This window comes from Pseudomonas sp. NPDC077451 (assembly GCF_044543345.1).
Taxonomy (GTDB): Bacteria; Pseudomonadota; Gammaproteobacteria; order Pseudomonadales; family Pseudomonadaceae; genus Stutzerimonas.
Genome location: NZ_JBITVX010000022.1, coordinates 1 through 55,701, shown reverse-complemented (window position 1 = coordinate 55,701; position 55,701 = coordinate 1). Strand labels below are relative to the sequence as shown.

The following is a 55,701-nucleotide window of genomic DNA, read 5'->3' as shown; positions in this document are numbered from 1 at the left end:
CGTCCAAGGCCAGGGAGGCCAAGGACGGTGAAGATTTCCAAAACCCGGTATCCGGTGGATCGTAAGGCTGCTCCGCTTAAGTGAACAGCATTACGCCAATGGGCGGGGTTTGTCATGCGGCAAGAAGTGTTAGAAATCATTTTTGCTGCAGATTGCTGGCGATCATTCGGGCTTCTTGCGGACGTACAACACCAAGTTGTGATCGACCAGATCGTAGCCGTGACGCTTGACGATCTCCTTTTGCAGCTTCTCGATCTCCGGGTCGAAGAACTCAATGACGTCACCACTATCAACGCAGACCATATGATCATGGTGGCCGCCGTCTGCCAGCTCGAACACGGCATGGCCGCCATCGAAATTATGCCGAACCACGAGGCCAGCCGCCTCGAACTGGGTCAACACGCGGTAAACGGTCGCCAGACCGACATCCTCGCCGGCTTCCATCAAGGCCTTGTAGACGTCCTCGGCACTCATATGGCGCCGATCGGTGGTATCCAGCATCTGCAGGATCTTGACCCGTGGCAGGGTTACTTTGAGGCCAGCTTTGCGTAGTTCGCTATTTTCAACCATGGTTGGCTTTCTCGCTGCTGCTGTTTCGCAGCCTCCTTCAATACGGGTATGATCCGGGCTTTGCCCAGCCAAGATAGTGGAAGTCACCTACCGATGCAAAACACCAAGCTCATGCTGTCCAGCCTCACGCTAGTGGGCCTGTTCGCACTCGCCGGTTGTTCATTCCCCGGGGTTTACAAGGTCGACATTCAACAGGGCAATGTCGTTACGCAAGACATGATAGACCAGTTGCGCCCAGGAATGACCCGATCGCAAGTGCGGTTTATCATGGGTAATCCCCTGATCACCGATACTTTCCACGCCGACCGTTGGGATTATCTGTACAGCATCCAGCCAGGCGGTAGACAGCGCCAGCAGGAACGGGTCAGCCTAGTATTCAACGCTAACGACCAGCTCGCCGGTCTCGCAGGAGACTTCAAGCCCGGCGTTAGCCGTGACGAAGCCATTCTGGGGACCGATCTGCCAGCGAGCACTGAAGACCCCGTCAGCACTGAGCCTGAGGCAACCAAGCCAGGCTCCTTGCTCGAACAGATTCAGGGCGACGTAGACGCGGCCGAGCCTGTTCCGGTGCCGACTCCAGGCCGTCTGGAAACCGACTAGACATCAAACGAACATAAAAAAGTCCGGCATGCCGGGCTTTTTTTTCGTAGCACCTTACGGCCTAGATGGCTGACTCACCCGCTTCCCCCGCCTTGTTCTGCGCGGCCTTCGCCGCGCGCTGCTTGCGAACTTCTTTCGGGTCGGCGATCAGTGGCCGGTAGATTTCGACACGCTCCCCCTCGACCAGTGTGCGCTCTTCCGGCTTGGGCACCGCCTTGCCGAAAATGCCCAGCGGTGACGTGGCGAGATCTAGCCCCGGAAAGTAGTTGTCCATTCCCGAGCGTAGCGCTGCCTCACGGACGCTGGTGCCCTGAGGCACGGCCAAGCTCAGCAACTTCTGCTTGTCCGCCAGTGCATAGACGATCTCGACCGCAATCATCGGCTTATCCATACAGCTGCTTAGCCCTGTCGCAAAACGCATCGACCAAGGTATTGGCCGCCTGATTGAACAACGGTCCCAAGGTGGCACGGACCACAGGCCCGGCATAATCAAAGGTCAGATCAAGACTAATCTTGCAGGCCTTCTCTCCCAACGCTTTGAACTCCCAGACTCCATGCAAATGGCTGAAAGGCCCTTCTTCCAGCGACATTTCGATGCGTTTGCCCACCTGCAATTCGTTGCGTGTGAGGAAGCGCTGGCTAATGCCAGCCTTGGCCACGGTCATGCTTGCCTGCATCTGGGTTTCGCTGTTGGACAGCACCTCGGTCGCCGAACACCAGGGCAGAAACTGGGGATAGCTGGCTACATCGTTGACCATGTCGAACAGCGCGCGTGCCGGATAAGGCAGCAGCGCCGAACGTTGAATATGCGTCGTCATTCGATCCCTTCTACTTCGTCAGTCAAGAACAGCAGCTACGGCCAGAACCGGCAGCGGCTATCGAGAACAAGCATGAAAACTCAGATCCCAGTGGCGGAGCAGGTCCCTGAGCATGAACAAACGTAAAGATCGCCATTGTCGGGGATAAGCGCACCCCTCTCAAGTTTCGCACCGTCGCAGCATGAGGTTATCGCCAGCCGCAACGCGACTCCCTATAATGCGCAGCCTATGGCCAAACAGAAGAAACAGTCCCCCGGGACCATTGCGCTAAACAAGAAAGCGCTACACGACTACTTCATCGAACAGAAATTCGAGGCGGGCCTCGTTCTGGCCGGCTGGGAAGTGAAAAGCCTCCGCGCCGGTAAAGCGCAATTGGTAGACAGCTACGTCCTACTCAAAGATGGCGAAGCCTGGCTAATGGGCTGTCACATCACCCCGCTGACCACGGCGAGCACCCATGTGATTGCCGACCCGACTCGCACCCGCAAGCTGCTGCTGAACAAGCGTGAGCTGGGCAAGCTGTTCGGTGCCGTGCAGCAAAAGGGTTATGCCTGCGTCGCCTTGTCGATCTACTGGAAAAAGCACCTGATCAAGTGTGATATCGCACTGGGCAAGGGCAAAAAGGAATTCGACAAGCGCCACACCGAGAAAGAGCGTGACTCCGACCGTGAGATTCAGCGCGCCATGCGCACCAAGGGAAAGGAAGACTAAGCCTTTCAAATCACCGAGCGGGCCTGCCCCGCTCAGTCGACCGGCCTGCTTACTGCTTCTCAGCGCATCAGCCCTCTATAGACTTTTCCGACCGCCCCTGACGCCGCTGCGCACGCGCTAGGCGCTGAGCCTCTTGCTGGCCTTCCGCCAACACCTCTTGCACGTAGCTGATATGTCGATGGATGACGTCGCGCGCATCGTTCGCTCGACGGGCAATGATCGCGTCGTACAACTCCTGGTGCTGACGCATGAGCATGTCCCGCGTTTCGTTGCGCAGCGCGTACATACCACCGATGTTGGTCACCACGTTGCGCTTGAGCAGATCGAACAGACCACAGATGGTGTGCAGTAGAACCGCGTTGTGGCTGGCTTCGGCAATCGCCAGATGGAATCGCGCATCAGCAGCGCCCTCCTCGGCACGAGTGACCGTTCCCTCCCGCGCGTAGCAGTCCTGCAATGCCGCAAACGCTTCGCCGAGACGCTGCTGGTCGACCTCAGTCGCCCGCAATGCGGCGTAATAGGCGCAACTACCTTCAAGCGTATGACGAAATTCCAACAGGTCGCGCTGCGCATCAGCGTTGTTCTCGAGCAGATGCAATAGCGGATCACTGAAGGTCGAACCCAGCGACTCGGCAACGAAATTGCCACCACCATGTCGACTGATCAGTAAGCCTTTTGCCGCCAGCTTCTGGATCGCTTCTCGCAGGGATGGACGAGACACACCGAACTGTTCAGCGAGCACACGCTCGGCCGGCAGGCGCTCGCCGGCCTTGAGCGTGCCTTCGAGAATCATCGTTTCGAGCTGCTCGACAATGTTATCGGCCAGCCTCCGCTGACGCACCATTCCCACTTCCATCACGCCTCTCGATTGGTTTGACCACTGTATATGGAAAGCCAGCGTAGCCAGCCGCCTGAGCCTACGCAACAGCTGGTGCTGCGACCAAAGTCTATAGCTAGCTAATTGACGCAACGCCGACCGACCTCTTACGCTGGCCGGACTTCCATGTAAATTGGTAATACCACTTTACAAGCGGAAGTACCCAACAAGAAGAGGACTACTTCATGCGGTCTCCGTTTATCTGTTCATCACCGGTCCGCTCGGGCCCCCATTCGCTCAATTCGACCCTGGGAGCCTGACATGTCTAACGGACTGCTCGCCCTGTTTGCCTTCACCCCGATCCTGCTAGCCGCCGTTCTGCTGATCGGGCTGCGCTGGCCCGCCAGCCGCGCCATGCCGGTCGTTTTCTTGTTCACTGCCGCCATTGGCCTGTTCATTTGGGACATGAGCGTTACCCGCATCATCGCCTCGACCCTGCAAGGCCTGGTCATCACATTGGGGCTGCTGTGGATCATCTTCGGCGCGATCCTGCTGCTGAACACTCTCAAGCATTCGGGCGGCATTACCGCCATTCGTGCAGGTTTCACCACCATCAGCCCGGACCGTCGGATTCAGGCCATCATCATTGCCTGGCTGTTCGGTTGCTTTATCGAAGGTGCATCGGGATTTGGTACCCCCGCGGCGATTGCAGCACCGTTGCTGGTTGCGGTGGGATTCCCGGCCATGGCTGCGGTGCTGATGGGCATGCTTGTACAGAGCACGCCGGTGTCCTTCGGCGCAGTCGGCACACCGATCATCGTCGGCGTAAATAGCGGACTGGACACTGCGACCCTCGGTGCGCAGCTGGCCGCCCAAGGTTCCAGCTGGCCGATTTTCCTGCAGCAGATCACCAGTAGCGTTGCCATCACCCACGCCATCGTCGGCACCGTCATGCCGCTGATCATGGTAATGATGCTGACGCGCTTCTTCGGCAAGGAAAAAAGCTGGAAGGCCGGATTCGAGGTACTGCCGTTCGCACTCTTTGCCGGCCTGGCCTTCACTCTGCCCTACGTTGCCACTGGCGTGTTCCTAGGCCCCGAGTTCCCGTCGCTGCTTGGCGGCCTGGTCGGCCTGGCCATCGTCACCACCGCTGCTCGTTTCAATTTCCTGGTGCCGAAAACGAACTGGGATTTCGCTGACGCTAAAGACTGGCCAGCTGAGTGGATCGGCACCATCGAGATGAAGCTCGACGACCTGGCGGCGCGCCCGATGAGTGCTTTCCGCGCCTGGCTGCCCTACGTATTGGTCGGTGCGATTCTGGTCATCAGCCGCGTTTTCCCCCAGGTCACTGCCGCGCTGAAGTCCGTTTCAATCGGCTTTGCCAACATCCTTGGCGAGACCGGAGTGAGCGCCAGCATCGAACCGCTTTATCTGCCCGGCGGAATCCTGGTTGCTGTGGTGTTGATAACCTTCTTCATGCACAGCATGCGCGCCGCAGAACTCAAGGCGGCAGTAAAAGAATCGAGCGGCGTTCTGCTCAGCGCCGGTTTCGTGCTGCTGTTCACCGTGCCGATGGTGCGCATCCTGATCAACTCCGGCGTCAATGCCAGTGATCTGCCAAGCATGCCAATCGCCATGGCGCGTTATGTGGCCGATAGCGTAGGCGGCATCTATCCGTTGCTGGCGCCTTCGGTCGGCGCGCTGGGCGCGTTTCTCGCCGGGTCGAACACCGTCAGCAACATGATGTTCAGCCAGTTCCAGTTCGGTGTTGCGCAGTCGCTGGGTATCTCCGGGGCAATGATCGTAGCGATTCAGGCTGTCGGCGCTGCTGCCGGCAACATGGTCGCGATCCACAACGTGGTTGCTGCTTCGGCCACCGTCGGCCTGCTCGGCCGCGAAGGCATCACACTGCGCAAGACCGTTTGGCCTACCCTGTACTACGTGCTGGCCACCGGCGTGATCGGCATGATCGCCATTTACCTGATGGGCGTGACGGACCCACTGGTCGGCGTCTGATGTAATGCACGGACTCTGCCCCGATTGAACTCGGGGCAGAGTCGTTTGGAATCCTCCCTCTGGTCGCGCGATTCGCCTCGGCACTGGATCGAAGCGTCAGACTGAACAAGCCCTCTCGTCGTATACGAGAGCACCACGAGACCTACCTCGTTTCATTCGGTGAGAACACACGATGATCATCTCTGCCTCCACGGATTACCGCGCCGCCGCGAAACGCAAACTGCCGCCTTTCCTCTTTCACTATGTCGACGGCGGCGCCTATGCCGAGCACACCCTGCGGCGCAACGTCGAGGATCTGGCCAGCATCGCCCTACGCCAGCGCGTGTTGCGCAACATGTCGGAACTCAGTTTGGAGACCCAGCTGTTCGGCGAAACCTTGTCAATGCCGGTGGCCCTCGCCCCGGTCGGCCTGACTGGCATGCTCGCCCGCCGCGGTGAAGTCCAGGCCGCTCGCGCTGCAGACAAGAAAGGCATTCCCTTCACCCTGTCAACCGTATCGGTTTGCCCGATCGAGGAAGTCGCACCGGCAATCAAGCGGCCGATGTGGTTCCAGCTCTACGTGCTGAAAGACCGCGGCTTCATGAAAAACGCACTGGAGCGCGCCAAGGCCGCGGGCGTTACGACCCTGGTCTTCACCGTCGATATGCCGACCCCCGGCGCCCGCTACCGCGACGCGCATTCCGGCATGAGTGGCCCCAACGCCAGCATGCGGCGCATTTTGCAAGCCATGACGCACCCCTTCTGGGCTTGGGACGTTGGGCTGCACGGCAAGCCGCACGACCTCGGCAACATCACCACCTACCGTGGGCACACCACAGGCCTCGAAGACTACATCGGCTGGCTCGCGGCCAACTTCGATCCGTCGATCTCCTGGAAGGACCTGGAGTGGATCCGCGAATTCTGGGACGGCCCGATGGTGATCAAAGGCATTCTCGATCCCGAAGACGCCCGTGACGCCGTGACCTTCGGTGCCGACGGCATCATCGTCTCCAACCACGGCGGACGTCAGCTCGACGGCGTACTGTCCAGTGCCCGGGCGATGCCGGCAATTGCCGACGCGGTCAAGGGTGACCTGAAAATCCTGGCCGACTCGGGCATCCGCAACGGCCTCGATGTAGTGCGGATGATCGCCCTTGGCGCGGATACCGTGCTGCTCGGCCGCGCCTTCGCCTACGCCCTGGCGGTCGATGGCGAAGCGGGGGTGACCAACCTCCTCGACCTCATCGAGAAGGAAATGCGTGTTGCGATGGTTCTGACCGGCGCCAAGACCATCAGCGAGATCAGCGCCGACTCGCTGGTGCGCGAAGTGGACCACTATCAGACCAGCCGCCAGGTCGACTGACGTCTGGCTGGTTCCATCCAGAAGGCCGTGCGGCACACCGACGCGGCCCGCTTCTCCTACCGGAGCCTGAAAATGAACGCGCCTGCCGCTCTACCGACCGACTTTCTCGCCGCCGTGGAAAAGCTGATACCGGCTGAACGGCGCTTCGACGATCCGCTTTCGACGCTGGCCTTCGGCACGGACGCCAGCTTCTACCGGCTGATTCCCAAGTTGGTGGTACGGGTCGAGTCCGAGGAGGAAGTGGTGGGCTTGCTCAAGCTGGCGCATGGCGCGCGGGTGCCAGTCACCTTTCGCGCCGCCGGCACCAGCCTGTCCGGTCAGGCGATTTCCGACTCGGTGCTGATCGTACTGGGCGATAACTGGAACGGGCGCGAAGTTCGTAACGGCGGCGCGCAGATTCGCCTGCAGCCGGGCGTTATCGGCGCCAACGCCAATGCAATTCTGGCGCCTATGCAGCGCAAGATCGGCCCGGACCCGGCCTCGATCAACGCGGCCAAGATCGGCGGCATCGTCGCCAATAATTCCAGCGGCATGTGCTGCGGAACGGCACAGAACAGCTATAAAACCCTTGCTGGCCTGCGCCTGGTGCTGGCCGACGGCAGCGTAGTCGACAGCGAAGACCAGGCCAGCGTCGCGTTCTTTCGACAGACGCACGGCAACATGCTCGATCAGCTTGCAGAGCTCGGCCGCACCACGCGCGCCAACACCGACCTGGCTGCAAAGATTCGCCACAAGTACCGCCTGAAGAACACCACGGGCTTTTCGCTGAACGCGTTGGTCGACTATGACGAGCCGCTCGACATCCTCAACCACCTGATGGTCGGCTCCGAAGGCACGCTGGGCTTTATCAGCGCGGTGACCTACGACACCGTGCCGGACCATCCGCACAAGGCCAGCGCGCTGGTCGTATTCCCCGATGTGGAAACCTGCTGCCTGGCCGTACCGGTGCTCAAGCAACAGCCCGTCTCGGCAGTGGAACTGCTCGACCGCCGCAGCCTGCGCTCGGTAGAAAACAAGGCCGGCATGCCGGAATGGGTCAAGGCGTTATCGGCAGGCGCCTGTGCGCTGCTGATCGAGTCGCGAGCAGCCAGCCAGTCACTGCTGCACGAGCAGATCAATCTGATCATGACGTCGATCGCCCACTTCCCCGTGGAAAAGCAGGTCGACTTTAGCGAAGACCCAGCGGTCTACAACCAGCTCTGGAAGATCCGCAAGGACACTTTCCCCGCCGTAGGTGCGGTGCGCCAGACCGGCACCACTGTGATCATCGAGGACGTGACCTTCCCCATCGAGCGCCTCGCCGAGGGGGTTAACCGTCTGATCCAGTTGTTCGAGAAACACGCCTACAGCGAGGCCATCCTCTTTGGCCACGCTCTGGAAGGCAATCTGCACTTCGTCTTCACCCAGGGCTTCGACGATCCGCTGCAGGTCGCCCGCTACGAAGCCTTCATGCAAGACGTGACACAACTGGTTGCGGTGGAGTTCGGTGGTGCGCTGAAAGCCGAGCATGGTACCGGCCGTAACATGGCGCCTTTCGTCGAGTTGGAATGGGGTCACGAGGCGTACCAACTGATGTGGCAAATCAAGCGCCTGCTGGACCCGCAAGGCATCCTCAACCCGGACGTGGTGCTCAGCGAAGACCCGCAGATACACCTCAAGTACCTCAAGCCGATGCCGGCTGCCGACGAGATCGTCGACAAATGCATCGAGTGCGGTTTCTGCGAACCGGTGTGCCCGTCCAACGGACTGACCCTGACGCCGCGCCAGCGCATTGTCGTATGGCGCGATATTCAAGCGAAGAAGCGGGCCGGCATCGACACAAGCGAGCTTGAGCGACTCTACGACTACCACGGCGTCGAGACCTGCGCCGCGACCGGGCTTTGCGCGCAGCGATGCCCGGTCGGTATCAACACGGGCGATCTGGTTCGCAAACTGCGCGGTCGTAAGGCAGAGAGTACTCGCGCCGCCAGCTGGCTGGCCGAGCATTTCAGCACCGCCGTGCAAGGCGCACGGTTCATGCTGCATGTCGCCAACGGTGCACACCTGATGATGGGCACCCGCCTGCTGAGCAAGACCTCCGCAGCGTTCACCAACGCCAGCAAAGGTCGTGTACCGCAGTGGACGCCAGCTACACCGCAACCCCTCCAACGGCTTCATCTGCCCAAACCATCGACGCAGGACCAACGTCCGCGCGTGGTTTACCTCGCCGCCTGCGTTTCGCGAGCCATGGGTCCCGCAGCACGCGATCAGGAACAAGAGCCACTGCTCGACACCACCCGTGCACTTCTGGAGAAAGCTGGCTACCAAGTCGTCTTTCCCGATGAGCTAAACAACCTTTGCTGCGGCCAGCCATTTGCCTCCAAAGGCTACGCCGAACAGGCCGAACAAAAGCGTCAGCAAACGCTCGATGCCCTGCTCAAGGCCAGCCGCGGCGGGCTCGATCCGATCTACTGCGACACCAGCCCGTGCACACTGCGCCTGGTTCAAGACCTGGCGGATGATCGTCTGCAGGTTTTCGATCCAGTGCGCTTCATCCGCACGCATCTGATCGACAAGCTGGATTTCGAGCCCCAAGACGCGCCGATTGCTGTGCACGTCACCTGCAGTACCCAACACCTCGGCGAAGCCCAGGCCCTGATTGACATCGCACGCCGCTGCGCCAAGGAAGTGGTCGTGCCAGAAGGTATCCATTGTTGCGGCTTTGCTGGCGACAAAGGCTTCACCACCCCCGAGCTCAATGCCCACGCTCTGCGCAGCCTGAAAGACGCTGTGCAGATCTGCGAAGAAGGCATCTCCACTAGCCGAACCTGCGAAATTGGCCTGTCACAACATGGCGGGATCGACTATCACGGGCTGGTTTATCTGGTTAACCGAAACAGCCGGCCCAGAGCGGCTACAGCACAGGTATGAGAGGTTCTCAGCGCCGCAGCGGGCGCACATGAATGAAACGCTTCAGCGCAGCCGCAGTCGGAAGTTAGGAGCCCAGTTTCAACAGAGGCTCACCCGCCTCGGCGCCGCCGCGCAATTTGCAGAAACAGGCAGGCCCGCCGGGAAGTTAACTCCCTGGAGGACTTTATGAAGAAATTTGCCCTACTTGCCGCCGCTGCCCTGATCGCCAGCCCCGCCGTGTTCGCCGACGACAAGAACCTATGTCAGTTGAACATGCAGGAAATCGAAGACGACATGGCCACCAACAGTGCCACGCTCGGTGAGCCGGCTCGCAGCGAAGTTCAAGAGCTGATCAAGCAAGCGCGCCAGGCGCAGCAAGCTGGCGACGTCGAAAACTGCATCGTGCACACCACCCAAGCACTGCGCAGGCTGGAAGGCCCAGGCAGCTCCGGCAGCACAGGCACCAGCGGCACAGGATCGGGCACCGGTAACTGATACGCCCGCGAGGCAGGGCCGCCAGCAGTTGGCCCTGCCGATTCTCTGTTTACCCTTGAATTTCGACGAACCGCCCTAATCTAGGGAATCAAGCGTTCGACGCAGCCAGACCTTATGGCGTACACTGCGCAACACATGAGGCATGCGACACGCTTCATGGGGCCGATTAGGATTCGACGCCGGTAACAAAGCTCTAGGTGCATGCCGAGTTGGTAACAGAACTCGTAAATCCACTGTTGCAAACTTATAGTTGCCAACGACGACAACTACGAAGGGTACGCGCTAGCCGCCTAACCTTCATCTGGTCGCTTCGGCGCCAGCGGTCACTAGGGGATGCCTGTAAACCCGAAATGACTGTCAGATAGAACAGGATCGCCGCCAAGTTCGCTGCAGACGTAACGGCTAAAACTCATGCAGCTCGCTCCAAGCACCCTGCCAATCGGGCGGCGCGGAGTTAACTCAATAGATTTGGCTACGCATGTAGTACCGACAGTGGAGAGCTGGCGGACGGGGGTTCAAATCCCCCCGGCTCCACCAAATACCCTTCCCAGGAAGACCCAGAAAAGCCGTAAAGCCTAGAGAAATCAAAGCTTTACGGCTTTTTTGTTGCCCGCGTATTCCCACCTGATCCCATGGCATCCCACGGTTGACGGGGGCATATATGGGGGCATAAAACGCTCATCAGCTCGCTCGGAGAGGATGTGCCCCCAATGCCCCTGAAAGACACCAACTGCCGCAATGCCAAGCCTCAGGACAAGCCGTACCGCCTGTATGACGAACAGGGTTTGTATCTGGAAGTACAGCCGAACGGAGGCCGTTATTGGCGCTTGAAGTACCGCTTTCAGGGAAAGGAAAAACGCCTGGCTCTTGGCGTTTACCCTGAGGTCGGCTTGCAAGAAGCTCGGCGCAAACGTGATGACGCTCGTGTCCAACTTGCCAGCGGCCAAGATCCTTCGCTGCAAAGACGCATGGCCAAGGTGGTCAGCCAGCTCGACCACCAACACACCTTCGAATCGGTCGCGACGCAATGGCTCACTATTCGGGAGGGCTCTTGGGACCCGGAGTACACCCGCACGGTTAGGCAGCGCCTTGAACTCAATGCTTACCCTTGGCTGGGAAAGCTTCCGATTAGCAGCATCAGCACCCCCATGCTGGTCGAAAATCTTCAACGCATCATCAAGCGCGGCGCATCAGAGACGGCACGCCGTGTAGCACAGATCTACAAACAGATTTTCGAATTTGCCGAGGCTGCAGGCATCACACCATCCAACCAGATTGGGAATCTGTCGCGCACGCTCCCAACCAAGAGGGTAAAACACTTTGCAGCAGTGACCGATCCAGAAAAACTCGGCGAATTGCTAAAAGCCTTGGATAGCTACACAGGTACTTTGCCTGTTTGCTGTGCGCTAAAACTGGCACCTCTTCTATTCTGCAGACCTGGCGACCTACGACACATGGAATGGTCTGAGCTCAACCTGGATAGCGGCGAATGGATCATTCCCGGGCATAAAATGAAAGGGCTCACGACCACCAAGCTGGATCGACCAGATCATCTGGTTCCACTCAGCCGGCAAGCGGTTTCCGTGCTACGCGAACTTCAACCACTGACTGGCAAGCACCGTTATGTCTTCCCATCAGCCCGTGGCGGTGATAGACCGATGTCCAATAATGCAGTCCTCAGCGCCCTACGCCGTATGGACATCGGCAGCGACGAGATGACTGGGCACGGCTTTCGAGCGACAGCCAGAACCATCGGCGCAGAGGTACTGGGGTTTCGCCCCGACCTTCTGGAGCACCAACTGGCGCACACAGTCAAAAATCCGCTGGGACGAGCGTACGACCGAACCTCGTTTCTGCCTGAACGCCGCGACATGATGCAGCGTTGGTCGGACTACCTGGATGCAATCAAGGCCTGAATCTGCTGCCTCGACCAGCGACACCGGCCTCCCAGGTTGGGGGCTTGCACATCGCAGCATGATGATGCTAAAAAGATCTCACGGACGTTTATTGGACGTCACGGGATAACACCGCACCTAGGCGGTAAAGATTTGAGACCCATCGGCGCTAGCTGTGGACTCCAAAAAGCTTCAGGACCATATCGGCATTACTACGCCTGCGTCCTGAAACAAAAAACCATTTTCTGTTCTGGTCAGCCGTTCTGCAGGTGCGCCAGGCTCCCCCCGCTTCAGCTCATAGCTGAGCCGGATTAAAAATCCTCATAATAGGTTCTCCTGAAATTGCTGTCTTGCAGCCGGGAGAAAGCCGTTCCACATCCCTATAAAATTGCGTATCGCAGCCCTGAGGCCGTTGCGACGCCACAGCTTGAGCACTGAAAAATGGCACAACGTACCGCATCTGAGGTTGAGGAACTCCGATTTTTGCGTTTACCGGAAGTTGAAAAGGCTACTGGGAAAAAACGCTCCACCATTTACCGTGATATTGCCGCTGGCAGGTTCCCCGCGCCATATGATCTGGGCAGCAGCAGGTCAGTCGGCTGGCTCAGCACCGAAATATCTGCCTGGATCCTGAGTCGGCCGCGCGTACAGCTGCGTGGGGTGCATAACAATGACTAACGTACCATCCCCACTGCGCGCGCAGACCCAGTGGTTTCATTTGTTCAAGGCAATGGTCGATCACGGTGAGGTGGCCCGAATCGGACCCTACGCGTTTACGGTTTATGCAGTGATTAAGGCCCATGCCAATTATCACTCCGGCATAGCGTATCCGGGCATCGAACTGATCGCTGAAAAATCCGGCGTCAGCCCAGCACAGGTCAAACGTGCATTGGCAGTGCTCCAAGCAGCAGGCCTCATCACAAAGACAAAAACCGGCCGATCCAATCACTACACCCTACGCGAAAAGGTCCAGATCACTGAGGCCGACCTACCTCACACCGTAGCAACCTGGGACTACGTGCCAAGCCGTACTCAACATGCCGTTTCCGAGCTCAAAAAAACAATGCTCACCGGCGATTTCGCAGGCACTCAGATCCTGAACATCGAGCGCCTAAATATACAAATCAACCTGGCCGGAGGTAATTCCCAGGTCGAGGACACCCGAAGCATCGACCTAGATCAACTTGACCCCAGCATCGCCAAAACGCTACGCAAACATCTCAACCGGTCGCAATGAAGTTATACACAGCTCAGAGTGATACGCATCACTCTGAGCTGTGTGCGCACCTGAAGGGGCTCTCTCAGCGCCCAATCGAGGCTAAACCCAGCTCACCCTGAGCCACTAAAGAGAGTAGAGAAATAAACTTATAGAACAACCGGAAATGCGAGATGACATCCAGGGCTTCACCCAACCAGGAAGACGAAGACCTGTCTCGTTCGCTCAGGTCCTCATCCGTTGTTTTCGCATTACGTAGGCGTCTCCCTTATCATCCCGCCACTATGTGATGGTCGATTGCTTGGTCACTGACTCTTGAGCCGACGGTGCAGCTGTAGCAGCGACGTATCCGATGTCGAAGCCTAGCCAATACAGCTCATGTGCCAACCTAGCAGTAGCCATCACCGAGAAAACTCAGCGGCTAAAGTCGCTATCGCGCATCAGCGATCTGGACAGTGGTAAACCATGAATGCAGTAGAAATTGAGTCCGCCATTTCTGACCTGGCGCTAGAGCCATTTGACGCGGGGGTGTTTCCGTTCACTTTCCTGGCCGCATTCGGCAACAAGGAAACCGCGCTCAAGCGCCTGCGCGCTGGGAACAATAACGCCTCGGACGTACCGGGCGGCGTACTACTGCGCAGCAACATTCATATCGCCACATGCAAGTCTGGCAACGTGGGCGACACGCTCAAGGCGTTGCGTGCCAGCCCGGCCACCACCAAGGCCAAAGCCAAGTTCATCCTTGCAACTGACGGGGAAACGCTGGAAGCCGAAGAGCTGATCACCGGTGAAACCGTCACCTGTGACTACCCGGACTTTCCTAACCACTTTGGTTTCCTTCTGCCGCTGGCTGGCATCTCCACCATCAAGGAGATCAAAGACAACCCCATCGACGTGCGCGCCACCAGCCGCCTGAATAAGCTGTACGTTGAGCTGTTGAACGAGAACCCGGACTGGGCCAAGGCTGAGCGCCGCGCGGACATGAACCACTTTATGGCGCGCCTGGTGTTCTGCTTCTTTGCCGAAGACACCAACATTTTCAATGGCGATAGTCTATTCACCAAAACGGTAGAGCAGTTCACCGAGCGCGATGGCTCCAACACCGACCAAGTGCTATCGGAAATCTTCCGAGCCATGAACATCAAGCTGGCTGAGCGCGCGACCGCTCAACCGCGCTTGTCCAACTGGGCCAACATTTTCCCCTATGTAAATGGCGGCTTGTTTTCCGGCAGCACCGAGGTGCCGCGCTTTACGCGGATTGCACGTACCTACCTGCTGCACGCGGGCAGGCTGAACTGGAAAAAAATCAACCCAGACATCTTCGGCAGCATGATCCAGGCAGTGGCCGACGATGAGGAGCGCGGCGCACTGGGCATGCACTACACCAGCGTGCCCAATATCCTGAAGGTGTTGAACCCACTGTTTCTGGATGATCTACGGGCGCAACTAGAGGCAGCTGGCGACAACAGGGCCAAGCTGCTGAACCTGCGCAAGCGTATGACACATATTCGCGTATTCGATCCAGCCTGCGGCTCCGGAAATTTTCTGGTCATCGCCTACAAGCAGATGCGCGAGATCGAAGCGGAGATCAATCGCCGTCGAGGCGAGGCCAACAATAAATCGGAAATCCCGCTGACCAATTTCCGCGGCATAGAACTGAGGGACTTTCCGGCAGAGATTGCCCGTCTTGCGCTGATCATTGCCGAGTTTCAGTGCGACGTGCTGTATCGCGGGCAACAGGATGCGCTGGCAGAATTTCTGCCACTTGATTCGCAGAACTGGATTGTTTGCGGAAATGCGCTACGCCTGGACTGGCTGAGCATCTGCCCGCCCACGGGAACGGGCGTGAAAGTCGTAGGTGATGACTTGTTCAACACCCCCTTGGATCAGACAGAAATCGACTTCGAGAACGAAGGCGGTGAAACCTATATCTGCGGAAACCCTCCATACGCAGGAAAGGGCAAAAAGACACCTCAGCAGCTTGATGACATGGAGTCAATATTTGGACCGTTAGGAGTAAAACACGGGTATATCGATTATGTGGGTTGTTGGTTCATGAAGGCCACCCACTATGGCAATAAGACCAACTCAGCCTGCGCTTTAGTTTCGACGAACTCGTTATGCCAAGGTCATCAAGTACCTCTAATTTGGCCACCTATCTTCAGCTCAGGACAGAACATCAGCTTTGCGCATACGTCCTTCAAATGGTCGAATCTGGCAAGTAAGAATGCTGGCGTCACCGTAGCGATTATTGGGCTTTCAAAAAACACGAGTGGTGTAAGGAAACTCTTTTCTGTCTCAGACGAGGGTACGGTTCTTTCCAAAGACGTTCCATTTATCAACGCGTACTTGGTCGGTGGTGCAGATGTTTTAGTTGAGAAACGTTCGTCGCCGCTAAGCGATCTGACAGCAATGGATCTTGGCAACATGCCATACGACGGAGGCAATCTTCTGCTCACACGGCAGGAGCTGGAGGATCTCGAATTATCCGACCTAGAGCAGAAACGCCTGATCCGTCGAATTTATGGCTCTAAAGAGTTCATTGGTAATTTGGAAAGATACTGCCTCTGGATCGAAGATGCCCATCTGACGAGCGCGATGCAAATACCTACCATTCGAGCTCGGATAGATGCTGTTCGGGTCATGCGATCAAAGAGTACGGATAGTGGCGGACGTGCGCTGGCTGCTCGATCACATCAAATGCGAGAAATGCATACTGGGCTTACGCAAACCCTTGTGATGCCAAGAACATCTTCTGAATCGCGAGCGTATCTCCCAGCAGGGTTACTAAGCGCAGAAAGCATCGTGTCTAGTGAGGCCTTCGCTATGTTCGACGCCCCACTCTGGCAGCTTGCTCTACTCACATCTCGAGTTCATTTAGTGTGGATATCCACGGTCTGCGGTCAACTTGAAACTCGGTACAGATACTCCAATGTTCTCGGTTGGAACACCTTCCCCGTACCGCTGCTTACCGAACAAAACAAAGCTGACTTGACTGCCTGTGCCGAGGCTATCCTGCTAGCCCGCGAAGATCACTTCCCCGCCACCATCGCCGATCTCTATGAAGTCAAAGATGGCGTTAGCCGAATGCCGGACAACCTGCGCCACGCCCACGAGCGCAATGATGAAGTGCTGGAGCGTATCTATATCGGTCGTCGCTTTAGAAACGACACCGAACGGCTGGAAAAGCTGTTTGACCTCTACACCAAGATGACAGCTGATACGGCGATGGCCGCGCCGAAAAAGCCACGAGGGAAAAACGCATGAGCGAGCTGATTCTCTACGCTTCGGACGACGGTCAGACCCGGCTGCAGCTGCGGGTGGAGGGCGAGAGCGTCTGGTTAAGTCAGCTGGAGCTTGCCGAGCTGTTCCAAACCACCAAGCAGAATGTCTCCCTTCACGCGAAAAACATCTTCGAGGACGGAGAGTTGAGCCCGGCACCAACTGTCAAGGAATCCTTGACAGTTCAAACCGAGGGCGGACGCCAAGTGCGCCGTAAGCTGACCCAGTACAACCTCGACCTGATCCTGGCCATCGGCTACCGGGTGCGCTCACCTCGCGGCATCCAGTTCCGTCAGTGGGCCAGCACTCACCTCAAGGAGTTTCTGCTCAAAGGCTTCGTCATGGACGATGAGCGCCTGAAGAATCCTGGCGGCTGGGATTACTTCGATGAGCTGCTGGCACGCATCCGCGATATTCGCGCCTCGGAAAAACGCTTCTATCAGAAGGTGCGCGAGCTGTTTGCCCTGAGTACCGACTATCGGGCACACGAGCAGGAAACCGCCTTGTTCTTTGCCGAGGTGCAGAACAAGCTGCTTTACGCCACAACCGGCCACACCGCTGCTGAGTTGGTGGTGAAACGCGCCAATCCCAGTGAACCGAATATGGCGTTGACCACCTGGAGCGGCTCACGCGTGCGCAAGCAGGATGTAATCATCGCCAAGAATTACCTGACGGCCGATGAAATCGACACGCTCAATCGCCTGGTGGTGATCTTTCTGGAACAGGCCGAGCTGCGGGTCAAGCAGCGCCAAGACTTGAGCCTGGCGTTCTGGCGCAACAATGTGGACAAGATGCTGGCATTTAATGACCAACCCATTCTTGAGGGCGCTGGGGCGGTCAGCCGAGAACGAATGGAGCGCGTTGTTCATGAGCGCTATGAGCTGTTTGACCAGCAGCGAAAGGAGGCCGAACGTGCGCAAGCCGATACTGACGACCTCAAGGAAATTGAGCAGCTCGAACACAGCATCAAGCATCGGGTAGAGAAGCCCTGAGCCAATTGCTCAGCCGGCTGTGAAAGCCCATGACACGTGCATATATTCGCTAGCCCCCCCATTTGTCCAACAACCTGCTGGACAAATTAAGGACGCTAGCTCACCGATGAGCAGTGAATCGCCATGACAGAACAGACCAACCCGACCAACAGCTACACGGTGCCGTCAGTATCCATTGCTACAGCGCACACTGGGGCATCCAGCAAGGCCAATGAGCTGGGCATGCGTACCATGCAGGAGCGCGCCTATACCAAGCGCGGCGAACAGTACCTGCTGATCAAGTCGCCCCCGGCATCGGGCAAGTCCCGCGCACTGATGTTTATCGCGCTGGATAAGCTGAATAACCAGAGCCTGCAGCAGGCCATTGTGGTGGTGCCAGAACGCTCCATTGGCGGCAGCTTTGCCGATGAACCACTGAGCCAACATGGCTTTTACTGGGACTGGCAGGTGGCCCCACAGTGGAACCTGTGCAATGCCCCAGGCATCGATGAGCCGCGTGTGGCCAAGTCAAAAGTGGACGCCGTGCGCGCCTTCCTGAACAGTAGCGACAAGGTGCTGGTCTGCACCCATGCCACCTTCCGCTTTGCCGTGGAAGAGTTGGGCATCGACGCCTTCGACAACCGCCTGATTGCCATCGACGAGTTTCACCACGTCTCCGCCAACCCGGATAACAAGCTGGGCAGCCAGCTGAGTGCGTTCATCAACCGCGACAAGGTGCACCTGGTGGCCATGACCGGCTCCTACTTCCGTGGTGACAGCGAGGCCGTGCTGGCCCCGTCGGAAGAGAACAAATTTGAGACAGTGACGTACACCTACTACGAGCAGCTCAACGGCTATCGCTGGCTCAAGTCGCTGGATATTGGCTACTTCTTTTACACCGGGAGATACGTGGATGCGGTGGCCAAGGTGCTGGACCCGGCGCTGAAAACCATCGTCCATATCCCCAACGTAAATGCCCGCGAGAGCCTCAAAGACAAGGAACGCGAGGTCAACGAGATCATGAGTTCGCTGGGCGATTGGCAGGGTGTCGACCCTGCCACCGGCTTCCATCTGATCAAAGCCAAAGATGGCCGCACGCTGAAAGTGGCCGACCTGGTGGATGACAGCGATGCGGCCAGGCGCTCCAAAGTGCTCGGCGCACTGAAAGACCCGGCGCAGAAGAACAACCGCGACAACGTGGATGTGATCATCGCGCTGGGCATGGCGAAGGAAGGCTTTGACTGGATCTGGTGCGAGCATGCGCTGACCATCGGCTACCGTTCGAGCCTGACCGAAATCGTGCAGATCATTGGCCGTGCCACCCGCGACGCCGAGGGCAAAGAGCGCTCGCGCTTCACCAACCTGATCGCCGAGCCAATGGCTGATCAAGCTGCTGTAGCCGAAGCGGTAAACGATATGCTCAAGGCCATTTCCGCCAGCCTGCTGATGGAGCAGGTGTTGGCCCCGCGTTATGAGTTCACCCCGAAAGACACCGGGCCGAAAGAGGGCTTCAATTACGGGCCGGAGGGGTATCAAACGGGTGGCACCAACCTGGGTGTGAATGAAACTACGGGCCAGTTCCATGTCGAGATCAATGGCCTGACCACACCGCAGAGCACAGAAGCCACGCGCATCTGCAAAGAAGATTTGAACGAAGTAGTAACCAGCTTCCTGCAGGACAAAACCGTGCTGGAGCGCGGCCTGTTCGACAAGGAAAACACCTTGCCGGAAGAGCTGACTCAACTGCGCATGGGCAAGATCGTGCGCGAGCGTTACCCGGACTTGAGCGACGTTGACCAGGAAGCAATTCGCCAGCATGCCATCGCCGCCATGAACATTACCCAGCAGGCCAAGCTGGCTCTAGCGCAGGCAGATGCTAACGGTAGCGACAATGTGCAGGGCAGCACTGCGCTGCTGGATGGCGTGCGCAAGTTCGTAAACGTGCGCGAGCTGGATATTGATTTGATCGACCGGATTAACCCCTTCGATGCTGCCTATGCAGTGTTGGCAAAGGCGATGGATGAAAAATCTCTGCGCCAAGTGCAAGCCAGCATTGCAACCAAGAAGGTGAGCATTCCCGAAGACGAAGCGCGTGAGCTGGCCAAGCGTGCCCTGCAGTTCAAGAACGAGCGCGGCCGCCTTCCCGACATCAACTCCGCCGATGCTTGGGAAAAACGCCTGGCTGAAGGCGTAGCCGCATTGGCACGCTACCGTGCCCAAGCCAAAGCGGCGCAGGGGGAATCCTCCAATGGCTGATATGAACGATGACGACCTGCTGGATGCCCTGGGGGTAGAAGTCCCCACGCTCAAGACAGTCACTCGAAGCCCTCGTGAAGAACGCATCATCGCTGGCTTCGAGGACATTCAGCGCTTCTATCAGACCCACGGCCGTGCCCCACTACATGGCGAAGACCGCGATATCTTCGAGCGCCTGTATGCCGTGCGCCTGGATCAGCTGCGCAAGCTGCCGGAGGCACAAGCCCTTCTAGCCGGCCTCGATAGTCACGGCCTACTCTCAGACACTGCGGTCACCACGGCTAATGTGGATGACCTGGATGAGGACGCCTTGCTCGCCGAGCTGGGCATTGGCAGTGAGTCCGCCGACCAGGACGACATCACCGTACTGCGGCATGTACGCTCCAGTGCGGCAATAAAGGCGGCAGAAGAGATGGCCGCTCGTAACCCATGTAAAGACTTCGAGAAGTTCAAGCCGCTGTTTGATGAAGTGGAAGCAGGCCTGAAGCAAAAACGCTGGGTGACCAAGCCTTTTGGCAAGAATGCCAGTATTGAGGCTGGAGACTTCTTCATTCTGAGCGGGCTCATTGCCTACGTCGCCGAAGTCGGAGACACCTACAAAACGCCGAATGCGGAGACCAATGGGCGTTTACGCGTTATCTACTCCAATGAGACGGAAAGCGATCTGTTGCTACGATCCCTGCAGCGGGCGCTTTACAAAGACAGTGAGGGGCGTGCCGGATCTCGGCTGATCAAGGCCGACTCAGGCCCACTGTTCAGCGACATCGCCGAGCCGGACGACATAGAAAGCGGCACTATCTATGTGCTGCGCAGCCAGTCCAACCACACCTTCGTAGCCGAGCACCGCGAGCTGATCCACAAGATCGGCGTAACCGGAGGCCGAGTAGAAACCCGTATCGCAGGCGCAGACAAAGACGCCACCTACCTGCTGGCTGATGTGGAAGTGGTCGCGACTTACAAACTGCATAACCTGAACCGCACCAGGCTGGAAAACATCTTCCACCGCCTGTTCGGCGCGGCACAGCTGGACTTGACCATTGAAGACCGCTTTGGTCGACCGGTTAAGCCGAGGGAGTGGTTCCTGGTGCCACTGCATGTAATCGATGAGGCGGTTGAGCGTATTCGGGATGGTTCGATTACCAATGTTAGGTATGACCCGCAAACGGCTAGCCTACTGAGATGCTCCTGACGCACTTTCGAAGTCTACGCTTCGCGACGCAGTGGAACCAAAAAATCCCTCTCTTCTAAATATCTGTAAGGAATGGGTTCGTATATTTTTTGTGATAGTGGAAACTGTGCGGAGCCGCAACATCGACGGAAGGTGAGAGTGGAAAGTGGCTGTAACCCCCGCCATTACTGGGTTACCCGCTTTCCACCAACGTGGAAAGCGCCACGACTTTCCACCTTCAGGAAAATTTCTTTCCACCCTCGAATTTCCACCCTCGAAAGCAGAGGAAGGTGAGAGTGGAAAGTCGCTAAAACCCCGCCATCACTGGGTTGCAGACTTTCCACCAACGTGGAAAGTGCCACGACTTTCCACCTTCAGGAAAATTTCTTTCCACCCTCGAATTTCCACCCTCGAATACAGTGGAAAGTGAGAGTGGAAAGTCGCTGAAACCCCCGCCATTACTGGGTTGCAGACTTTCCACCAACGTGGAAAGCGCCACGACTTTCCACCTTCAGGACAATTTTTTTCCACCCTCGAATTTCCACCCTCGAAAGCAGTGGAAAGTGAGAGTGGAAAGTCGCTGAAACCCCCGCCATCACTGGGCTGCAGACTTTCCACCAACGTGGAAAGTGCCACGACTTTCCACCCTCTGGAAAATTTCTTTCCACTCTCGAATTTCACCCTCGAATACAGTGGAAAGTGAGAGTGGAAAGTCGCTGAAACCCCGCCATTACTGGGTTGCAGACTTTCCACCAACGTGGAAAGCGCCACGACTTTCCACTCTCAGGACAATTTCTTTCCACCCTCGAATTTCCACCCTCGAATACAGTGGAAAGGTGAGAGTGGAAAGTCGCTGAAATCCCCGCCATTACTGGGTTACAGACTTTCCCAATGTGGAAAGTGCCACGGCTTTCCACCCTCAGGAAAATTTCTTTTCCACCCACGAGAAACCTCAGGAACGTGTGAGTAGAAGGCTGAGATTGACCACGACAGAAACGCCGAGAAGGGATCTCCGTCTCAGTCGCCTTCTGCGCCTTGCTGGCTGTGTTGATCGGCAATCACTGACTGTGCAAATTCAAGCGCCATCAAGGCCTCTTTGCACGCCGCAGAAACTTTGCTGTCCCTTTCTAGGCGGTAGGCCAACGCCCGCTTTTTGAGGCGGTTTGCATGCGCAGCTTTGCGGAGCTCGCCAAGTAGCCGCTCATGGTAAAGAGCGATTTCCCGCAACGCCTTAGGCAGTACCTTAAATGTGCTGGCCCGGTAGGCTGATCCCTTACCTTTGGTGAGCTCAATCGTGAAGCGTGCCCCGTTTTCCGGCTTTGACCCTTTGCGGAACTTGCTTGCCATGGCATGGCTTATTTCCGTGTCCCGCACCCTTACCGACTTACACCAATACGCCACCCAACACCCAGGTGTTTTGACGCGGACGGTAATTAGATAATGCACCCTCAAATCGTCGGCTTGAGTTCGCGCAATTTCCCTCTTAGCACATTGAAGATACGACGCAGCGACAGCCATGGCATCCTCATACAGTCCCGCATACGTCTCGTCTAGCGCGCAATCTACCCGTAATTTTTTCACTGAACGCTCTCACCAGCTCATCGAGGCAGAAAGGATGGCATGCGGCGCATCGCGAAAAAGGCCTAAACCTACAAGAATATTGTCGATTTAATGCCCCTACAGCCAGGTTTACAGCAGGCATAAAACTACCGTTGCCGTTACGCATCCACTGCGGCAACGGCAACTGTTCGGCCCAGCTTTATTAAATATCTATTGCCGTTACACATCCGCTACGGCAACGACGCCGGTTTGCCCTAGATTGCGACTGTGAATTTCACCGCCATTGCCGGTGCGCCGTCCGTCCACGCTCCTCACCACCGCTTTGGTCATAATCGACCAGCTAGGCGCGAGGCTCGCTTGAATTTCAACACCTTCTCGCCTGATCAAATTTGGGTTATTTCAAACACGGGAGACGCTGTAGGTACTTATAACCAAGGAGCCAGCCATGAACCTATTCAGCCACCTCGCCAGCCTGTTCACTGCCATCGTCCAGCCAGCCAAACCGGCGTACACGACCATCATTCATCCCAACCAGGGAAGAGCGGTCGTGGTGCACGACGGCCTTGGTATTCGCCATGAACGACGGTGGCAGATGTTCGACTCGCTGTTAGATGGGGGTGACCCGAGTATCTCCTTCAGCACTCTGCATGATGCGAATACGAGCCAAACCGATCCGGCCGAGCTGTTTCAAACTGATAGTTTCGCATCGGTTCTTTTGGCCGGCAGCTTCGAGTCCATGGGAGTTAGCTGGATCAACCCAGCCAACGGAATGCCCATGATGGACAGCTGTTTCGATGTCATGGGCAACGCATATGGCATGGACACGATGAGCGACATCCTGTCGTTCGATCATGACATGAGCGACTTCGGGGACAGCTTTTCTGCCTTCGGTTTTGATTGAACGCTGGGACGAACACTCCGGGGGAGGTGGGCATATCGCCAACGGGGCTAGGGTGAGCTCCACTCTGGCATTTGCTTTGGGAATTCCACAGCTGGATTGGAGGTTTGATACACGGATTGAGTACAGCGGCCTCGTGCGGCGATTCCACTACCTCAGCTCTAGAGCATTTCGGCACTGGACATGGCTGCGACCCCTACAGGCTGCGCCCGAGATGGCGCTAGGAGGCTGCCTCTTAATCTGGCTTTCGGGAATGGGCGCCGCCGTGACTGCGCAACCAAGCCAGTGCGCACCTAACGGCAGCCGCGACCGTTTGAGTGGACCAACGATCCAGAGGTGGCTTCGACTGGCCGCCTGGGGCCGGTTACCTGAGTCGCCCTAGCTGTAGCTGGAGCCTGTTGACTGGCGTGGGGTTAGGCAGCCGTCGTCAATGAAAATTGCTGTGTGGCAAAGATTTGAGCCGGTTAAGTGCTGGTACATCAAGAATCGCAAGTATTGGAGAAGATCATGCGGTCCAAAACTTCAGAAATCAAAGCATTGGCTACAACCTACATTCTTCTATTTCTACTGTTGATGCTGAACGGCTATGCGCTCTGGACACATTGGTACCTCGCGAGCCTGCCGCTGGAGGAAAGTCGTCAGCATGGATTCTTTGTGCGGGGCGCGCCAGCGCTGTTGATGTTGATGGTAATGCCTCCAATGCTTGTGATAATCGCCAACTTTGCTGGACAGTTGCGGACGCTTGTCCGGCAGCACTGGAAAATCTCTTCGCTCATCACACTAGGCGCGTTGGCCATCCTAGCCAATTCAATTTCGCTGCTGCTTGCCGAGCCTCACCAATTGGGAGCTGCGGATCGTGTGGTTGGGGCGATACTGCTGATTCCGCTGACGATGCTTGTTGTTGTCAGTGTTGGCTTCAGGATGATCGTTATGCTCGATAAAAGGACTACCTCGCGATAACCGCTCCCCTGGGCGGGAGCCTTGGCAGGCCCGCGTCGCCATCTATCCAGACGTTTTTACGTGTATGCACCAGCTGATACAGGCGGATAACACAAATGCATTCTTATCGCCAGATAAGTAGCCCCCAAAATGAAACGTTTATTCTGAAACACCCAAATTGAAACGGCACGCATAGAGGATCAAGCATATTCGTCCGCGCTTACCTTCGAGCCAGCACCGCCGAGCAGGATGCCGCTCGCGCCCGTTCCGTCCTGGAGGAGTTTGCTGCCGATCATGGCAAGGCCATTGCTGCGCAATACATTGAGAACGCATCGGGGACCCAGGCTGATCGTCCCGAGTTGCTGCGTTTATTGGCTGACTAAGCGGCCTAAATCGCTATCAGCTGCTCCGCGATAGTGTCCTGCTCTCCTAACGAACGGGAGGGCAGGTGTCTTGAAGGTTTTGGGGTAAGACGCGTGTTGGCGCATGGCGATCCTTGCGATAAGGGTAGTCCCACGTCATTTGTTGGATACCATTGCCTTATTGCAGGGATGCTGAAGGTGGATTACGGACGGCTGTTACCCACTGCATACAATGTCCATATCACACCCTATCGTCTCCTTGAGGTACGCGACAGCGGCTGCCAGCACAAGATTTTGATCAGCGGTACGACTACCAGCAGATAGGCCCGGTTGAACAATGAGAATTTCGGCCTCAATGGGCTTGAAGCGCGCTGTCTTGATCAAATCATTTAGCCTCAGCCCATTTCCAGCAAGGTAGCGCGTTGGACGGTTCAGAGAGCGCAATCGATCCTCGCGCCCTTGCATGTGTTTGCCGAGCTCAGAAAAGCGCCATTTCCACTTGGCTGACCTGATCGCTTGGGAACAGACCTCCACGACATCCTTCACGCGCTCGCCGGCGGTATTCCCTCCGGAATATTTGCAGTGAATCAGCGCAAGTCGGATACGATCCGACTCCTCCTTGAGACAGACAAGATCAGCAGCCTCACCGGCGCCGTCGTCGTCGAAGACGATATCGAAATCACCCTGAATGAAATGTTGTGCAGCTTTCCACTGGATAGCATCAGCGCGCGCAATGCCGTCTTTCCAGTACGATTCTTTTGTGATGTCGACCCCTGCCCAGTCCCAAGCCTCGAATCGCTCTTCTCCGATTTCAAGATGCCTGGGGTCTTTGGGCTCGATCAGCATATTGCCGTCCAGCTCGCTTAGGTCGACAAACCGCACTAGCGGTGGGTATGAGCTCAGGTATTGGCTGAGCGTTCCTGACGTTCTCCCGATGGTAAGCTCGATTGCGTCACCGCTTGTCTGTGCGACGACGAAGCCTGCCTCTCCACCTACCGTTAAGGTGAACTCGGCAAACTGGCCGTTCTCGTCACAGCTCAGGGCGAACCTCATGCTGTCCCCTTTCACATCAAGATATTTCAGATCGACGAACGTGATAGGAAGGCCGTTTGGTAATGCCGGCGCGGTAAGTACGACCCTGTCCTCTGCAATACCAATAATTTCGGCCGGCCACTCGACCGCAAGTACCCGCCTGTCGCTTGGAAACCCTGTCACATCTTTTGGAATGAGGACGTTTGCAATAATGTCATCGACAACGATGCTGTCATCGAGAAGTTTGGCACCAGCCGCCGCGCACCAACGAACAAATGCGGGTATGGAACCTTGCTCCCTCGACCAGACCCGCCCTTTGTACGAGCAGCCAACAGAAACGCGCTCCCCATTTTCCCAACCAGTGCCACTGACATTGTTCTTAACGGAGCCGCTACGTTCGGCCACACCGAGTGCGATCGCGACGTCGGCCCCTGTGTACATTGCGTAGCTGAGATTACGTCGCCCGTGTTTTTTGACCCCCATATTCTGGAACACAAGGCGGTTTATATGGCCGAGTATTCGAAACATCTGCTCGCCCTGGATCAGATCAGCTTGCCCTGTGACCTGCTCCGCTAGATCGGGGAACAGCGAGCTGTGATCGGTTGAGGAAAGGAAAAGCAATTCGAGTTCCGGATTGTGGTGCAGGACAAAGAGTGTCCACTCACGATCAAGTACACCTTTGGTATTTGTCCAGCGAACCTTGCTTTCAGCGCGGGTAACGAAGTAAAGCGTACGCATTTCCCGGTTTAGCCAGACCCCTTCAATGTGAAGATGTTGAGAAAGTCCGTGATGAAAGCGCTCGGGGAAAAACTGTTGGGCCCTGTAAGTTGCCGTGCTGAAGACCGGACGAAGCAATTGGGGCGACAGCGAGATCTGGGAGTCGCCTTCCTCATCCAGACGTTCGGATGCTTGCAAGAAAGCGATCAATTCCCGGTGCTCCCGAACTGCATTGGAGCTAAGCTCGCTCAACACTTGGTTCCAGTCGGCGTCTTCGCTGTACAGACGCTCCAGTGAGTGGGCAACGTCCTGGTCGCCAATATTGGCCACTACCGTCGCCTCACCGATGTCAATCCCTGCCACACGGGTGAACCGCCCGATGAACTGCAGCATGATCGCCAAACTTCGATGACTGTCATGGAGCGCAGCCACTTTGAGCTGGGGCAGATCAAACCCTTCCCCCAACATGTCGACGCAAATCACTACCCTAGACGTCCCTGATCGCAGGTCGGCCAGCCGCGCTTCAGTGTCGCTGATTTTTGAATGAATCAGGATTGGCTGCAACTCAGGCGCGAGTTGTTGGTAAAGACGCTCTACGAAGGTCGCACGGGCGATACTACTGCATCGAGCCATGAGCAGATGATTAAGTCCTGCGTCCAAGTCACGTCGCAGCTTAGCTAACGCTGCCACGGCGATAGCCTGGTCCGCCTGGGTGCCACCGCTTGGTTGGTGGACAGGTTCGAAATGTATTGGTTTGAAGTAACCGTCGCGCTGCGCGGCGGCAAGGGGATAGTTGAAAATCACTTTCCCGTCGACGAGTTCGCCATCCCTCCTAAAAGGCGTAGCGGTAAACTGCAAGATGGGCAGCGAGTGAAAGGCTGCTCTCAGCCCACTCCAGGTTTTGGCAGGGACGTGGTGGGCTTCATCCAGTATCAGCGATTTACACCGCTGGGCAATCCCAGCAGCGAGCGGACTATCGGCTTCCACTGCCAGTGAACTGATGGTGGAAACCACCACGTTGCATTGGGTGAATATGTCCAAATCCGCTAGTGTCTTGGGCTTGGATGTGATTAGCCCGACTACCGGATTCATGACGCCGTTTGGCAACACCCCCAAAGCGCGAAGTAGCCCCAGACTCTGAAACTTGTTTGCCGTTTGCTGGCGTAGGAGATCCCAAGGAACGACCACAAGGGTGGGCGATTTACCGTACGCCGTCAGCGTAGCCAGCATCGTTTCTGTTTTTCCCGTGCCGGTAGGCATAACAATCGTTGCGGGCTGTATATCAAGGCTCCAGTGGGCCCCGATAGCAAAGAGCGCGCCCAACTGAGGCGGTCGCAGCCCCTCCTGTCCAATTGGCACTTGCCCATTGGAGTCGCGTCGTTCAGCTCGATATGAAAGTTGACTCTGCCAGCTCTCCACCGCGTCAGAGGCGACAGCGGCCCAACTGGATTCGAGAATTCTGGCCTTGAGGTCGATGAGGAGACGATGAGTCCTCCAGACGACTTTGCCCTCCCGTAGCTGAATGATTCCATCCACGCCGTCGGGCAAGGCGACATTGGGCCGGTCGGTCAGTAGGACACGGCTACCACATTCGAGTAACCACAAGCGTTCCCTGACACGAGGCGAGACATTCACCAAGGTCTCATTGACGACGCGGGTAGTGATGGCTGGCTGTAGCTGATGCCGAATCTTTCCTATAGAACAGCGTTGCTCATAAACCACCGGTGGGAGCACAACCATCAGAATCCTCCTTGAACTACCTTTAGCTGGGTGCTGCATAGGGGAGGATTGTAAGCCAGATGGCCTAATGATGGCGCAGCTGACGAATATTCGTATTGATAAGGCTCACTACACCATCTTGAACAGATAATGCAGACTTTGCCCAAAATAAGAAGCCGTTGGCACCAGACTCATAGTTTGCTTGTCGACACATCAATACAATGACGGGCTGCCACCTGCGGCAGTCGAAGAACTTACCCCACCGTCCGGGATGGGTTGGCCACTACAAGATGATTTCGACGAACCGACGTAACGGTAAAGCGTTGTTCGAGAAACGCCATACCGTCGAGCTACATCGGTTACCTGTATCTCAGGATCTCGGAGAAGAGCTCGTATCTCACGTACCTGACGATCATCCAGCACAGGCTTGCGCCCACCTTTTCTCCCCCGGGCACGAGCCGCAGCCAGTCCTGCACGGGTTCGCTCTCGAATGAGGTTGCGCTCGAACTCAGCCAGGGCAGCGAATACATGAAATATCAGCTTGCCGGCAGCGCTGGTGGTCTCAATTCGTTCGGTTATGGACTCGAAGGCCACCCCTTCCCGCTCCAAGCTACTGACAATCCCAACCAAGTCAGGCAAAGAACGACCGAGGCGGTCCAGTCGCCAGACAACCAGAGTGTCACCACTACGTAGAGCTTTGAGGCAATGCCCCAGCTCCGGCCTATCCGCTGACTTCCCGCTCATGGTCTCTTCGTAAACCACGGAGCACCCAGCCAGGGCAAGTGCATCTCGCTGCAGGTCGAGATTCTGATCATCAGTCGAAACTCGGGCGTACCCAATCCGCTTTGCCATCCGTTTTTCTCACACTGATTTCGGTACGGGAAAAATGACAGGAAAGTGGTGAATCCCAAGCCCAAAAGATCATCTGGAATAGGTGTGCCATAAACGACCGTTTATGACTAGCTGCCGTGAGAGCCGGAGTTCGCCAATGAACGAGCCCCCTGAAACACCGGACACCGTTTCCCCCTTACCATAAGGGATAGCCAAACGGTCGTGTTTACGACTACCAGCAAAGACAGACATATCGAAGTGCTCGGCCAGGAGCGGCGTCGCCGCTGGAGCGTCGAGGAGAAGCTCACCATGGTGCGCGAGAGCCTTGAGCCCGGGCACAGCGTCTCAGTGGTCGCCCGACGCCACGGCATCAACCCCAACCAGCTGTTTCATTGGCGCAAGCTCTATCAGGATGGCAGCCTGTCGGCGGTGAGCGCCGGAGAGGCCGTAGTCCCGGCTTCGGAGCTGGCCGATGCGATGAAGCAAATCCGCGAACTGCAACGGATGCTGGGCAAGAAGACCATGGAAGCGGAAGTTCTCAAGGAAGCTGTGGAGATCGCCCGTTGCGAAAATGGATTGCGCACTTACCCTTGTTGCGGGGGGACGACCAGTGAAGCTGGTCAGCGAAAGTCTCGGTGTGTCGCGCTCGCAACTGACGGCTCGAATCAAGCAGGCCAAAGAAGACAAAGGAGCCCGTCGTCGGCGTATCCCTGACGATACGGCTCTGGTGGAGCGGATCAAGACCTCAATCTCCGACTTGCCCAGCTATGGCTACCGCCGGGTCTGGGCGCTTCTACGTAGGCAGGCCGAACCGGTGGTCAATGTGAAACGGGTTTATCGGGTCATGCGCGACCATGACCTGCTGCTGGAGAAACGCCGCAAGCAGCCCGGTGTGGCTCGTCGTCATGAAGGCCGGGTAGCGGTGGATACGAGCAACACCCGTTGGTGCTCGGACGGTTTTGAATTTCGTTGTGACGATGGTGCCAAGCTGCGTGTGACCTTTGCCTTGGACTGCTGCGACCGCGAGGCTATCAGCTGGCTAGCCAGCCCGAGTGGCTACAGCGGTGACGACGTCCGCGACGTCATGCTTGAAGCCGTCGAGAAACGTTTCGGACAGGCACTGCCTGTCACTCAGGTTCAATGGCTGAGCGATAACGGCTCGGCGTACACCGCCGAACAGACGCGCGCCTTTGCTCGGGAAATCGGCTTGATACCGCTGACCACGCCAGTGTGCAGCCCGCAGAGCAACGGCATGGCAGAGAGATTCGTGAAGACGATGAAGCGTGATTACATCGCCTACATGCCCCGGCCGGATCGCCAGACAGCGCTACGCAACCTAGCGATTGCTTTTGAACACTACAACGAAGAGCATCCGCGCAGCGCACTGAAGTACCGCTCACCTCGGGAGTTCAGGCGGTTGGCCGTAACATCAACTTAACAGGGTTGTGGTGTCAGGTTTGATAGGGGCAAGTCCAGCCAACTTCACCGTGAACATGACTGTCTGTTCAGTTGGTACATCATGGAGCAAGCTCAGCATTAGGTACCTTCCATCGAACTGCGTGAGCCGCTGCCGAGCTTCGGCGTCCACCTTCTGCTGCAAGCGCAAATTGCGTCGCTAAAGCACCATTTGCCGAAAGACTCAATTGACAAACCAGCGACCAAATCTATAGGTAGCAACGAACGCTCCAATCACGCCAATCCACTCCACTATCGCCGACCCGCCCAGGTAGTCTGAGACCTCACTGAAAGCACCGATAATCAGAGTAAGCATGATTAGGGTCACCGGAATGCTCAGCAGCTTCATCAGAATGCTGCCGCGTAGCGGGCTCGGCTCAACGGCTACATCCCAGTGCTCCGACAGGCAGAACGGACAGCAATTGGAAATCGGTTTCCCTCCTCCAACCCTCCATCCCCACCGGCCGGCTACGCTTCGACTGAAAATAACGCGTGGGACCATCAGCCGCTTACAGCGGTTACACAAAACATGGGACATATCGCTAGCTCCTTAGAATCAAACGGATCCTAGCGGTAGCCGCCGTGAACCCAAGTAGAAGGAGTTCGGGATATTGACCCGGCTGATCGTTGTTCATTGCCGGCTGATACTCCTCGCGCAAGGTGGCGAAGTTGACGAATCTCTAATACCAAAGGTGGACGGCGTCATAGCGGTGAGGCGGTATTGATGTGCCCCGCAAAATACCCGCGGCAATACGAAAGATCACGACAAGGGGCTTGGCTTGAGATTGAATGGGATCAGTGAACGCAAAAAAGATCATGCTCAAAGTTGACCATCTTGACGGGCAGCTCCCGGCCCAGAGTGTGTAAAAACGTCTGATCAAGCCCTTGCTATGATTTCGAGGATTTCATCGTAAGGGTCGACCATGAAGCGCTTCATCGCCGTGACCGAGCTGACCTATGCGGGACAACTGATCGTCGCCCGGACCTACGGGGCCGCGTCAGTGATGATGCCGATCGTGCTGGGCTACCTGCTGGTCTGCTGGCCGATCCTGCTGCGGCAGAGACCTACTGAACTGGATTCGCCTGTTGCGTATCGATTTAGGGGGCCTCTGTGAAAGACGGCACGGACGCACCGATCGCGCCCTGAACTGCGCATGGAGCTCACGGCGCTTTCAGTACACTGCTCTGCTCTTCTCCCTTGATGACCAAGTAATGTCGTGCTGAAGAGGTAGGCGGCAGTTTTCGAAATCCAATTTTGCAGCGCGGACATCATTCAAGCCAGCTCGCACCTTGCCGATAGAGACCTGAACCGGCAAGAGCATTGGCGCTCGTGATGGGCGCTCTCCTGCCTAGGTAACTTCGGAGAATCGAAAATGTTGAGTTGGCTTGGCAACCTACGTGTCTATCACAAATTGGGTCTTGGCTTCGGTGTAGTGCTGCTGTTTACAGTCGCGCTGGCTGTCATCGGGTGGAGCAGCTTGAGCAGCTTCATCTTGCGTAGCGACCGCATGGGCGATGTTGCCTCGTTGGACGCGGCTACTAGCCAAACGCAGATCAGCCGTCTGCAATACATGCTCACCGACGGTGACGAGACCGCCTTGAAAAAGGCCCAGGCCGACTTGGAAGCGTTGCAGGCCAAGCACCAGACAATAAAACAAAATTTCAACAAGACCTCCAATTTCAGTTTGCTCGAGCAAATCGGGCAAGCCATCCAGGCATACGAGACAGCGCTGCAGCAGATGCGCGCCGCCGTGGCCGGCACCCAGACGGCACGGCGCAACATGATCGTTCAAGGCAACCAGGTCGTGGCCAGCATCAATGAAGTGCGCGGCCAAATTGACCGGATGGAAATTGCCGAAGAGCGTGCCCGACTGTTCCGTGCCTTCACCTCGTTCAACGACGAGATGCTGATGACCCGGTACGAGGTACGCGGCTTCATGATGACCGGATCGGCTGAGCGCGAGGCCACGCTAAGCAAACAGATGCAGACCACCCAGGCCGAACTGTCGCGTATCGAGCCGGAACTGGCCGCAGACTTCCCCGCTGAGCTGAAGCAACTCAAGACCGCCCTGGGCGGCTATTTCGCCTCGCTGGATCAGTACAAAGACAGCCTGCGCGCCTTGAAAGGCACCGGCCCGGGCATGACCGAGCATGCCAACACCATGCAGAGTTTGACGGCCGAGCTGCGGCATAGCCAACTGGCCTTGCGTGACAGCGAGGACGCAGCTGCGCGTACGCTGCAGATCATCGGTGTCCTGGCCGCGCTGTTGTTGAGCCTGATCGCCGCGATGGTGATCACCCGCCAGGTCACGCAGCCCCTGCAGCAAACGATGGCCATCGCCGAGCGCATCGCTTCAGGCGATTTGACCCCCTTCCCGGTCTCGACCCGTCGCGACGAACTGGGCAATCTGCAGCGTGGCATCCAGAGCATGGGCGATACCCTGCGCGAGCTGATCGGCGGCATCCGCGACAGCGCGACCCAGATCTCCAGCGCTGCCGAAGAGCTGTCAGTCGTGACCGAACAGACCAGCACCGGTGCGCAAAAACAGATGGCTGAGACCGACCAGGTCGCCACGGCCATGCATGAGATGGCTGCCACTGTGCAGGAAGTGGCGCGTAACGCAGAACTGGCAGCAGAAGCGGCTACTCATGCAGACGGCGAGGCGCGTAAGGGCGATCACGTCGTCAGCGAAGTCATCATCCAGATCGAGCGGCTGGCCCAGGAAGCCACCCGTTCCAACGAGGCGATGAACCAGCTCGAACAGGAGAGTAATAGAATCGGCAGCGTAATGGACGTGATCAAGGCAGTCGCCGAACAGACCAATCTGTTGGCGCTGAACGCGGCCATCGAAGCGGCGCGCGCGGGCGAGGCGGGTCGCGGCTTCGCCGTTGTCGCTGACGAAGTACGTACCCTGGCTCAGCGCACCCAGCAGTCCACCGAGGAGATCGAAGCGTTGGTAGCCGGCCTGCAGAACGGTACCCAGCGTGTGGCGGCAAGTCTGAGCAGCAGCCATAGCCTGGCCGTCAGCAGCGTGGCGCTGACCCGCAAGGCTGGCACCTCGCTGGGCGCTATCAATAGTGGCGTATCAAACATCCAGTCGATGAATCAGCAAATCGCCGCTGCGGCCGAACAGCAGAGCGCTGTGGCAGAGGAAATCAGCCGCAGCGTGCTCAGTGTGCGTAATGTGACCGAGCAGAGCAGCACTGCGACACAGGAAATTGCCAAGTCGAGTACAGAGCTTGCGCGCCTGGGCAATCAGTTGGCCACGACGGTCAGCCGCTTTCAGATCTGATTCGGCGCTGGTAGCGGTATAGCTTGGCCATCAAACTTTCCAGTTCCTGATGGCCAAAGCCGCGAAAAAAATGTACCAGCACAGCACTTTCTTTGTTGTGGATGGCTTGGCGTGGCGGTCGGATCACCATGCTCGGTCTCCTCGGCCCGCTGGTCGGTCCGGCTTCGCTGCCTGAAGTCTGGTTGAGGGCCTCGTCATCGCGAAAGTGCTGTTTTTGGTGGCGCGCGCGTTGGACGTGGCGGCTACTGCGGCTGTTCAGATGGGCGCTTCCGTCATCGCCCCGTTTCCACTTCCCTCCCGCGCGACGAGCGCTGGCTTGTCGTGCTCAGGCTGGTAAACCGGGCATTAGTCAATTGCGTACTCTCCCAGGCGCTGGAAGCGGCCCGAAGCGAGCTGCCGATGGGAAGATCAAGCTCACGCGCGACACCAGGGTCGGAGACAATCGGCCTGACCAAGAACAGAAGCCTGACACTGGACCCTGTGCCTAAGCACACGCTAAATCTTCAGTAGTCTCCAAAAGCCGTTAGCCTGGACCGCAATGCTGGCGATACGCGAACAACTGCACGACCGTACGCATCGGGCGTTACCCGTCGAAGCGACTGATGTTCAGGATCACTTGGGGACGTTAGGAGGGGCCGACCGAGACGCCAGCCCGAGTAGCGAAATGATGAAACGCGGTGGGACTAAAGTGCCCCATCGTCAATCGTCAATCGTCCATGCGCCCGGCGGGCCATGGACGGTGGATCTCAACCATCCGCTACCGCAGGACCGCAGGCCGCGGCACTTAGGCCTATCGGCATCGCCCTGCGGAAGCGAATATTTTGCTAAACGACTCGGTTAGACGAGTCGCTCGAGCTCCGGCACGATCTCGAACAGATCGCCCACCAGGCCATAATCGGCAACCTGGAAGATCGGCGCTTCTTCGTCCTTGTTGATCGCGACGATCACCTTGGAGTCTTTCATGCCGGCCAGGTGCTGGATGGCACCGGAGATGCCCACCGCGATATACAGCTGCGGCGCAACGATCTTGCCGGTCTGGCCGACCTGCATGTCGTTCGGTACGAAGCCGGCGTCGACCGCCGCGCGCGAGGCGCCGACGGCAGCGCCAAGCTTGTCGGCCAGCGAATACAGGTGCTTGAAGTTCTCGCCATTCTGCATGCCACGACCGCCGGAGATAACGACCTTTGCAGCAGTCAGTTCAGGGCGATCGGACCTGGCCAGCTCCTCACCAACAAACGACGAAACCCCTGCATCGCCAGTGCCGGACACCTGTTCGATGCTAGCGGAGCCACCTTCGGCATTAACCGGATCGAAACCGGTCGCGCGAACCGTGATCACTTTGATCTGTGCGCTGGACTGGACGGTCGCGATGGCGTTACCAGCGTAGATTGGACGCCGGAAGGTATCAGCGCTTTCAACGGCGATGATTTCGGAGATCTGATCAACGTCCAGCTGGGCGGCTACGCGCGGCAGGAAATTCTTGCCGTTAGTGGTGGCAGCAGCCAGTACGTGGCTGTACTCCTTGGCCAGACCGGCGATCAACGGCGCGACGTTTTCCGGTAGCTGATGAGCGTAGGCGGCATCATCAGCAACCATTACCTTGGAGACGCCTTCGATTTTGCAACCCGCTTCGCCAATGGCCGCACAATTGCTACCGGCTACCAGCACATGAATGTCGCCGCCGATAGCTTTCGCGGCAGCCACGGTATTGAGGGTCGCAGCGGCCAGAACGGCATTGTTGTGTTCAGCGATAACCAGGATAGTCATTTAGATAACCTTCGCCTCGTTCTTCAATTTCTCGACCAGTTCAGCCACAGACATGACCTTGATGCCGGCGCTGCGCGCGGCAGGTGCTTCGACTTTCAGGGTCTTGACGGTGGAAGCAGTAGCTACGCCCAGCGCGTCGGGCGTCAGCACTTCCAGCGGCTTTTTCTTGGCCTTCATGATGTTCGGCAGCGACGCATAGCGCGGCTCGTTCAGACGCAGGTCGGTGGTGACAATCGCCGGCAGATTCAGCGCAACGGTTTGTGCGCCGCCATCGATTTCACGCTCGACCTTGACCTTGTCGCCTTCTACTTCGACCTTCGACGCGAAAGTGCCCTGGGCGAAGCCAGTCAGTGCACCCAGCATTTGGCCGGTCTGGTTGTTGTCGCTGTCGATGGCCTGCTTGCCAAGGATGACCAGTTGCGGCTGCTCCTTGTCGACTACGGCCTTCAACAACTTGGCGACCGCCAACGAATTGAGCTCTTCGGCCGACTCGACCAGTACGGCGCGATCGGCACCCAGCGCCAGCGCTGTACGCAGCTGCTCCTGGGCAGCGGTCGGGCCGATGGAAACCACGACGATCTCGCTCGCGACGCCTTTCTCTTTCAGGCGCACGGCTTCTTCCACGGCAATTTCGCAGAAGGGGTTCATCGACATCTTGACGTTGGCGAGGTCGACGCCGGAGTTGTCCGCCTTGACGCGAACCTTGACGTTGTAATCGACCACTCGTTTGACTGTTACCAGTATTTTCATATTGTCTCCGATTGCAGGCACCACAGAGGTGGCGGCGATCAATTGGTGCGTAGCGATTGAAGGTAGCGGCGCAAGGCAAAGCCCAGAGATAGCACCGTTAGCGCGATGAAGAACCAGTCGATGGGGCCACGAATAAACACATCGAAACTGTTGCTGCTGATCAGCAGGGAACGACGGAAGTTGTCTTCCAGCATCGGCCCCAGGATGAAACCGATCAGAAACGGTGCTGAGGCGAATCCGGTACGGTTGAAAACGAAGCCGACCAGGCCGAACACCAGCATGACAGCGATATCGAAGGTGCTGTTGTTCACGGCGTAGGCGCCGTAGATGCAGAACATCAACACGATGGGGAACAGGATCCGCTTGGGAACGTCGGCAATCCTGGAAAAATACCGGATCGCCAGTTTGCCGGTACCGAACAGCACCACGGAGCTGAGCATGATGCCGCAGAACAGCGCGTAGATCAGATTCATGTTCTCTTGGAAAAGAATCGGTCCGGGAGTCAGTCCATGGATCATGAAAGCGCCGAGGATGATCGCGGTGATCACGTCGCCGGGGATTCCCAATGACAGCAGCGGAATCATGGTCGCGCCGGCAACTGCGTTGTTGCCCGCCTCGGCCGCGGCGACACCCTCGATTTCGCCCTTGCCGAAGTTGTCCCTGTTGGGCGAATTGCGGCGTGCCTCCGAGTAGGAGATGAACGAAGCGGCCGTCGCGCCAGTGCCCGGAATGGCACCGATAATCACACCGATGAAGCTGCCGCGAACGATGCTGCGCATGCTGCCTTTGAGCTCCTGCCAGGTCACGTCGGCACCCGCCACGGCGGTCTGGATGTGCTCACGGGCCCGCGACAGATAGAACTCGAGGATCTCGGGAATGGCGAACAGACCAATCAACAGCGGGATGAAGTTGATGCGATCCATCAGGTTGTAACTGCCGAAAGTCAGGCGCTCGGTACCGTAGACCGGATCCATGCCAACCAGCGCGAGAATCACACCTAAAGCAGCGGCGACCAATCCCTTCATCACCGAATCACCGGAGACGGAAATGATGATGGTCAGCGAGAAGCAAATCAGCCAGAAATACTCCGGCGGCCCGAAGTTCAGCGCCAGCTTGGCCAGGTAACCCGCCAGGAAGATCAGCGACAGATTGGAGATGAAGTCGGCGATACAGGACGCGTACAGCGCCATGGACAGCGCTTTCTTGGCTTCACCCTTCTGCGCCATCGGGTAACCGTCCAGCAGCGTGCTGGCCGACGCTGGCGAGCCCGGGGTGCGGATCAGGATGGCAGTGATCGATCCGCCATACATGCCGCCCTTGTAGATACCGACCAGCAGCAGGATCGCGGTGACAGGCTCCATGCCGAAGGTGAACGGCAGCGCCAGGGCTACCGCCATGGTTGCGGTCAGCCCAGGAATGGCGCCGATCACGACGCCAATCACCACGCCGAGCGCGATCATCAGGATGTTTTCCACGCTCAGGAAAAGGCTGAGCACCTCGAGGATCTGGTCCATTTCATAGTCTCATCAAGCGGGTACTCAATATCCCCAGAGGGAGCCGTAAGGCAGGGGAACATTCAGGCCATAGTCGAAGGCCAGGCAGATACCGATCGGCATCGCAACACCCAGCAGATAAATACCAATGCGCCTGATCCCCATGGCAACGAACAGCAACATCGTGGCCAGCACGCCACAGACCGCCGCGCCTAGCAGCTCGAGCCCGAAGTAGTAAACGGCGAAGGCCAGCAACGGCAGCAGCCATTGATGGAGCGGCAAGTCGCGCAGTTTGGTGTACTTTTCTGCCCGCTCACGCTTCGGGCCGAACATCGTGCCCAGCACCAGACCGATACCAAGCAACAGAATCATCCACCCCATGATCTGAGGAAGGATCAGGGGCGACAGCAGAGGTGACTGAAGCCTGCGAGGCTCAACGATGTACGCTGGAACCAGATAAAACAGAAATGTAAGGGATGCCACGATGAGAACCAGACCGGCAGCTGCATCGACGCTGGCAAGCCTGGAGACTCTCTGGCGAATGGCGGTGTTTTTCATAATCCATCCAGTTAGGCAGAGGCGTCCCTCGCGGCGACGCCCCCTTGAAGCTGTTGAGGCTTATTCGCCGAGTCCGGCGGCTTCGACCAAATCAGCCCACTGCTTGATATCCCGCTCGACCATGGACTTGAACGCTTCCCCGGATTCCTTGCCGGCGACAGCGCCCAGCTGCGGAAGGAAATCCTTGAACGCCTGGCTTTGCATGACATTGTTTACGCCGGTCTGCAGCTTGCCGTAGGCCTCGTCGGACATCGAGGCGCTACCGATGAGACCGAACCAGGCGGAGGTGGCAAAGTCGGACAGCCCCTGCTCAGCACCGACGGACTGCACGGTCGGCACGTCCGGCAGGAAGGGCGAAGGCTCGCTGGTGCTGACAGCCAGTACCCGCAGCTGCCCGGACTTGATCATCGGATAGACAGTCGGCAGGTTCTCGAACGAAAAGTCGACATCACCCGACAGCAGTGCCGGAAGTGCCTCGCCACTCCCACGGAACGGAACGTGGGTCATCTGGGACGCACCGATCTTGGCTTTGAACAGTTCACCCGACATATGGATGGAGCTGCCGATGCCGGGCGAGCTGAAGGAGAGCTGCTCGGTTTTCGCGGCTTGCACAAACTCTTCGAAGGTCTGGAACTTGCTCTTGGCCGGTACAACCAGGACGTTAGGGATATCAATAACGTTCTGAATAAAGCGGACGTCTTTTACCGGGTCGTAGGCCAGGGGATAAAGACTCGCGCCGACAGTGTGCCCCGGGGAGGCCATCAGCACGCGGTAATCGGCATCGCGCTTGGAAACGCGGGCCAGTTGCGCGGTGGCAACCGTGGTGCCGGCACCCGGGCGGTTCTCGACGATCACGTTCACACCCAGTTCCGTGCCCAGCAAGTCAGCCACCCGACGGGACAGGATATCCGTGGAGCCACCGGCGGCGTACGGAACGACCAGCGTGATGTTCTTGGACGGCCAATCGGCAGCCTGGGCGGCCGTACCGAGCAGCGGAAGCAACACGGCAACGCTTGTCGCCACCAGCATTTTCATCAACTTGTTCATATTATCTCTCTTGTGGTTGCGTGTTTGATGACCCGGCATGTCGCAACATGACCGGGCTTACGTCCAGCTCAGGCAGTGAGCCAGTACCGGTTACTGGATGAGTTACTTGAGTTGCTCGATGACCCCCTTGCTTTTCAGCGCCTCCAGCGCATCGGCTGAAAGTCCCAGTCGGGACTTCAGCACCTGCTCCGTGTGTTCACCGAGCATCGGCGCCGGCCGCTGGTACTCGACCGGCGTATCGGAAAGCTTCACCGGGCTCCCGACCATCCTGAAGTCCGGATTCTTGGCGTGCGGGATGTCGACCAGCATGTTGCGCGCCAGTACCTGCGGTTCGGCCAGGGCGCGGCCGATGTCGTTGATCACGCCGACCGGTACCTTCGCCGCATGGATCCGGCTCACCCAATTGTCGGCGGTGTCCTTGAGGAAGTGCTCGGACAGCAGCCCGACGATGGCGTCGCGGTTGCGCACGCGGTCGGCGTTCTTGGTGAAGCGCGGGTCCAGCGGCAGTTCCGGCAGGCTGATGGCATCGCACAGGGCCGCGAACTGTGTGTCGTTGCCACAGGCGACGATGAAATCCATGTCGCTGGCGGTGAATACCTGATACGGCACGATGTTTACGTGGGCGTTGCCCTGACGGCCCGGCGGTTTGCCGGTGCTCAGGTAGTTCTGGCTCTGGTTGCCCAGGGCCGCCACCTGCACGTCCAGCAGCGCCATATCGCAGTGCTGGCCGCGACCTGTCTTCTCACGGGCCAGCAACGCCGCCTGGATGGAGATGGTGGAATACAGGCCGGTCATTACATCCGCCACGGCCACGCCCACTTTCTGCGGGCCGGCACCCGGCACACCGTCCTTCTCGCCGGTGATGCTCATCAGACCGCCCATGCCCTGGATGATGAAGTCGTAGCCGGGCTCTTCGGCGCGCGGGCCGGTCAGACCGAAACCGGTGATCGAGCAGTAGACCAGGCGCGGATTGAGCTTCGACAGGCTGTCGTAATCCAGCCCGTACTTGGCCAGCGAGCCGGCCTTGTAATTCTCGATCAGCACGTCGGAGGTGGCCGCCAGTGCTCGCACCAGTTCCTGACCTTCGGGCGTGGCGATGTTCACAGCCACCGACAGCTTGTTGCGGTTGGTGGACTGGTAATAGGACGCCTCGACGCTGTTCTCGCCATCCGGCGTTTTCATGTAAGGCGGGCCCCAGCCACGGGTGTCATCACCCACACGCGGCCGTTCGACCTTGATCACTTCGGCGCCAAGGTCGGCCAGAACCTGGCCGCACCAGGGGCCAGCCAATACACGACTCAGGTCGAGCACCCGAATCCCACTCAATGCACCCATGTCTCTTACCTTTTCAACACGGCCGGCGCAGAACGCCGCCGACCTGGTTCAGATGAGCAAACGGCCTGTGCTCAGACGCGCTCGATGACCATGGCCAGGCCCTGGCCGACACCGATACACAGGCTGATCACCGCGTAGCGCTTGCCGCTGCGCTGCAGTTCGCGCGCGGTGGACAGCGCCAGGCGCGCCCCGGAAGCCCCCAGCGGATGGCCCACGGCGATGGCGCCACCGTTCGGGTTAACGCGCGGGTCGTCGAACGCCACCTCTAGGCCCTTCAGGCAGCCCAACACCTGCGAGGCGAAGGCTTCGTTGATCTCGATGATGTCCATGTCAGCCAGGCTCAGGCCAGCGCGGGTGAGTGCCTTGTTGATGGCCTCCACCGGACCGACGCCCATGATGCGCGGCTCGACGCCGGCAACGGCGGCGGACAGGATACGTGCCATCGGCTTGAGGCCGTGCTTCTCGCCCGCGGCCTGGCTGCCGATCAGCAGCGCGGCGGCACCGTCGTTCACGCCCGAGGCGTTACCCGCGGTGACCACGCCGTCTTCAAACAGCGGGCGCAGCTTGGTCAGTGCGGTCATCTCGGATTGCGGACGCGGATGCTCATCCTCGGCGATCACGCTCGGCGGGGTCTTGCGACCGGTCGGCACGCTCACCGGCACGATCTCCTCGGCGAAGAAACCAGCCTGGCGGGCGGCTTCGAACTTGGCCTGAGAGGCAGCGGCAAAGGTGTCTGCCTCTTCACGGCTGATGCCGAACTCGCGGGCCACATTGTCGCCGGTCTGCGGCATGCTGTCGTTGCCGAACTGCTCGACGATTTTCGGGTTCGGGAAGCGCGCGCCGATGGTGCTGTCGTACATCGTGTAATCGCGGCTATAGGCTTTTTCGGCCTTGGCCATGACGAACGGGGCGCGGGACATGCTTTCAACGCCACCTGCAACGAACAGATCGCCTTCGTTGCAGGTGACGGCGCGTGCAGCATCGACGACCGCGGCCAGACCACTGGCGCACAGGCGGTTGACGGTCTGGCCGGGCACGGTGACCGGCAGGCCGGAGAGCAGCACGGCATGACGAGCAATGTTACGGCTGTCTTCACCGGCCTGGTTGGTGTTGCCGAGGATCAGATCGTCGACGGCAGCCCCGTCAATGCCGGTGCGCGCAATCAGCTCGCGGATCACGTCGGCAATTAAATCATCCGGGCGAACCGGAGCCAGACCACCACCATGGCGACCGAAGGGAGTACGCAGGCCTGCGTAGATGTAGGCGTTCAGCATGATCATACCTATAAAGAAAAGGGTTATATGGCGGACGGCTCATCCAGGCGCAACGACAAGCCCAGTTGGGCACGGCGACGCAGCCAAGGGCTCGGTCGGTAACGCGGGTCGCCGGTCACGTCCACCATGCGCTCGAGTATGGACAGCAGGCGCTGCGGGCCAAGGCTGTCGCCCCAGGCCAGCGGGCCCTGCGGATAACCCAGGCCCAGACGCACGGCCTGATCAATGTCTTCGGGGCTGGCGATTTGCTGCTGAGCGATGTCGCAGGCCAGGTTGACCACCATGGCCAGCACTCGCTGAGCCACAAAGCCGACGCTGTCGCGAATCACGGTGACGCCCACGCCATCGCGGGCGAACAGCGCATGGGCGGCAGCGCGCATGTCCGGACGGGTAGCCGGGGTCATCATCAGCGTGCGATGGCGAGACAGATCGGTCAGCAGGTCCACGCACACCGTGCGGGCGGCATCCACGCCGAAGCGGTTGGCTGCGGTGGTGGCGTCATCGCCGTACGGCGCTATCAGGCACAGCGCCTGCTCGGAAGGACGATCGCCCTCCTCCACCTGCGCACCCAACGCATCGAGAAGCTCGGCCAGCTTCTGCTGGTCGTCTGCGCTCTCGGTGGCGACCCACACTGGCGGCAATCGCTCGACGCTCGGCACCGGTTGCGGTCGCGGCGCATCGACCATCTGGCCGTTCTGGTAGCGGTAGAACCCCTGCCCCACCTTGCGGCCTACGCGGCCGGCCACCAGCATCTGGCGGGTCAGCGGGGACGGCGTGTAGCGCGGGTCGTTGTAGAACTGGGTATAGATCGATTCCATCACCGGATGGGAAACGTCCAGCGCGGTGAGGTCGAACAGCTCCAGCGGGCCCATGCGAAAACCGGCGCCTTCGCGCAGGATGCGGTCCACATCGCCTTGCGGGGCGACACCCTCACCGAGGATCTTCAGGGCTTCGGTACCGTAGGCACGGCCGGCATGGTTGACGATGAAACCTGGGGTGTCCTTGGCGCGCACACCGGTGTGGCCCATGCGCCTGGCCAGGTCCAGCAGGGCATCGCTGACGGCCGGATCGGTGGCGATGCCGTCGATGACTTCGACCACCCTCATCAATGGAACAGGGTTGAAAAAGTGAAAGCCGGCGACTCGCTGCGGATGCTGACAGGCTGTGGCGATGGCGCTCACCGAGAGCGACGAGGTGTTGGTCGCCAGGATGCATTCGGCGTCGACGATGCCTTCGAGCTGAGTCAGCAAGCCGCGCTTGGCATCCAGATTTTCGACGATGGCTTCCACCACCATGTCGCAAGCGGCGAGCTCTTCGATGGCGGTGACAGGCTTGAGCATCGCCACGGCAGCGTCGGCGGAGGCCTGGGTGATCTTTTCCTTGGCCACCAGTTTGCCTAGGGTACTCGCGAGATTGTCGCGGGCAGTCACGGCTGCGCCCTCACGGGCATCATACAAACGCACTTCCACGCCAGCCTGCGCGGCAATCTGGGCTATGCCTGCACCCATTACGCCGGTGCCGACCAGCCCCATGGTGTTAATCGAGCGAGCCATGCTTACTCCCCGCGGTAGGTGGGTTTGCGCTTTTCGAAAAAGGCGGCGGCGCCTTCCTTCTGATCAGCGGAATCGAACAGTAGCTGGAACGCCTTGCGCTCCAGGGTCAGCGCGCTGTCCAGTGGCAGATCGGCGCCGGCCAGCATCACTTCCTTGATTTGTTGCACAGCCAGTGGCGGTAGCGCGGCGATTTCGCTGGCCAGGGCCAAGGCGCGCGAAAGGGTCTGATCGTCCGGCACCACTTCGCTGACCATTCCGATGGCCAACGCCTCGGGCGCCTTTACCATGCAGCCGGTCAGCGCGATGCGCATGGCCTGGAACTTGCCGACCGCGCGAATCAAACGCTGAGTGCCGCCGGCACCGGGCATTAGACCGAGTTTGACTTCCGGCTGACCGAAACGGGCCGACTCCCCGGCCACGATGATGTCGCAGTGCATCGCCAGTTCGCAGCCACCACCCAGGGCGAAGCCATTAACGGCGGCGATGACCGGCTTCGGACAGCGAGCAATCGGATCCCATAGCAGCTCGGTATGACGACCATACATCTCGATCGGCGAGGCGCTGGCAAACTCCTTGATATCCGCACCTGCGACGAAGAACTGCTCACCACCGGTAAGCACGACGGCGCGAATGTCGTCACGCCGGGCGAGCGCGCGGAAGTGCTCAGCCAACTGATGACGCACGCTCGCATTGAGCGCGTTCTTGGCTTCGGGACGGCTGATACGCACGACGGCGACACCGTTATGGGGATACTCCAGCAGTACGACTGGATCGAGTGGTTGGCTCATCTCTGCTCCGCTTTTGGTCACGCAGACATGTCTGCTATGCGAAACTGTATTTCGCTTTTTTTCGTGGGCGATAGGTTTTAACGTTGTTTTCTTTAAATGTCACCCCCTACGCATACGACTTTGGTCGGAAGATACGGCACAACAGAGGGCGCATACAGAAAATAATTTTAAATTAAAAGCATCGCTTGCTTGATGTCCGCTATGCGGAATACAATTTCGAAAAGCTTGATTTAATAAAAAAAGAGGCTATACCATGCAACGTAAGATCAAAGATTGCTCCCCGGATCAAGGCGCGCTTTCAGAGACCGAACGGGTCCTGCTCGATCCGATATCGGCGCTCGAAGATGAGGAAAAGGATCGCCAGTTCGTAACTGCGCTGGCGCGCGGCCTGGAGTTGCTTCGCTGTTTCAGCCCGCGCGAAAGCGTGTTGAGCAACCAGGAGCTGGCCCGCAAGGCCAACCTGCCCCGGCCGACCGTCAGCCGTCTGACTTACACGCTGACGCGCCTGGGTTATTTGAAGCAACTGCCCCAAGGCAAGTATCAGCTGGACGTCGGTGTAATGTCGTTTGGCTACGGGATGCTCTCTAATCTGTCGATTCGGGCGGTAGCGCACCCTCTAATGGAGCAGATGGCCAACCACGCAAATGCGGCGGTGGCGATGGCGGCCCGGGACCGGCTGCAGATGGTTTACCTGGACGTGGTGCACGGTCAGGGCAACCTCACGATGCGACGTCAGGTGGGCACCCATCTACCTATGCATCTGAGCGCTGCGGGACGTGCGTGCCTGGCTGGTTTGCCGGAAAACGAGTGCGATTTTCTGCTGGACCATATTCGCACCCGGCATGCCGAGGACTGGCCCAAGCTCCGCAAAGGCCTGGAAAAGGCGTTCCGGGACTACGCCGACTACGGCTACTGCCTGTCGATTGGCGAGTGGCACCGGGATGTGAATGCGGTTGCAGTGCCCATGACGCATGCGCAGCACGGGCTGCTGGCCTTCAACTGCGGCGGCCCGAGTTTTCAGCTCTCGCGCGAAAAGCTGGAAGAGGACATCGGACCGCGGCTGGTCCACATGGTTAGCAACATTGAGGCCAGCACCCGCTGATGAAGAAGCGGGTCGTGCCTCGTCGATATGACGCGTCCGACCATCGGACCTTCGAGGAGTAACACATGATCCGCGATCCGGAAACGCTGCAAATCCTGCTGGATTCCATCCGCCAGTTCGTCAACGAAGCGCTGATCCCGCGCGAAAACGAAGTTGCCGAAACCGACTCGATGCCGGCGGACATCGTCGAGCAGATGAAGGAAATGGGTCTGTTCGGTCTGACCATTCCCGAGGACTTCGGGGGGCTGGGCGTGACCATGGAAGAGGAAGTGAACATTGCCTTCGAACTGGGCCGCACGTCCCCGGCGTTCCGCTCCTACATCGGCACCAACAACGGCATTGGCTCCATCGGCATCCTGCTCGACGGTACAGACGAGCAGAAAGCCAAGTACCTGCCCAAGCTGGCCGCTGGCGATTTCCTCAGCGCGTTCTGCCTAACCGAGCCGGACTCCGGCTCCGACGCCGCCTCCCTGAAGACCACCGCCGTTCGCGACGGTGATTTCTATGTCATTAACGGTACCAAGCGCTTTATCACCAATGCGCCTCATGCCGGCATCTTCACCGTAATGGCTCGTACCAACCGTGAAATCAAGGGCGCCGGTGGCATCAGTTCGTTCATCGTCGAAGCCAACATCCCAGGCGTCACGGTCGGCAAGCGGGATCACAAGATGGGCCAAAAAGGCGCCCACACCGCCGACGTGATTTTCGAAAACGTCCGCGTGCCGGCCGAGAATTTGATCGGTGGCAAGGAAGGCGTCGGCTTCAAGACCGCCATGAAAGTGCTGGACAAAGGCCGTCTGCACATCGCCGCACTCTCTGTGGGCGCGGCCGAGCGTATGCTTGCCGACTCCCTGCAGTACGCCATTGAGCGCAAGCAGTTCGGACAGCCCATCGCCGAATTCCAGCTGATCCAGGCCATGCTGGCCGACAGCAAGGCCGAGATTTACGCTGCGCGCTGCATGGTGCTGGATGCCGCGCGCAAGCGCGACGAAGGCCTGAACGTCAGCACCGAGGCATCCTGTGCCAAGATGTTCGCCACCGAGATGTGCAGCCGCGTGGCCGACCGAGGCGTGCAGATCCATGGTGGCGCCGGGTACGTCAGCGAATATGCCATCGAGCGGTTCTACCGCGACGTGCGCCTGTTCCGCCTGTACGAGGGCACGACGCAGATCCAGCAAATAATCATAGCCCGCAACATGATCCGCGAAGCACAGCGCTGACAGACAGACCCTGCCTCAGCTCGCGCCGGATGCCAGCCGCGCCGCAACGAAGTCTACGAAGGCGTTGATCTTCGGCAATGGCTGGCGACTGACAGGCCATCGAATGCCGCGCGTACGGACCCTGGATAGCTATCCAATAACGGGACCAGGCGTTGCTGCCCGATGGCTTCAGCCACAATTGTATTCAGCGGCTTTCGGTGGGAGGCTGTACATTGCGCCCTTAGGCAAATCAGTCCTGCCAAACCCACCTCAGTTCAATAGACGCTTTCGGCTAGCCCCGTGGGTGCCAAGCGAACGCAGCATCGACTAATGCTATTACCGAGTTTTGCCTTGGCTGCCTTATCATGCGCGTTGCTTTTGGGCCGATTACGCCGCTCGATACCCGGCTAACAGTTAGCTGCGCCTCGAACAAAAAAAGGTTTGAGAGCCCGATAGCCGGTGTGAAGGTCGACGTCTCCCGGCCTTGCCGGGCCGCGCTGTCGTGCTGTGCATCGAGCTGGCAGGCCATCTCGCCCCGTCGGGCTTCCATCGTTCCCTCCCCCAGGTCGGCTGACGCCTGCGCGCTCCGCTTGCCAGTCCGTGCCAGAGAGTGAATATGGGGCGTTCTTGCTGGTTTCCTTCACCTTGTCACGGCGTGCTCGTCGTAAAGGGCTGCACGCGCAGGGCGCGTTGGCGGCCTAGGGCCGGCGGTGCCCCTGTGACGGCTTGCGCTGCGCCGTGCCGGGTCGGTTCCGGGCAATTTCGCCCGAGCAACCGGAGCACGCTGCCATGGCACAGTTTTCGTTTTCCTTTGACGCTTCCCTCCTCGTTCGTGATGAACAGGGACGCTATCTGCCAGCTACGGCCGATCAAATCCTTGAAGCGGCGCGTCAGGTCGTTGATCTGAAAAGAAAACGCGGCGCGCCATTTACTTCTCCTGACATCGTCAAGGACTACCTGGGCGCCAAGCTCGCAGGTCTTGAGCACGAGGTCTTTGCGGTGCTGTTTCTCGACAACCAGCATAGGCTGATTCGCTACGTCGAATTGTTTCGGGGGACCATCGACAGTGCTTCGGTGTACCCGCGGGAAGTGGTGAAAGAAGCGCTAAAGCTCAATGCCGCGGCGGTGATCCTTTCGCACAACCATCCGAGTGGGAGTCCAGAACCGAGCCAGGCGGACAGGACCCTGACCAAGCGGCTAACTGACGCGCTGGCGCTCGTCGATGTCCGGACGCTGGATCACATCATCGTGGCTGCTCATGAGCGGGTGTCGTTGGCAGAGTTGGGGCTAATTGTAGCCGCAACGGGGGCTTAGGCCCCTTCTCCGCCGAGGCGGGTTCGCTGCGGCTCGATCCTAGCCTCGGTCCAGATGGTCGGCAAAACATTACGTAATAGCTCCAGACAGGGTTTTCATTGCTAGCCGATCTTTGGAAAAACCTGGAGCAGGAGCTAATGCAGCTATGGTGACGACCTCACTGCTCTCCAGCTGATCATCGTAACGCCGCGTCCGGCGCCCCTTCGGGAACTCTCGGCGAGGCCAGGGTGATAACGGTGAAGCCCCCCCTCCATAGGGAAGAGTACCGGCATAGGAGCGGAGCTTCGCCCGTACCTGCGTTCGTGAGACAAGGCATGCGGTTCAGCTTCCTCACGGCAACTTCCCGCACGAAGCCGTGTAATAGTGCCTCAGAACAGACCAGGTCACGCCATTGCCAGCGCCGATGAGCAGTCGCAGCTACTCGATTCGCGGATGGTCCAGGATGGCTGGCAGGCTTGCCGGCTCTTCAGCCGATCCAGCCCAGCGTCATCCGTCATCCGCTTCGGGCATTTAGGCCGAGCTACCGAAGTAGTATGCCGTTGATGAAGTTCAGACGAGCACATACCTCAATAAGGTTAGCTGAGAAGAATATCTGACATGACGGCCGAAACACCCCGGACAACGGACCCAGGATTGTCAATATCTACGATGCCAAGACCCACCTGTGGCAGCTGATCCTTGGGGCCAGCCAAGGCAATCCCTTCGTGATCGCAAAAGCCGGCGAGCCGATGGTCAAGGTTGTTGCGATTAGCCAAGAAACCAAACCGCGGCGCGTTATGCTTGCCGGGATGTATGACGTTCCGGAGGACATCGACTCGCCGTTCAAGAGCTTCCGCTTCCGGCGCAAAGCAGCCTCACGGCGAAGTTTTATAATCTGGATAGGCCTACCGAAGAATGCAGAAGGTCGGACGCGGGATTGTTTGTTAGTTTGAATGAGTAACCAGGAATCCCATTTCAGAGGTGCGATCTATGTCCTCATCCCTTCCAGAAGGTAACCGGTACCACGGCTGGAACATCGTTGCTGCCGCCACGGTCCTCACGCTGCTGACGGTTGGAATGCGCCTCGGGATCGGGCCATTTTTCCTACCAATGGCGGAAGACCTGGGTTTTAGCCGCAGTCTTCTGGCTACCATCGTTGGGGTTGGAATGCTGTTCTATGGTTTAGCGATGCCTTTGGCGGGATACCTTGTTGGGGCCATAGGTACGCGCTCGGTACTATTGCTTGGAACGGCGATAGTTATTGCCTCAACGATGTGGACGGTCGTTGCGCGTACGCCTTTCACGTTTCTACTCTCATTCGGCGTGCTGCTCTCGGTTGGTCTCGCGTTCACTAGTCCAGTAGCCCTGACCCCAGTCATTAGCCGGTGGTTTACTCGGCAACGTGGTATGGCGCTGTTCTTTCTGTCCACGGGCTCAATGGCTGGCATGGCGGTTATGACGCCGCTGCTAACTCTCTCCATTACCTTATTTGACTGGCAAACCACCCTTGTCGGCTTCGCTATTTCATTTGCTGTGGTAACCGTGCCGGCAGCCTTATTCATCATTAAGGACGAGGTGCCGCAAAACGCGGATCTGCTTCCAGCGACACCTGGTTCTGCGCCCTCCATTAATGATGCGACGCCTGCGGAGCTCACGTTCGGTGCCGCTATGCGCACTTCGCCCTTTTGGAAAATTGTGCTCGGCCTGTTCGCATGCGGATACAGCATGAATCTTCTTGGGACCCATGGTGTGCCTATGCTCATGGATCACGGATTCGATGCCATGACGAGTTCTTATGGCATCGGGCTTATCGGCCTCGTAGCCATCGCTGGAACGCTGATACTTGGTCGATTGTCGGACCGGCTGCCTCGAAGGAACATCTTGGGGGCGATTTACTTCATTCGGGGCCTGGGATTCTTTGCGCTGCTCCTGGTGGGTACCCATTGGGAGCTGTACATCGCGGCAGCCATTGGTGGAATGGTTTGGGCGGGCAGTATTGCAGCTTCGTCGGCCATACTCGCGGACGTCTATGGCGTGCGGCTAGTTGGCGTTATGTACGGAACTGCTTATTTGGGCCATCAGGTAGGGGCGATGATCAGCTCTTGGCTAGGCGGGTGGGGATTCGAGCATTTCGGTACCCATTGGCTCGCCTTTGGTAGTTCAGGCGGGCTGCTTTTGATCGCCGCAGTGGTATCGCTAAGGCTGCCGTTGAAGGGTTTCACATTGCCGCAGCTAACGGTATCAAAAGCCTGAACCGCTGGGTTTCCGAAGCGTAGCAACTTCTGTGGCGCGGCCATACCGAGCGGTGTGCCCTAGTTGCTCACTGCGACCTCAGCGAGGTGTTATCGAATCGAGCAGCATACCCCGACGAAGCCGAGGCCGGGCCGGCCACGCCGATCGCTTTGAGCTTATTGTCACTATCCTTACTAGCCAGCACCCGCAACATAAGAACAAGCCATTAGGGGAGCGTTTGATGCTTGCAGAACGGGAAGATGGGGCCTTGGCGGCGCAGTTGGAGCCGAAGCGTAATCCGTTCGTGAGGGCAATGGCGTTCATGCTGGCTGCGGCGGTTCTGATTCCACTACTGAACGCGGAAGTGAAGTACCTCGGCGTGTTCTATCCGGTTATCCAATTGCTCTGGTGCCGCTACTTCGGCCATGTGGCCTTCACGCGCCGCGCAAAGGTTCGGCGCTGTTTCGCTCTCAACGCCCTTGGTTGCAAATCGTGCGGTCGCTGCTGTTCTGTTTTACCTCCTTCCTGATGTTCTGTGCGCTCCAGTACGTGCCGGTGGCGACCGCAGCGGCGGTGAGTTTCACGGCGCCTATGGTGATCCTGGTGCTGGCGCCGTTCATGCTGGCCGAGAAGGTGGGCTTGCTGAAAATAATCGCAGTCGTCTGTGGGTTCGCTGGCACGCTGCTTGTTATCCAGCCAGGTGGCGATGCCTTTCATCCTGCCGCGCTACTGGTGCTCTTGAGCGCTTGTACGTCGGCGCTCACGCAGATTCTGTCGCGCAAGCTCGCCGGGCACGACACACCGGAAACGTCCAACACATACATGGCGGCCGCTGGATTTGTATTAACGAGCCTGATGCTGCCGTTTATCTGGCAGTCGCCGGACGGTTTGTTGCACCTCGGTTTGCTGATCAGCATGGGCATCCTAGGTGTTTGCGGGCACTATTGCCTGGTGCGCGCCTTCGAGGTAGCCCCGGCTCCGTTCGTGGCACCGTTTACTTACTTGCAGATCATCGGCGCCAGCCTGCTGGGCTACCTGTTTTTCGCCGAACTGCCGAATCTGTGGAGCCTCATCGGCACCTTCATCATCGTGCTGAGCGGGTTAGTGGTATTGCTTGGCGAGCAATACCTTGAGATGCGTCTAAGGGCGTCGGCTCGATGTTCTAGCTGAGACTTCCGAGCATTCACGCCGATGGTAATCGTCACATGAAGCGCCACCCTTCCCTCCCTGCTGGCGCAGATTATCCTCGGTGCGACTGACGATCCTGGCAAACACCGGATTGGCCATGTCCGGCAGGATGAGCCAACCGTGCGTGTCTGCCCGCGCTGCAGGTTTCGAGCCCTCTCGTCGGAGCGGTAGTTCAGTTGGCCAATCGCTCACATGACCAGCACGCGGGTTTCCGCCCCGACAGAGCCGGTTCCCGACAGCACGCAGAATCCGGTACCGACGCCGATCCCGGCTAGCCGAGCGACACTGATGGTGATCGGCTTTCCAGGCATAAGGTCCCTAAGTCCGGCCCACAAGGAACCGTACAGCCGCCCGAAGAGCAGAGACTCTGACGCATGGCTGGATCCAACAACGCCCTGACAACGTAGCGGCAGTGCTTCCTCAATACATCGAATCCACCTCCGGCACGATCTCGAACAGATCGCCCACCAGACCATAGGCAGCCACCTGAAAGAGCGGCGCTTCCTCGTCCTTGTTGATCGCGACGATCACCTTGGAGCCTTTCATACCTGCCAAGTGCTGGACGGCACCGGAGATGCCCACGGCGATGTACAGCTGCGGCGCTACGATCTTGCCGGTCTGGCCGACCTGCATGTCGTTCGGCACGAAGCCGGCGTCGACCGCTCCGTTCGACGCGCCCGCCACCTTGCTAGCTCAGGGCCTGACGGGAACGATCTCATCGCCGACGAAGTGACCGATGATGTAATCGTTTGGTCCCAGGGCATCATTTTTTTCCGGGCCGAACGGTTGCTGGTACTGCTTGATCAGGCCGTCGTATTGCTCGATGGCGTAGAAACCGTCACGCACCTCATTGCCTTTGGTGCTGCCGGCCTTCTCGATCGCCAGCGCGGTCAGGTACATGGCATCATAGGCGTTGGCGATGCCGGTCGCCGGGGTCACGTCCGCCAGGCTCTTGATTTCCGGATAGCGCGCTTTCAGGGCCGCCAGCAGGGCGCTGCCCTTCTCGCCGCTGTCTTCGGTGAACAAGTAGGTCTGCACGAAATGCACCCGCTCGGCATCCGGCCCGGCCAGCTCACCAAAACGGCCACCCGCCGGCCCCCAGTGGGAGACGATCGGGACGTCCCAGCCCATGCGGTCGAGCGACTTGACAACCTGCGCGGACGGTCCGACATTCGCCACCAATATTAGCGAGTCGGCGCCAGCATTTCTCAGCCGCGTCAGCTGCGGCAATACGTCCAGATCGCTGTCCTGTACGCGCTCGCCCCCTGCAGACGTCATGCCGCGCTTGTCCAGCGCACGCTTTAGGCCGGCCTCATTGGATTCGCCCCAGGGGTTGTTGATCAGAACCATTCCTGACTTCTGCATTTCGCGCTTGTCGACGCCGTACTCGACCAGGGCCTCGTCGACCAGCTCGTCGACCGCGAGACGCGAAAGACGTAGTTGTCCTTGGCGCCGTTCTCGGTGATCTTGGTGCCTGCGGCCCAGACTCCCATGAACGGCACCTTCATCTGGTTGGTCAGCGGCACGATGGCCAGGGACACCGGTGTGTCCAACCCGCCGAACAGCACCGCCACCTGTTCCCGCTGCACCAGCTCGCGGGCGGCGAGCATGCCCTTCGACGGGTTGCTTTCGTCGTCACGGCGCACCAGTTCCATGAATAGAAAGATTTCAGTCCCTACGAGGGTTCGCTGAAGCGGGTGGCAGGCCTCTGCAAAAGGCCTACGACCGATAAAACCACAGGCACGCGTATCATTCACGATGTCACGCCGCATCCTCATCTAATGCCCTATGGTCGGCAGGCAGAACCATCGCAAGGGACGCCAGTTCAACTCCCTATCGACCATTCGTCGGGAGTTTGCCAAAGGGGGCATTTCAGGGGGCACTTATCGATAGACCCATATAACTTTTCTTTAAAATCAATAGCTTATTGCAGTAATTATAAAGCCCCCGGCTCCACCATCACAAGCACAAAGCCCCGTACTCCGGGGCTTTGTGCTGTCTGAGCTTGTCATTTCCGGCAGGTGTGACATCAAGCAGTCACATCGAAGTGGGGCATCAGCAGGTGCCTACGATGAAATCCACCCCTACCTACCTCTCCCGGAATCGCCACGGAACCTTCTACTTCCGGATGGTGATCCCAGCCTTCCTGCGCCATCGAGTCAACGGCAAGCGGGAAATACGGCGCTCACTAAAAACTGATAGCGAAAGGCTAGCGCTAAAACGCGCTCGGCAGCATGCTGCACGCTTTGATTCAATTTTCGACCGAGCTTCACGCATGATCGAGCACAACGACTACGAGCCCAGCCCGGAAGACTTCGACATCTTCGAGGAGCTATGCGGCAGCCCGAAAAGCAATGGTGCTGGCGCATGGTCCAGCCCAGACCACACCCCGAAAAAAACAGAGCCTGCGCTATCCAATGCGGAGATAGAAGAACGCCAGCGGCGTCATTGCATTGCTGAGCTACTGACAGGACGGCACAACCGTCCTATTCCGAGCGAGCTAGAGCCGCTGGCACTGCAACTGCTTGAGCTGACCCGGTCCTACAAACCCACCGAACTTCCATCGGAGCTGCCCAAGTTTCGCGAACAGTTGGCTACTAGCCGCCTGCGACAAGAAGCTGATTCAGCAACCGCCCGTTCACCAGCGCGCGTAGAGGCGCCAGCCTTTGACCCCAAAATGGCCAACTGGACGCTTTATCAAGTGTGGCAGCATCAGCTAGAACGAGACAAAGCGGATACATCATCAACTGGTGGGCAAGCCAACCGCAGCGGCTCACTCGAAGAAAATGAGCGATTTGCACGGGTAATGACGGTGCTGACAGAGCACAAACCTGTATGCCAGTTAACCAAATGGGACTGGCAGAAAGCCTATGATGCGGCGCGCAGAATGAAGGCTGGTGCCGAGGCGTCACTTACCCCTCCGACGCCCCTCAGCGAGCTCCTGACCGATAATTTGGAACAGATGACCGGGCATGACCGAACGAATACCTTCATCACCACAATGAAGGGCATACAAGAGCACGCCTTGTTTCTTGAACTGACCACAATCAGCCCGGACAGCCTGTTGATTAAGCAGGTTCAGAAGCGCGAGTCTGAACGCACTCGAAAGGGTAAGGCTTTTTCAGCCAAGGATGTCGAAGCCATCTTTTCCGGGTACATCTATCAAGGCCCAGTTCCAAGCAATAGAACCAAAGCATATCCATTCTGGTTCTGGCTCCCCCTAGTCGCTTACTTCACCGGCGCTCGCACAAACGAAATAGCTCAGCTCGATACTGCCGACATCCGGGAGATCGATGGACATCCGTGCTTCGACTTTTGCCCTGATGATCCAAATGCCTTCGAGGCGAAGCGAGTGAAAACAGAAGAGGCACGACAAGTTCCGGTTCACCCACGCTTGATTGAGCTGGGCTTTCTCGAATACGTAGGAAGTCAGCGCCAAGCTAAGCAGAAAAAATTGTTTGGCGACGGCCTGAGCTATCTACCGCCCAGAGACGAAGATACGAACCACAACAAGGAAGGATGGGCCAAGAGTGCTAGCAAGTTCTTTAACGAAAAACCCAAAGGATATTTAGTCGAGATAGGCGTGCACGTGCCGAATGACGGCAAAAGCATTTACTCATTCCGACACACGCTAGAAACCAATTTGCGCAACATCCGGCGCAGCGGAACGCCTGTAGCCCAGTATCTAATTGACGCAATTACAGGACACGCGCCCGAAGAACCAATCTCACTACCAGCCATTGATAAAACCACCGTTGATGCGATCACCGGGCACCTCCCCTCGGACATCGCAGGAAAGAATTACGACGACGGAGCCACGATCCAACACAAATTAGCGGCCTTAAAGCTCCTACCAATCCCCGAAGCCATAAAGCAACTAACAAGCTATCGAGTGGACTTTGTTGAGCGCTTTGAAGAGACTCTCAACAAGAGCATCAACAGCCATCGTAGAAAGCATCCGCGACCCATATAACCTAATTAAAACCCCGCCAAGCAAGCGGGGTTTTTAATATAAGCAAAGCACGCAGAGGAAACTACGCATCCATCATAACCACCGAAAAGCTGGAGCTATATTTTTCCGCCACCGAATCAAGCACCCCTCTGAGCGCATCCTTTTGTATATCTCGCCCCCTTGGAGTTACCAGCTTCTTCTCCACCTCGACATCCGTACTCAACGTAAGCGTCTAGCTAACTCACCTTGCGTATCTGTATCACAGGCTGCACGGGTAGCTGTATCACACGCTGAACGCTTACCGTGTATCACATCGTG

General features: G+C 58.1%; 42 protein-coding genes, 1 other RNA gene and 4 pseudogenes. 28 read left to right on the top strand and 19 right to left on the bottom strand.

Going from position 1 to position 55,701, the window contains the following annotated elements; genetic code table 11:
- Positions 1-162: 162 nt before the first annotated feature.
- Complete coding sequence (gene fur / locus ACIGHL_RS21565; protein ID WP_045429745.1) at positions 163-570, bottom strand: ferric iron uptake transcriptional regulator; 408 nt, start codon at positions 568-570, stop codon at positions 163-165.
- 93 nt (positions 571-663) lie between these two features.
- On the opposite strand from fur, the gene ACIGHL_RS21560 reads away from it, so the two are divergent.
- The gene (locus ACIGHL_RS21560; protein ID WP_046162841.1) at positions 664-1,170 is read left to right on the top strand and encodes an outer membrane protein assembly factor BamE; all 507 of its coding nucleotides are present in this window, start codon (positions 664-666) and stop codon (positions 1,168-1,170) included.
- Positions 1,171-1,231: 61 nt separating this feature from the next.
- Here ACIGHL_RS21560 and ACIGHL_RS21555 read toward each other — a convergent pair whose 3' ends face one another.
- Both ACIGHL_RS21555 and ACIGHL_RS21550 read right to left on the bottom strand, forming a co-directional pair.
- Positions 1,232-1,561, bottom strand: a complete 330-nt coding sequence (locus ACIGHL_RS21555) for an RnfH family protein (protein WP_128122009.1) — start codon at positions 1,559-1,561, stop codon at positions 1,232-1,234.
- A complete protein-coding gene (locus tag ACIGHL_RS21550) occupies positions 1,554-1,988 on the bottom strand; it encodes a type II toxin-antitoxin system RatA family toxin (protein ID WP_045429753.1) in 435 nt (144 codons plus the stop codon). The genes ACIGHL_RS21555 and ACIGHL_RS21550 overlap by 8 nt, the downstream gene beginning before the upstream one ends.
- 228 nt (positions 1,989-2,216) lie before the next feature.
- Here ACIGHL_RS21550 and smpB point away from each other — a divergent pair, with 228 nt between their 5' ends.
- Complete coding sequence (smpB, locus tag ACIGHL_RS21545) at positions 2,217-2,699, top strand: SsrA-binding protein SmpB (protein ID WP_019340344.1); 483 nt, start codon at positions 2,217-2,219, stop codon at positions 2,697-2,699.
- A gap of 67 nt (positions 2,700-2,766) precedes the next feature.
- On the opposite strand, the gene ACIGHL_RS21540 is transcribed toward smpB, so the two are convergent.
- Positions 2,767-3,555 carry a GntR family transcriptional regulator gene (locus ACIGHL_RS21540; protein ID WP_128122010.1) on the bottom strand — a complete coding sequence of 263 codons (789 nt, stop codon included), beginning with the start codon at positions 3,553-3,555 and terminating at the stop codon, positions 2,767-2,769.
- A gap of 282 nt (positions 3,556-3,837) precedes the next feature.
- Between ACIGHL_RS21540 and ACIGHL_RS21535 the strand changes: the two genes are divergently transcribed.
- The 12 genes from ACIGHL_RS21535 to ACIGHL_RS21480 all read left to right on the top strand — a co-directional run bounded on the left by ACIGHL_RS21535 (position 3,838) and on the right by ACIGHL_RS21480 (position 21,067).
- Positions 3,838-5,532: an L-lactate permease gene (locus ACIGHL_RS21535; RefSeq protein ID WP_128122011.1), complete on the top strand. Its 1,695-nt coding sequence runs from the start codon at positions 3,838-3,840 to the stop codon at positions 5,530-5,532.
- A gap of 172 nt (positions 5,533-5,704) precedes the next feature.
- Entirely contained in the window at positions 5,705-6,874 is a 1,170-nt protein-coding gene (lldD, locus tag ACIGHL_RS21530; RefSeq protein WP_128122012.1) for an FMN-dependent L-lactate dehydrogenase LldD, read from the top strand.
- 72 nt (positions 6,875-6,946) lie between these two features.
- Positions 6,947-9,784 (top strand): FAD-binding and (Fe-S)-binding domain-containing protein, encoded by a 2,838-nt coding sequence (locus ACIGHL_RS21525; protein WP_216706966.1) that lies wholly within the window; start codon positions 6,947-6,949, stop codon positions 9,782-9,784.
- A gap of 165 nt (positions 9,785-9,949) precedes the next feature.
- Positions 9,950-10,258, top strand: coding sequence for a PA2433 domain-containing protein (locus tag ACIGHL_RS21520; protein WP_045429768.1), 309 nt, complete (start codon positions 9,950-9,952; stop codon positions 10,256-10,258).
- A 158-nt stretch (positions 10,259-10,416) separates the two neighbouring features.
- Positions 10,417-10,795, top strand: a transfer-messenger RNA (tmRNA) gene (gene ssrA / locus ACIGHL_RS21515).
- 173 nt (positions 10,796-10,968) lie between these two features.
- Complete coding sequence (locus ACIGHL_RS21510) at positions 10,969-12,174, top strand: tyrosine-type recombinase/integrase (RefSeq protein ID WP_446697732.1); 1,206 nt, start codon at positions 10,969-10,971, stop codon at positions 12,172-12,174.
- A 420-nt stretch (positions 12,175-12,594) separates the two neighbouring features.
- Positions 12,595-12,831, top strand: a complete 237-nt coding sequence (locus ACIGHL_RS21505; protein WP_446697731.1) for a helix-turn-helix transcriptional regulator — start codon at positions 12,595-12,597, stop codon at positions 12,829-12,831.
- Positions 12,824-13,390, top strand: coding sequence for a helix-turn-helix domain-containing protein (locus ACIGHL_RS21500; protein WP_446697730.1), 567 nt, complete (start codon positions 12,824-12,826; stop codon positions 13,388-13,390). The genes ACIGHL_RS21505 and ACIGHL_RS21500 overlap by 8 nt, the downstream gene beginning before the upstream one ends.
- Positions 13,391-13,834: 444 nt before the next feature.
- Positions 13,835-16,636, top strand: a complete 2,802-nt coding sequence (locus tag ACIGHL_RS21495; RefSeq protein WP_446697729.1) for a class I SAM-dependent DNA methyltransferase — start codon at positions 13,835-13,837, stop codon at positions 16,634-16,636.
- Positions 16,633-17,643, top strand: coding sequence for a virulence RhuM family protein (locus tag ACIGHL_RS21490; protein ID WP_446697728.1), 1,011 nt, complete (start codon positions 16,633-16,635; stop codon positions 17,641-17,643). The genes ACIGHL_RS21495 and ACIGHL_RS21490 overlap by 4 nt, the downstream gene beginning before the upstream one ends.
- Before the next feature lie 123 nt (positions 17,644-17,766).
- Positions 17,767-19,878: a DEAD/DEAH box helicase gene (locus ACIGHL_RS21485; protein ID WP_446697727.1), complete on the top strand. Its 2,112-nt coding sequence runs from the start codon at positions 17,767-17,769 to the stop codon at positions 19,876-19,878.
- Positions 19,871-21,067, top strand: coding sequence for a GIY-YIG nuclease family protein (locus ACIGHL_RS21480; RefSeq protein ID WP_446697726.1), 1,197 nt, complete (start codon positions 19,871-19,873; stop codon positions 21,065-21,067). The genes ACIGHL_RS21485 and ACIGHL_RS21480 overlap by 8 nt, the downstream gene beginning before the upstream one ends.
- Positions 21,068-22,063: 996 nt before the next feature.
- Here ACIGHL_RS21480 and ACIGHL_RS21475 read toward each other — a convergent pair.
- Positions 22,064-22,393, bottom strand: a complete 330-nt coding sequence (locus ACIGHL_RS21475) for a hypothetical protein (RefSeq protein ID WP_446697725.1) — start codon at positions 22,391-22,393, stop codon at positions 22,064-22,066.
- Positions 22,394-23,051: 658 nt separating this feature from the next.
- Here ACIGHL_RS21475 and ACIGHL_RS21470 point away from each other — a divergent pair.
- The 3 genes and pseudogenes from ACIGHL_RS21470 to ACIGHL_RS21460 all read left to right on the top strand — a co-directional run.
- Positions 23,052-23,507, top strand: a complete 456-nt coding sequence (locus tag ACIGHL_RS21470) for a hypothetical protein (RefSeq protein ID WP_446697724.1) — start codon at positions 23,052-23,054, stop codon at positions 23,505-23,507.
- 504 nt (positions 23,508-24,011) lie between these two features.
- Entirely contained in the window at positions 24,012-24,464 is a 453-nt protein-coding gene (locus tag ACIGHL_RS21465; RefSeq protein ID WP_446697723.1) for a hypothetical protein, read from the top strand.
- 185 nt (positions 24,465-24,649) lie between these two features.
- Positions 24,650-24,823, top strand: a pseudogene (locus ACIGHL_RS21460) (recombinase family protein); the annotation flags it as partial.
- A 198-nt stretch (positions 24,824-25,021) separates the two neighbouring features.
- Here ACIGHL_RS21460 and ACIGHL_RS21455 read toward each other — a convergent pair.
- Both ACIGHL_RS21455 and ACIGHL_RS21450 read right to left on the bottom strand, forming a co-directional pair.
- Positions 25,022-28,294 (bottom strand): DEAD/DEAH box helicase, encoded by a 3,273-nt coding sequence (locus tag ACIGHL_RS21455; protein ID WP_446697722.1) that lies wholly within the window; start codon positions 28,292-28,294, stop codon positions 25,022-25,024.
- 192 nt (positions 28,295-28,486) lie between these two features.
- Positions 28,487-29,125, bottom strand: a complete 639-nt coding sequence (locus ACIGHL_RS21450; RefSeq protein ID WP_446697721.1) for a recombinase family protein — start codon at positions 29,123-29,125, stop codon at positions 28,487-28,489.
- 231 nt (positions 29,126-29,356) lie between these two features.
- Between ACIGHL_RS21450 and ACIGHL_RS21445 the strand changes: the two genes are divergently transcribed.
- From ACIGHL_RS21445 to ACIGHL_RS21430, 4 genes and pseudogenes are all read left to right on the top strand, one after another.
- A protein-coding gene (locus ACIGHL_RS21445; protein WP_446697733.1) for an IS3 family transposase occupies positions 29,357-30,542 on the top strand; the annotation gives its coding sequence in 2 pieces (ribosomal slippage) (positions 29,357-29,673 and positions 29,672-30,542; 1,188 coding nt in all).
- Between the two features lie 940 nt (positions 30,543-31,482).
- Positions 31,483-31,674, top strand: coding sequence for a hypothetical protein (locus ACIGHL_RS21440; protein WP_125020936.1), 192 nt, complete (start codon positions 31,483-31,485; stop codon positions 31,672-31,674).
- Positions 31,675-31,932: 258 nt separating this feature from the next.
- A pseudogene (locus tag ACIGHL_RS21435) lies at positions 31,933-32,997 on the top strand (methyl-accepting chemotaxis protein); the annotation flags it as partial.
- A complete protein-coding gene (locus tag ACIGHL_RS21430) occupies positions 32,989-33,852 on the top strand; it encodes a methyl-accepting chemotaxis protein (RefSeq protein ID WP_375708240.1) in 864 nt (287 codons plus the stop codon). The pseudogene ACIGHL_RS21435 and the gene ACIGHL_RS21430, both read left to right, overlap by 9 nt.
- Here the strand turns inward: ACIGHL_RS21430 and ACIGHL_RS21425 are convergent.
- The 10 genes from ACIGHL_RS21425 to ACIGHL_RS21380 all read right to left on the bottom strand — a co-directional run bounded on the left by ACIGHL_RS21425 (position 33,833) and on the right by ACIGHL_RS21380 (position 44,417).
- A complete protein-coding gene (locus ACIGHL_RS21425) occupies positions 33,833-33,982 on the bottom strand; it encodes a hypothetical protein (protein ID WP_160128628.1) in 150 nt (49 codons plus the stop codon). The two genes, ACIGHL_RS21430 and ACIGHL_RS21425, sit on opposite strands and share 20 nt — an antisense overlap.
- 707 nt (positions 33,983-34,689) lie before the next feature.
- Positions 34,690-35,619: an electron transfer flavoprotein subunit alpha/FixB family protein gene (locus ACIGHL_RS21420; protein WP_125020934.1), complete on the bottom strand. Its 930-nt coding sequence runs from the start codon at positions 35,617-35,619 to the stop codon at positions 34,690-34,692.
- On the bottom strand, positions 35,620-36,369 hold the full coding sequence (locus tag ACIGHL_RS21415; protein ID WP_216707330.1) for an electron transfer flavoprotein subunit beta/FixA family protein: 750 nt from the start codon (positions 36,367-36,369) through the stop codon (positions 35,620-35,622).
- A 38-nt stretch (positions 36,370-36,407) separates the two neighbouring features.
- Positions 36,408-37,883, bottom strand: coding sequence for a tripartite tricarboxylate transporter permease (locus ACIGHL_RS21410; RefSeq protein ID WP_216707331.1), 1,476 nt, complete (start codon positions 37,881-37,883; stop codon positions 36,408-36,410).
- Between the two features lie 24 nt (positions 37,884-37,907).
- A complete protein-coding gene (locus ACIGHL_RS21405; RefSeq protein ID WP_216707332.1) occupies positions 37,908-38,420 on the bottom strand; it encodes a tripartite tricarboxylate transporter TctB family protein in 513 nt (170 codons plus the stop codon).
- Between the two features lie 60 nt (positions 38,421-38,480).
- Positions 38,481-39,467, bottom strand: a complete 987-nt coding sequence (locus ACIGHL_RS21400) for a Bug family tripartite tricarboxylate transporter substrate binding protein (RefSeq protein ID WP_216707333.1) — start codon at positions 39,465-39,467, stop codon at positions 38,481-38,483.
- Positions 39,468-39,569: 102 nt separating this feature from the next.
- The gene (locus ACIGHL_RS21395; protein WP_216707334.1) at positions 39,570-40,802 is read right to left on the bottom strand and encodes a CaiB/BaiF CoA transferase family protein; all 1,233 of its coding nucleotides are present in this window, start codon (positions 40,800-40,802) and stop codon (positions 39,570-39,572) included.
- A gap of 71 nt (positions 40,803-40,873) precedes the next feature.
- Positions 40,874-42,076, bottom strand: coding sequence for a 3-oxoadipyl-CoA thiolase (locus tag ACIGHL_RS21390; protein WP_216707335.1), 1,203 nt, complete (start codon positions 42,074-42,076; stop codon positions 40,874-40,876).
- A 23-nt stretch (positions 42,077-42,099) separates the two neighbouring features.
- On the bottom strand, positions 42,100-43,629 hold the full coding sequence (locus ACIGHL_RS21385) for a 3-hydroxyacyl-CoA dehydrogenase (protein WP_216707336.1): 1,530 nt from the start codon (positions 43,627-43,629) through the stop codon (positions 42,100-42,102).
- A gap of 2 nt (positions 43,630-43,631) precedes the next feature.
- Positions 43,632-44,417: an enoyl-CoA hydratase gene (locus tag ACIGHL_RS21380; protein WP_216707337.1), complete on the bottom strand. Its 786-nt coding sequence runs from the start codon at positions 44,415-44,417 to the stop codon at positions 43,632-43,634.
- 253 nt (positions 44,418-44,670) lie between these two features.
- On the opposite strand from ACIGHL_RS21380, the gene ACIGHL_RS21375 reads away from it, so the two are divergent.
- The 6 genes from ACIGHL_RS21375 (at position 44,671) to ACIGHL_RS21350 (ending at position 51,413) form a co-directional block, all read left to right on the top strand.
- Positions 44,671-45,519 carry an IclR family transcriptional regulator gene (locus tag ACIGHL_RS21375; protein ID WP_125020925.1) on the top strand — a complete coding sequence of 283 codons (849 nt, stop codon included), beginning with the start codon at positions 44,671-44,673 and terminating at the stop codon, positions 45,517-45,519.
- A gap of 65 nt (positions 45,520-45,584) precedes the next feature.
- Complete coding sequence (locus tag ACIGHL_RS21370; protein ID WP_125020924.1) at positions 45,585-46,739, top strand: acyl-CoA dehydrogenase family protein; 1,155 nt, start codon at positions 45,585-45,587, stop codon at positions 46,737-46,739.
- Between the two features lie 768 nt (positions 46,740-47,507).
- Entirely contained in the window at positions 47,508-48,032 is a 525-nt protein-coding gene (gene radC, locus ACIGHL_RS21365) for a RadC family protein (protein WP_230358357.1), read from the top strand.
- Positions 48,033-49,001: 969 nt separating this feature from the next.
- A complete protein-coding gene (locus ACIGHL_RS21360) occupies positions 49,002-50,264 on the top strand; it encodes an MFS transporter (protein ID WP_125020922.1) in 1,263 nt (420 codons plus the stop codon).
- Between the two features lie 220 nt (positions 50,265-50,484).
- Positions 50,485-50,772 carry a hypothetical protein gene (locus ACIGHL_RS21355; protein WP_125020921.1) on the top strand — a complete coding sequence of 96 codons (288 nt, stop codon included), beginning with the start codon at positions 50,485-50,487 and terminating at the stop codon, positions 50,770-50,772.
- Positions 50,736-51,413: a DMT family transporter gene (locus tag ACIGHL_RS21350; protein WP_125020920.1), complete on the top strand. Its 678-nt coding sequence runs from the start codon at positions 50,736-50,738 to the stop codon at positions 51,411-51,413. Before ACIGHL_RS21355 ends, ACIGHL_RS21350 begins: the two co-directional genes overlap by 37 nt.
- A gap of 438 nt (positions 51,414-51,851) precedes the next feature.
- Here ACIGHL_RS21350 and ACIGHL_RS21345 read toward each other — a convergent pair.
- Positions 51,852-52,109 (bottom strand): annotated as a pseudogene (locus ACIGHL_RS21345) (FAD-binding protein); the annotation flags it as partial.
- Between the two features lie 15 nt (positions 52,110-52,124).
- A pseudogene (locus tag ACIGHL_RS21340) lies at positions 52,125-53,041 on the bottom strand (ABC transporter substrate-binding protein).
- Positions 53,042-53,502: 461 nt separating this feature from the next.
- On the opposite strand from ACIGHL_RS21340, the gene ACIGHL_RS21335 reads away from it, so the two are divergent.
- Positions 53,503-55,404 (top strand): site-specific integrase, encoded by a 1,902-nt coding sequence (locus ACIGHL_RS21335; RefSeq protein ID WP_128122013.1) that lies wholly within the window; start codon positions 53,503-53,505, stop codon positions 55,402-55,404.
- Positions 55,405-55,701: the final 297 nt, after the last annotated feature.

Excerpts from the sequence above, each read along its gene's own strand:
- lldD (WP_128122012.1), top strand. The coding sequence starts at position 5,705 with ATGATCATCTCTGCCTCCACGGATTACCGCGCCGCCGCGAAACGCAAA.
- ACIGHL_RS21465 (WP_446697723.1), top strand. The coding sequence starts at position 24,012 with ATGCGGTCCAAAACTTCAGAAATCAAAGCATTGGCTACAACCTACATT.
- ACIGHL_RS21495 (WP_446697729.1), top strand. The coding sequence starts at position 13,835 with ATGAATGCAGTAGAAATTGAGTCCGCCATTTCTGACCTGGCGCTAGAG.
- ACIGHL_RS21415 (WP_216707330.1), bottom strand. The coding sequence starts at position 36,369 with ATGAAAATACTGGTAACAGTCAAACGAGTGGTCGATTACAACGTCAAG.
- ACIGHL_RS21540 (WP_128122010.1), bottom strand. The coding sequence starts at position 3,555 with ATGGAAGTGGGAATGGTGCGTCAGCGGAGGCTGGCCGATAACATTGTC.
- ACIGHL_RS21385 (WP_216707336.1), bottom strand. The coding sequence starts at position 43,629 with ATGGCTCGCTCGATTAACACCATGGGGCTGGTCGGCACCGGCGTAATG.
- ACIGHL_RS21405 (WP_216707332.1), bottom strand. The coding sequence starts at position 38,420 with ATGAAAAACACCGCCATTCGCCAGAGAGTCTCCAGGCTTGCCAGCGTC.
- ACIGHL_RS21535 (WP_128122011.1), top strand. The coding sequence starts at position 3,838 with ATGTCTAACGGACTGCTCGCCCTGTTTGCCTTCACCCCGATCCTGCTA.
- ACIGHL_RS21555 (WP_128122009.1), bottom strand. The coding sequence starts at position 1,561 with ATGGATAAGCCGATGATTGCGGTCGAGATCGTCTATGCACTGGCGGAC.
- ACIGHL_RS21440 (WP_125020936.1), top strand. The coding sequence starts at position 31,483 with ATGAAGCGCTTCATCGCCGTGACCGAGCTGACCTATGCGGGACAACTG.
- ACIGHL_RS21410 (WP_216707331.1), bottom strand. The coding sequence starts at position 37,883 with ATGGACCAGATCCTCGAGGTGCTCAGCCTTTTCCTGAGCGTGGAAAAC.
- ACIGHL_RS21485 (WP_446697727.1), top strand. The coding sequence starts at position 17,767 with ATGACAGAACAGACCAACCCGACCAACAGCTACACGGTGCCGTCAGTA.
- ACIGHL_RS21420 (WP_125020934.1), bottom strand. The coding sequence starts at position 35,619 with ATGACTATCCTGGTTATCGCTGAACACAACAATGCCGTTCTGGCCGCT.
- ACIGHL_RS21475 (WP_446697725.1), bottom strand. The coding sequence starts at position 22,393 with ATGGCAAGCAAGTTCCGCAAAGGGTCAAAGCCGGAAAACGGGGCACGC.
- ACIGHL_RS21380 (WP_216707337.1), bottom strand. The coding sequence starts at position 44,417 with ATGAGCCAACCACTCGATCCAGTCGTACTGCTGGAGTATCCCCATAAC.
- radC (WP_230358357.1), top strand. The coding sequence starts at position 47,508 with ATGGCACAGTTTTCGTTTTCCTTTGACGCTTCCCTCCTCGTTCGTGAT.
- ACIGHL_RS21490 (WP_446697728.1), top strand. The coding sequence starts at position 16,633 with ATGAGCGAGCTGATTCTCTACGCTTCGGACGACGGTCAGACCCGGCTG.
- fur (WP_045429745.1), bottom strand. The coding sequence starts at position 570 with ATGGTTGAAAATAGCGAACTACGCAAAGCTGGCCTCAAAGTAACCCTG.
- ACIGHL_RS21355 (WP_125020921.1), top strand. The coding sequence starts at position 50,485 with ATGCTTGCAGAACGGGAAGATGGGGCCTTGGCGGCGCAGTTGGAGCCG.
- ACIGHL_RS21335 (WP_128122013.1), top strand. The coding sequence starts at position 53,503 with ATGAAATCCACCCCTACCTACCTCTCCCGGAATCGCCACGGAACCTTC.
- ACIGHL_RS21425 (WP_160128628.1), bottom strand. The coding sequence starts at position 33,982 with ATGGTGATCCGACCGCCACGCCAAGCCATCCACAACAAAGAAAGTGCT.
- ACIGHL_RS21525 (WP_216706966.1), top strand. The coding sequence starts at position 6,947 with ATGAACGCGCCTGCCGCTCTACCGACCGACTTTCTCGCCGCCGTGGAA.
- ACIGHL_RS21390 (WP_216707335.1), bottom strand. The coding sequence starts at position 42,076 with ATGCTGAACGCCTACATCTACGCAGGCCTGCGTACTCCCTTCGGTCGC.
- ACIGHL_RS21470 (WP_446697724.1), top strand. The coding sequence starts at position 23,052 with ATGAACCTATTCAGCCACCTCGCCAGCCTGTTCACTGCCATCGTCCAG.
- ACIGHL_RS21430 (WP_375708240.1), top strand. The coding sequence starts at position 32,989 with ATGGGCGATACCCTGCGCGAGCTGATCGGCGGCATCCGCGACAGCGCG.
- ACIGHL_RS21395 (WP_216707334.1), bottom strand. The coding sequence starts at position 40,802 with ATGGGTGCATTGAGTGGGATTCGGGTGCTCGACCTGAGTCGTGTATTG.
- ACIGHL_RS21455 (WP_446697722.1), bottom strand. The coding sequence starts at position 28,294 with ATGGTTGTGCTCCCACCGGTGGTTTATGAGCAACGCTGTTCTATAGGA.
- ACIGHL_RS21370 (WP_125020924.1), top strand. The coding sequence starts at position 45,585 with ATGATCCGCGATCCGGAAACGCTGCAAATCCTGCTGGATTCCATCCGC.
- ACIGHL_RS21360 (WP_125020922.1), top strand. The coding sequence starts at position 49,002 with ATGTCCTCATCCCTTCCAGAAGGTAACCGGTACCACGGCTGGAACATC.
- ACIGHL_RS21505 (WP_446697731.1), top strand. The coding sequence starts at position 12,595 with ATGGCACAACGTACCGCATCTGAGGTTGAGGAACTCCGATTTTTGCGT.
- ACIGHL_RS21450 (WP_446697721.1), bottom strand. The coding sequence starts at position 29,125 with ATGGCAAAGCGGATTGGGTACGCCCGAGTTTCGACTGATGATCAGAAT.
- ACIGHL_RS21520 (WP_045429768.1), top strand. The coding sequence starts at position 9,950 with ATGAAGAAATTTGCCCTACTTGCCGCCGCTGCCCTGATCGCCAGCCCC.
- ACIGHL_RS21550 (WP_045429753.1), bottom strand. The coding sequence starts at position 1,988 with ATGACGACGCATATTCAACGTTCGGCGCTGCTGCCTTATCCGGCACGC.
- smpB (WP_019340344.1), top strand. The coding sequence starts at position 2,217 with ATGGCCAAACAGAAGAAACAGTCCCCCGGGACCATTGCGCTAAACAAG.
- ACIGHL_RS21560 (WP_046162841.1), top strand. The coding sequence starts at position 664 with ATGCAAAACACCAAGCTCATGCTGTCCAGCCTCACGCTAGTGGGCCTG.
- ACIGHL_RS21500 (WP_446697730.1), top strand. The coding sequence starts at position 12,824 with ATGACTAACGTACCATCCCCACTGCGCGCGCAGACCCAGTGGTTTCAT.
- ACIGHL_RS21400 (WP_216707333.1), bottom strand. The coding sequence starts at position 39,467 with ATGAACAAGTTGATGAAAATGCTGGTGGCGACAAGCGTTGCCGTGTTG.
- ACIGHL_RS21375 (WP_125020925.1), top strand. The coding sequence starts at position 44,671 with ATGCAACGTAAGATCAAAGATTGCTCCCCGGATCAAGGCGCGCTTTCA.
- ACIGHL_RS21480 (WP_446697726.1), top strand. The coding sequence starts at position 19,871 with ATGGCTGATATGAACGATGACGACCTGCTGGATGCCCTGGGGGTAGAA.
- ACIGHL_RS21510 (WP_446697732.1), top strand. The coding sequence starts at position 10,969 with ATGCCCCTGAAAGACACCAACTGCCGCAATGCCAAGCCTCAGGACAAG.